The organism is Aeromonas sp. 6P, from assembly GCF_051919525.1.
Classification (GTDB): domain Bacteria; phylum Pseudomonadota; class Gammaproteobacteria; order Enterobacterales; family Aeromonadaceae; genus Aeromonas; species Aeromonas veronii.
In genome coordinates this window covers 1,105,128-1,161,439 of the sequence record NZ_JBQBEO010000002.1, presented here as the reverse complement: position 1 = coordinate 1,161,439, position 56,312 = coordinate 1,105,128, and the positions used below count along the sequence as shown (strand labels likewise).

The window sequence follows — 56,312 nt, the reverse complement described above, 5'->3', positions numbered from 1 at the left end:
AGTGCTGGCTGCGCGACTGTGCCCATGACGGCCAGCCCCGCGCTCACCTCTGGCAGGCGCCCCAATGCCTGATTGTCACCCGCAAGGATACCCGCCTCCCCCATTACGAAGCCGCCTGCCAGCAACTTGCAGCTGAAGGCTGGCCGGTACATGTGCGCGACAGCGGCGGCACCGCCGTGCCCCACGGGGCGGGGATCCTCAACCTATCCCTGCTGCTGCCTCGTACCACCGCAGATCTCGCCCACTACTACCGGCTGCTGGGGGCGCCGCTGCTGACCCTGTTGGCGGAGTACGGCCTTGAGGGAAGCTATGACTTCGTGCCCGGCTCCTTTTGCGATGGTCAGTACAATCTGGTGATCGGAGGACGCAAGATCACCGGTACCGCCCAGCGCTGGCTGGCGCCGGGGCAGGATCACCAGGGCGCCGTGCTGGCGCAAGCCATGCTGCTGGTGGCGGGTGATGTGGATGAGGGAACCAGGATGGCGAGCCGCTTCTACGAGCTGGCGGGCGGCGAGCTGCGCTTTATGACGGGAACCTCCACCACGCTGGCAAGCTGCATCGATTGGCGCGGTAGCGATCAGGCACTGGTAGAGAAAGTGCGAGCACGTCTGGATAGCCTGCTGAGCGAGGGGCTACCCCCCCATCCTGACCTTATTCCGAAGGGAGAGGGAAAGTCCCCGTCCATAGACACGGCGCACAAAAAAGCCACGACCGGAGTCGTGGCTTTTTCTTTTCAATGGACACGTGAAACGGGCCGAGGCGTTCAGGCCGTCTGCGGCTCCGGTTCGGCTTCACCATCTTGTTCGCGACTAAAGTAGGCGCGGGTCTCGGCGAGCACCACATGGCGCAGGCCAATCAGGCCGATGAGGTTGGGCACCGCCATCAGACCGTTAACGATATCGGCCAGCAGCCAAATCATATCCAGATGGAGAAAAGCACCGCTCGCCACCAGCACCAGATAGATGAGGCGGTAGGGCTTGATCGCCTTCACCCCGAACAGGTATTCGGTGCAGCGCTCGCCGTAGTAGTTCCAGCCAAGGATGGTGGTAAAGGCGAAGAACAGGAGGCCAATGCTCACCAGATACTGGCCGACATGGGCATCAAGCCCCTGGGCAAAGGCCAGACTGGTCATGGCCGCGCCGCTTGCATCGCCGCTCCACACGCCTGTGACCACCAGGGTCAGGCCGGTCATGGTGCAGATGATGATGGTGTCGATGAAGGTACCTGTCATGGAGACCAGCCCCTGCTCCACGCACGAATCGGTCTTGGCCGCCGCCGCCGCGATGGGTGCAGAGCCCAACCCTGACTCGTTGGAGAAGACCCCACGCGCCACCCCGGACTGAATGGCCAGCATGATGCTGGCACCGACGAAGCCGCCGGTCGCCGCATGGCCGGTGAAGGCACTCTCGATCACCAGCATGACGGCATCGGGCAAGGCGCTGGCGTTATTCACCAGCACGCCCAGACAGGCGACGATGTAGAAGATGGCCATGAAGGGCACCACCTTGCTCGACACGCTGGAGATGGACTTGATCCCTCCCAGGGTCACCAGCGCCACGATCAGGGTCAGCACCACGGCGGTCGCTTCACGGGGCACCGAGAAGGAGAGGCTCATGGCGTCGGAGATGGCATTGACCTGCGGGAAGGTACCGATACCGAAGAAAGCCACGCCGATGCCGAACAGGGCAAACAACTTGGCGAGCGGCTTGGAGCCAAGCCCCTTCTCCAGATAGTACATGGGACCACCCGCCATCTGGCCGTTGGCATCCTGCTCGCGATATTTCACCGCCAGCAGACACTCGGCGTACTTGGTGGCCATGCCGAACAGCGCCGCCATCCACATCCAGAACAGGGCACCCGGGCCCCCCAGCTTGATGGCGGTGGCCACCCCGACGATGTTGCCGGTACCTATGGTGGCAGAGAGGGCGGTACAGAGGGCGCCGAAGCTGGAGACATCCCCCTGCTTGCCCTGCCCCTGATCGCGACCAAAGACCAGCCGCAGAGCGAGCGGCAAGCGCACGACCTGAAGCAGACCCAGACGCAGGGTGAGATAGATACCGGTCCCGACCAGCAGGATCAGCAGGGGCGGCCCCCAGATAAAGCTATCGATGGCGGTTAACGCCGATTGAATTGATGACATGCATCCTCCTTAAGAAACAGAAATTAAGGAGGAGAAGGATGATCTTCCCATAGGTGTCGCGATCCCCAGAGGCGATCGGATGCGGGCCAAGCCCAGGTACAACCATCCCATCCCCTCTGTCCTTTTGCCTGAGAGTTTCCGGCGCCAGCCTGCCCTTGCGGGTAGTCATGGTGCCTTGCTCCTTCGGCGCCCGATTTAACGGGTCTCTCCAGAGTATCGTCCAGTAGCAGTCCACACCGGTTGCCCGGTACCTGAAAGATTCACTTCTTCGGTGGATGGTTGCCCATCGCTCTCCTGCTACCTTCATCCGAACTAGTTTGGATTAGGAAGTCGGCATGTTAATCCAAAAAATGTGAGCTGTCTCGCACTTGGCCACTCCCATTTATATTTTTTTAGTGACCGCCAGAACCGCGGCAAGAATGTTAAATGTTAGTTAACTATCAACAAGTTAGGCTCTCACGGATCAAATGTGGCCCAAACGGGAAAAATGGCGGATAGAGAACAGTGATCCCTCTCGTTTCGCCAAGAAAATCTTGCCGACATATCCAATCAAAATGCTTGCACACAGAATCAATAAGCCGATAATTCGCTGCATAACCAAGCACTTTGTTATCAATTTATGCACTGTGTTCGGTTGGTCCCACCGGACCGCTCGCCTGACCCGGCCGTCGCCGGTTCAATCGCATATGGCTTGGGCATATCACGCCCCCTAAGGACTTTCAAAAGAGAATGAACGACGCCCTGGTTGCAAAAGATGTGGTCGCACAAGATTACCGTCAGCTGGTTGAACAATTCGGCTCCCCCCTGCTGCTGCTCGACAAGGCAGCCGTCCGCAAACAGTATCGGGCCCTGGCCGCCGCCCTGCCCGATGTACGATTGCACTATGCACTCAAACCCCTGCCCCATGAGGCGGTGGTCTCTGTCTTGAAGGAAGAGGGGGCCTGTTTCGATCTGGCCACCAATGGCGAAGTGGATCTGGTGCGCAGTCAGGGGGTTCGCCCGGGCCGTTGCATTCATACCCATCCCATCAAGCGCGACAGCGATATCCGTTATGCGCTCGAGTTCGGCTGCACCGTGTTTGTCTACGACAACCCGCTGGAGCTGGAGAAGTTCATTCCCTACAAGGACGAAGTGAAACTGCTGCTGCGGGTCAGCTTCCCTAACCCCGAGACCAAGGTCGATCTCTCCAAGAAGTTCGGCTGCACTCCGGAGCAGGCGCTGCCGCTGCTGCAACTGGCCCACGCCAAGGGGATCAAGGTGATGGGGCTGTCGTTCCACGTCGGCTCGCAAGTGCCTCATGCCCGTCGCCATGTGCAGGCCATCGACGCCTGCCGCGAGATCATGGAGCAGGCCTGGGCGCTCGGGCTCAAGCCCTGGGTGCTGGATATCGGTGGCGGTTTCCCGGTGGATTATGAAGGGGGCGAGTTCGATATCGACGGCTTCTGCGCGCCGATCCGCGAAGCGCTGGCCAAGCTGCCCGCTACCGTGCAGAAGATTGCCGAACCGGGCCGCTTTATCAGCGCGCCGGCCATGACTTCGGTTTCCAGCGTGATGGGCAAGGCCCACCGCGGCGACAAGATCTGGTACTACCTGGATGACGGTCTCTACGGCAGCTACAACGGCCAGCTCTATGACCACGTCACCTATCCGGTGAGCACGCCTTATGCCAGTGGCGAGCAGCACAACTCGGTGCTCTCCGGCCCCACCTGCGACAGCGTGGATGTGATCCGCGATGGCATCATGCTGCCGGATCTGGCTATCGGCGAGTTGGTGGTTGGCAAGGTGATGGGCGCCTACACCTGGGCCTCGGCCTCCACCTTCAACTTCTTCCCCAAGGCCAGCATCCTCATTCTGGACAGCAGTCAGAAGGGGCAGAAGCTGGTGGCAGTAGCCTGAGCACACCGCTCGCTCGCCAACAGGTTCACTGGGCAAAAACAAGAGGGGGAAGCTTGAGCTTCCCCCTCTCTCATTTCACCAACCCCTATCAGATAAACTGACTGGTCAGCAGCCAGCCGGTGTAGGCGACGAAGCAAGTCAGCAGCACGCCCCCCTCCAACCGGTTGATACGGCCCTGCCCCTTGCGGCCCAGACACATCACCAGCAGCAGCAGGGTTAGCCCCATCATGATGCTCCAGTCACGGGTGAGCACCTCCGGCGCCACATCGAGCGGGTGGATGCCCGCCGCAATCCCCACCACCGCCAGGGTGTTGAACAGGTTGGAGCCGAGCACGTTGCCAAGAGCCAGATCATGCTCGTTCTTGCGAATGGCGATGAGGGACGAGGCCAGCTCCGGCAGGGAGGTTCCCACCGCGACTATGGTAAGGCCAATCACCAGATCGCTGATGCCGAGCGCCTGGGCGATGGTCACCGCCCCCCAGACCAACAGGCGGGAAGCGCCGATCAGCAGCACCAGCCCGACCACCAGCCAGAAGATGGCGCTCTTGAGGGACATCCCCTCGCTCTCGATATCCTCGGCGGTCTCGGTATCCAGCGCATCTCCCTTGCCATTCATGCCAGCCCAGATGGACCAGCCCATCAGGGCAACGAAGACGGCCCCCAGAATGACCGCATCCATCCGGCCCAGATGACCATCGATCAGTAGTGCGCCGGAGAGCAGGGTAATACCGAGCAGAATAGGGATCTCCTTGCGTACTACCTGAGAGGCCACCGCGATAGGGCTGATCAGTGCCGTCAGACCCAGGATCAGCGCGATATTGGTGATGTTGGAGCCATAGGCATTGCCGAGCGCCAACCCGGGATTGCCCTGGGACGCCGCGAGTGCCGAGACCACCATCTCAGGGGCTGAGGTACCAAAACCGATGATCACCATGCCGATCAGCAGCGGCGGCATCCCCGCATAACGGGCGGTGGCAGCAGCGCCATCGACAAACTTGTCTGCACTCCAGACCAGCAGCGCCAGTCCGGCAATCAGGGCAACAAAAGCCAGGGTCATAGGATCTTCATCTCTTGTTATCTGCAACGAAGCGCCAGCCCAAACGGGCAGGCACCATGGGAAAGTGGCGCCAGTGTAGCTGTGCCACCTCCCATTTCAAGGGGAAATCAAACCGTGATTAACATTTCACAGTGCAGCCAGCAGGCTCGCGGCATCGGAGACCTCAAACTTGCCCGGCGCCTCCACAAACAGCTGCTCGACTACACCATCGTTGGCGATCAACGCAAAGCGCTGGGCACGGATGCCGCCAAAGGCGCCGGTATCCTTGGCCAGATCCAGCGCCCGGGTCCAGCTGCCATCGCCATCCGCCAGCATGGTGATCGCCTCGGCATTCTGGGCCGTCTGCCAGGCCCGCATCACGAAGGCGTCGTTGACCGACAGACAGCAGATGGCATCCACCCCTTTGGCCATGAACTGATCGGCCAGCACCACATAGCCGGGCAGATGGGCATTGGAGCAGGTGGGAGTAAAGGCGCCGGGCACCGCAAACAGCACTACTTTTTTACCGGCGAACAGCGTCTGGCCATCCCGCAGCTGCTTGCCCTCGGCGGTGATAAAGGTAAATTCGCCCGCAGGCAGGGGTTGTCCTACAGCAATCATGATTTCTCGTCCTGAGTCGTGATGGGAAGTCGCCAGTTTATCCCAGAGTGACGATGCTGCCTAACAGCGGCTCTGAGCCTGACCATGGATAGCGGCAGGCATTTTCCCCTTGGGCAGACTACTCTTGAGCTGGTTTCACGGCGCCAGGAGGCCCCATGCAACACTATTACGATGGTCTGGAAATTCGTCCCCCCGCCATGCGCGAACAGCAACAACTGGACCAGCTCAATCATCAGCTTACCCATGTCAGTCAATATTGCGCCGGTTACTCCAGCGCCTATCGCCAGTGCCGCCTCGAGGATCTGGCAGAGCTGGCCACCCTGCCACTGCTCGACAGCAAAGAGCTCTTTGCCGCCCAGCAAGCTCATCCCCCCTTTGCCGGTCTCACCGGCCGTCCGGCCAGTCAGGCGCTGCGGGTATTCTCCTGTCCGGGCCAACTGGCCATCCCCGAATATGCCGGGGCAGACTGGTGGGGCGCCGCCCGAGCGCTGTTTGCCGCCGGTTTCAAGGCGGGGGAAGTGATGCTCAACGGCCACGACTATCATGCTGGCCCCACCGCCTTTATTTTCGATAACGGCGCCCGCCAGCTGGGGGCTCCCGTGGTACCCTGCGGCCCCCACGATACCCAGCGCCAGCTGGAGGCACTGCTGCGCTATCAACCCACCGGCTATGTCGGCCCGCTGGTGACCCTGCTCGACCTGCTGGAAGCGGCCGAGGCGGCGGAGATCCCGAGCGACTCGCTGCGCCACGCCCTACTGTGCGAAGCAACCCATCCCGAAACGGCACCGCTGCGCGCCATTCATGGCATTGCGGCCCTCAACTGTCTGGTGTGGCAGGATGTGGGGGTGGTGGCCTACGAGAGTCAGCCCGGTCAGGGCTTTATCGTCAACGAGAGCTGCATCGTCGAAATCATCGATCCCGCCAGCGGCAATCCCGTCAGTGGCGACGAGACCGGCCAGCTGGTGGTGACCCGGCTCGATCTGGAGTATCCATTGTTGCGTCTGGCCACCGACTGGCAGGGGCACTGGATCGCCAAGCAGAGCGCTTGCGGGCGCACCAACCGGCGCCTCAAGCTGGTGTAGCAGATCAACTAAATGCACAAAGGCAGACGGGCAGCCATCAGGCTGCCCGTCTTGTCTCTGAACTGGAAAAGAAAATATCTAAAGGGAGACGTTAGCGTCTCGCCTGCCAAATGGCGATGGCGAGCAGGGAGTCGGGGGTAAATTCACTGGCGCGCTCGGCAATCTCGGCCAGGCTCATCCAGTGCACCGCGCTCACCTCTTCGGCCTGCAACTGCAGCGGCCCCTGATAACGGCAACTGAAGAGGCCACCCCAGACCCGGTAGCCCTCCCCTTCCGCATAAAAGCTGCCAAAGCCCTGCAGAGGAACATCCATAATCCCCAGCTCCTCGGCCAACTCGCGGCGGGCGGAGCGCTCCATCTCCTCACCGGTGGTGACCACGCCACCAGCGCAGGCATCCAGCATGCCGGGGCAGAAATCCTTGCTGAGGGTGCGTCGCTGCACCAGGATCCGATCCGCGTCATCGAGCACCAGAATATAGCTGGCGCGATGGCAGAGATTCTCGCGCCGCACCTTGGCTCGCTCGGCCACGCCAATCACCCGGTTGTTCCCGTCCACCACATCAACCCATTCCACGCACAGGCCCTTTCGTTTGTTCCATTCAAGCCCGCAGTATATCGGTGCGGTGGTTTGTCATGGCACAATTTTTTCGATGACGCCGTCAATTTGCCGAACTCACTGGCAAAATAAGGATTCATGCAAATCTTTATAAACCGTCATATCAGTGTCATCGACCGACACCATAGTGTGCCCTGTCCAGGCAATCAGGGAACCGTGTGATGAAGGTATTCAAGCAGTTATCCCCACGGCAGATCGCTCGCTACATCAAGAGCTTTCATCGAGGCTATTTTGCCATCGAGTCGCTGGGGACATTTGAATTCAACGCGGGCAGGATCAGCCTCCATGGCCTGACCTGCCGCCAGCGGCTAAGACTGGCTCGCCAGATCAATCTGGCGGTCAGACAACTTGGTCACCGCGACCCCTTGCCGGACATGTGAGTCAAAGGGTCTTGCCCTACTGTCTGTTGTGCATCCATGCTTTGCCCGCCGGCTACTGGCCGCGCGGGCCGTTTTCGATATCGGTAATGATGCCGTTGCGCACCGTCACAAAGCGCATGAACTCGTTCTTGCCGAAGTTGTAGGTCCAGCGTTCACCATATTTGACCTGCACCATGTTGCCAAACTGGTTCTCCTCGTTGCGGTTGAGCTCTTCACGCAACATCGGCTCACCGCACTTGAGCAGCATCTCGGCGGTGGTGTCTCCCTCGGTGATCAGGGCGTTCTTGCAGCGCATGGCATCAGCACTGGCCGGAATGCTCAGCAGCAACAGAGCAAGCCCCGCTACTTTCTTCATCTTCTTGCTCATCGGGTTCTCCTTATCCTCTCTAATGAGTCGCAGTATGCCTGTTCCCGTTTCTGAAAAAACCAGTAAAAAGCGCAAAAGTGCCGCCCTTTTCTGCTCTCCAGCCCGCTGGTCGCGACAAATGCTGTCTATCACATAACCCAAAAGCAAACGGCGACCCGAGGGTCGCCGTTTGCATCAAGCCAGCAGGATCACAGGATGTCCAGCAGCTCGACTTCAAATACCAGTGCAGAGTAAGGCGGGATGGAGCCCGCGCCACGGGCACCGTAGGCCAGATCGTGGGGGATGTAGAGCTTCCACTTGGAACCAACCGGCATCAGCTGCAGCGCTTCAACCCAGCCAGCGATCACGCCGGTCACCGGGAATTCAGCCGGCTGGCCGCGAGCAACGGAGCTGTCGAATACACCACCGTGGGTGAAGGTACCGTGGTAGTGCACACGCACGGACTGACCGGCTACCGGAACGGCACCGTTGCCTTCTACCAGCACTTCGTACTGCAGACCGGAGTCGGTCACCTTCACTTCAGCGCGCTTGGCGTTGTCAGCCAGGAAGGCTTCGCCGTCAGCAGCGGCGGCCTTGGCGGCGGCTTCCTGCTCTTCTTGCATACGCGCAGTGATCACCTGGAAGGCATCATTGATATCGTCACGGCTGACCGCGAACTCCAGACCATTCAGGGCATCTGCCAGACCTTGTTGCAGGGCCGGGATATCCAGACCGGCGAAGGCTTGCTGCGCCAGCTGATCACCCATGTTGCGGCCGATGCCATAGCTGGCCTTCTGTTCGATAGAGTCGTATTGGGACATTGAGATGTTACTCCAGATCCATGTAGTAAAGAGGCGGGATAATATCAGACTTTTGGCCGGGGTGCTGCCGGGGGCGCCCCTGATTTCCCCGTCAGTGGGAGGAACTTCACACAAGATGCGGATGAACGCCGCCCAACGGCGGCGATCTACTTAACCGCGATCCAGCAAGGCTCTGACCGCAGTGACCTTGGCGCCATCGGTGATATTGACCCGACCATCATCCGAAGTGCCCATATTTACGCCATGGGGCACCATGCCGCCGCGCCAGCCCATGCCGGACATATGCACTTCGCTCACCCCGGTGAACTCGATGATGGTACGCACGTTGTCGGCATTGACCCCTGCCCCCGGCATCAGGCTGGCACGCCCCGCCAGCGCCTGCTGCATCTCTTTCAGGGTCTCCAGCCCAGCCAGCGCGGTCGGCGCATGGCCCGAGCTCAGAATGCGCTCACAACCGGCAGCGACTATGGTCTCCAGATCGAGGCGCCAGTCGGAGGAGAGGTCGATGGCGCGATGGAAGGTGACCCCCAACGATCCTGCTGCATCCACCAGCTGTTTGAGCTTGGCGGCAGGCACCCGCCCCTCCTCATCCAGCAAACCGACCACCACCCCTTGCAGCCCCGCAGCACGTGCGGCCGCAATATCTTGCAGCATCATCTCGAACTCGCCGTCATTGAAGCAAAAATCCCCGGCACGCGGGCGGATCATGGCATAAACCGGCACGGTGGCATGGCGGGCTGCATGCTGCATAAAACCGTAGGAGGGGGTCAGGCCGCCCAGACCCAGCGCAGAGCAGAGCTCGATGCGATCCGCCCCGGATTGCTGGGCAGTAAACAGGGATTCCAGGTTGTCGATACAGATTTCAAGACGGGTCATGAGGACTCCTTTTTCGTGGAGATCAGACCCCACATCTGATCTCATAGATTGAGCAAGGCTGCGCCGCGCACACCACCGGCACCGCCGAAGCGGGCCTGGCGGATCTCGGGCAGGGCGACCCCGGGCAGCAAGTGGCCGGGCAGACGCAGCGGCAGCTGTTCATAGAGGGCGGGCAGGCCGCTCAGGCCGCCCCCCAATACCACCACCTCGGGATCAATCACCGAAATGGCGGTGGCAAGCCCGGCGGCCATGATCTCCAACCAGCAGTCGACCGTCTCGACCGCATGGGGTTCATGGGCCTCGAAGCGCCCCACAATCTGGTGACCCGTGGCGCGCTGGCCATGGAAATGGTGATAGAGACGCTCCAGACCGGTGCCGGAGGCATAGGTTTCAAAACAGACCAGACGGCCGCAGCCGCAACGGGGACGGGGCAACTCGGGGTACTTCATCAGCATGGTCGCGGGCAATGGGTAGTGACCAATCTCGCCAGCCAGCCAGTTGCGCCCCTGAATAAGCTTGCCCGCCAGATAAACAGCGCCGCCGATGCCGGTACCGATGGTGACGCCGAGCGCACTGCCGGCGCCGTCGGCGGCACCCTGATGCACTTCGGACCAGAGGAAGCAGTTGGCGTCGTTATCCACCTTGACCGGCCGCTCCAGCAGTTCGGCCAGATCTGCGCCCAGATGGCGACCATTGATGGAGGGCAGATTGGCCGCCACTATGCTGTGATCCTGGCTATTGATGACACCGGGAAAACCGATACCGACCGAGCCCCGTGCGCCGAAGCGGGCATCCGCCTGCTCGACCCGGGAGCGGATCAGCTGCTGCAACCCCTCGTAATCGTTGCCCGGGGTGCTCATGCGCTCCTCGTGGCAGAGGTTCAATGCACCGTCATAGACCGCAAAGGCGATCTTGGTGCCACCGATATCAAAGCCGTAATACATGCCAGCACTCCCTTGTCAGCCCGTGTTTATCCAACTCTGTTTCAAGGGGGACATTGTATTAATTCGCAAAAAAAATAAAGTGACCGAAGGCGAAAAACGGGAGAGTGATCAGAGCAAACGGCTCATTTGTCGCTGCAGGCAGGGCTGCCCGAGGCTTATCAGGGTGCGCTCCTCGCCATCAAAGACGAAGCCACGGCGCAGGTAGAACCCCTCGCCGATGTGGTTGCCATCGAGCAGCCACAATTTGACGCTATGGCAGCCGGCGCGGCGCATCTGCATCGCCACCGCCTGCCACAGCCGTTTGCCATAGCCTTGTCGCCAATGGTCGGGATGGAGGTAAAAGGCGCGGATCAGGGCGCTGCTCTGCCCCGCTTCCTGCTGTGGTTGCCAGTAGAGCAGGCCAATCACCACCTCATCGAGACAAAGCAGCATGGGCCTTGGGCCCGGCTCGGCCAGACGGCTCTGCCAGATCTGCAGATGGGCGGTGACGTCCAGCTGCTCCAGCAGGTCGGCACCGAGCACCTTGCCATAGGCAGCGAGCCAGCTGGCTCGCTGCATCACCGTCATGGCAGCAGCATCGTCGCTGCGCGCCATGCGCAGGCTTATGCCTTGCATTGGGGCACCAGACCGTTGGCGCGGGCCTGCTCATAGAGCGGCAGCACTTGCGCCTGTTGCGCCTGCAACTCGGCGATCCGGTTCTCGTTGCTCGGGTGGGTAGAGAGCAGTTGCGGCGGAGTGTTGCCACCGGCGGCGGCACTCATGTTTTGCCACAGGGGGATCGCCTCGGCCGGATTGAACCCGGCGCGCGCCATCAGCTCAAGTCCGAGCCGATCCGCTTCGCTCTCCTGAGTACGGCCATAGGGCAACATCACCCCCACCTCGACCCCGAGGCCAAGGGCAGCCATGGTGGCGCCGCGATACTCGCTGGTGCCCATGGCGATGTCCGCAGCCGCAAGACCAATCCCCGCCAGCTGGCTGCGCGAGAGTCGCTCGTTGGAGTGCTGGGCCAGCACGTGAGTCAGCTCGTGGCCGATGACGGTCGCCAGCTGATCCTGATTCTTGGCCACCTTGAGCAGGCCGCTGTAGACCCCGATCTTGCCGCCGGGCAGGGCGAAGGCGTTGACCTGTTTGGAGTCAAACACCACCACTTCCCAGTTGGTGATGCCATAGCTGGCCGGCACCTGGGCGGTCACCGCCTTGGCGACACAGGAGACATAGGCGTTGAGTTTGGCATCCTTGCTCACCTTCTCCTGCTTTTTCATCTGCTCGAAGGAGTCAGCGCCCAGCTGGTTCATCTGCTGGGGAGAGTAGAGCAGCATCTGGCTGCGGCCGGTCGGCGACTGGGCGCAGGCGACCAACAGGGAACTACAGAGGGCTACCAGGCCAAACTTGGTGAGGGACGCAATCATGAAGGGATCCTTTGCCATAACGTTGCCCTATTCTCGGAAATGCCGCCCTGCTGCGCAAGGGAGCCAGCCCCCGGCTGGCGGAAAAATATCCATCCTGCGCTATTAACAAAACTGACAGCCGACAAAAACAAAACGAGCCCGCTTGGGGCTCGTTTTATCAGGGCATGCTGACTGCAGGCAGTTACATGATACCCAGCTTTTTCAGGTCAGCCTGTACCACCTTGGCCGGCACCGGCACGTAGCCATCTTTGGCAACGATGTTCTGGCCTGCTTTGGAGAGCATCATCTTGACGAACTCTTGCTCCATCGGGGAGAGCGGCTTGTTCGGATGCTTGTTCACGTAAACGTACAAGAAGCGTGACAGCGGATACTTGCCGGTGATGGCGTTATCGGAGGTCGCTTCGATGAAGGTCTTGCCATCTTTGGAGAGCGGTACTGCACGCACGCCGGAGGTGACATAACCGATACCGGAGTAGCCGATGCCGTTCAGGGAGGCAGAGACAGACTGCACCACGGAGGCAGAACCCGGCTGCTCGTTCACGCCGCTCTTGAAGTCGCCGTTACACAGGGCGTGCTCCTTGAAGTAACCGTAGGTACCGGATACGGAGTTGCGACCGAACAGTTGCAGATCCTTGCTGGACCAGTTGCCGTCCAGACCCAGATCAGACCACTTGGTGGCAGCCTTGGCTTCGCCGCACTTGAGGGTGCTGGAGAAGATGGCGTCGATCTGCGGCATGGTCAGCCCTTTGATGGGGTTGTCCTTGTTGACGAACACCGCCAGGGCATCGACTGCAACGCGGATGGCAGTCGGCTTGTAGCCGTAACGCTTCTCGAATGCTTCCTCTTCACCGGCCTTCATGGCACGGCTCATCGGGCCGAACTGGGCAACACCTTCGGTCAGGGCAGTCGGGGCGGTAGAAGAACCGGCGGCCTGGATCTGCACGTTGACGTTGGGGTACAAACGCTTAAATTCTTCGGCCCACAGGGTCATCATGTTGGCCAGGGTGTCAGAGCCGACAGAGGACAGGTTGCCCGAAATGCCGCTGGTCGGTGTGTAATCCGGCAGGTCTTTATCCACACCGGCAGCCAGGGCGCTGACAGAAAACAGGGTTGCTGCGGTGAATCCGATTACACCAGCCAGTTTGTTGAGTTTCATCCAATCTCTCCAAAGTTACAGAAGGTCCGTTCTTAAGACGGCGCCAGTATCTGACCTGGCAGTGACAAATTTATGGATTTAATGTGACACTTTAATGACATGGCGACAGATTTGAACAAATGAAAAGAGGGCCCGTTCAAAGGCCCTCTTTTTGCAGCTAACTCATTGCCATAAAAGACTATTTAATCACCACCATACGGCTCGGGATAGAAAGCTGAAGCGGCTGCCAAGGCCGACCCGGCTCTCGATATCGAGCTGGCAGTCGTGATGACTGAGGGCATGCTTGACGATGGCAAGGCCGAGGCCTGAGCCGCCGGTATGGCGCGAGCGTGCCTTGTCGACCCGATAGAACCGCTCGGTCAGCCGCGCCAGATGCTCGGGAGCAATCCCCTCCCCTTCATCGCTCACGGCAAACAGCGCCATCGCCCCCTGCTTGCGCCACTCCACAGTAATTTTTCGCCCCGCCGGGGTGTAGTGGATGGCGTTGTAGACCAGGTTGGAGACAGCACTGCGCAGCTGCTCCTGATCCCCGCGCACCAGCAGATTGGGCTGCACCACAAATTCAATCTGGTGAGCCCGTTCGCCCGAGAGCGCCCGCGCCTCCTGCTCCAGCAGCCCCAGCATGGCAGGCATGTCCACCAGATGGGAGAGATCCACGGTCGGGGCCGCCTCGATACGGGAGAGGGTGAGCAGCTGATTAACCAGATTATCCATGCGGATAGTCTGCTCCATCATCACCCGATGCGCCTTGGCCCACATGGCGGGCGGGGGCGGCTCCTCGGTCATCTCCAGATAGCCTTTGAGCACGGTCAGCGGGGTGCGCAGTTCGTGAGAGACGTTGGAGACGAAGTGCTTGCGGGTCTTCTCGAGACTGCGCAAGCGGGTGACATCCCGTACCACCAGCATCGCCTGATCCGAGGCGTAGGGCATGATGCGAAACTCGAGAAACTTCTCCTCGTTGACCGGGGAGTGCATCTCGAGGGGCTCGTCATATGCCCCCTTGCCCAGATAGGCGTTAAAGGCCGGATTGCGAATGAGGTTGCCGATATGCTGGCCGGCATCCTCCGGCCAGCGAAAACCGAGCAGTTGCTCCGCCAGCCGGTTGCACCAGAGGATGCTGCCATCGGTGCGAAACACCACGGCGGCATCGGGCAGCGCCTCGGCCCCCTCCCGGAAGCGGCGGATCAGCCCCGCCAGCTCGCGGCGCCGGGCGCGGTGACGCTGCTGCAGCTTGTAGATACCGTTGAAGATGTACTCCCAGCTGCCATTGCCGCTGGGGGGCACCAGGCTGCGGTCGTGCCACAGCCAGTCAGAGAGCCGCTTCTGGAAGCGATAGTGCCAGCCCAGATGCAACACGGCCGCCACCAACAGGCAGAGGGCAAGATGATCAATCAACCAGCCAACCAATGCGAAGGGGGCGTAAAAAAACGCCATTCGCCACAACTGTCGCCGCCAGGCGTAAGGTTGCAACATAACTGCCTCTAGAGACGGGTTGAGAAGCGGTATCCGGCTCCACGCACCGTCTGGATCAATCTGTCGTGCCCTGTCTCTTCAATCGCCTTGCGCAGGCGACGAATATGCACATCCACGGTTCTGTCCTCGACGTACACATTGGTACCCCAGACATTGTTGAGCAGCTGTTCACGGCTGTAGACCCGCTCGGGGTGAGTCATGAAGAAGTGAAGCAACTTGAATTCGGTCGGCCCCATGTCGAGCGCCTTCTCTTCGGCACTGACCCGGTGGGAGACAGGATCGAGTTTCAGCCCCTGCACCTCGATCACCTCGTCCACCGAGGTGGGCGACACGCGGCGCATCACTGCGTGGAGGCGAGCGGTCAGCTCCTTGGGCGAGAACGGCTTGGTGATATAGTCGTCAGCACCGGCCTCCAGACCACGCACCTTGTCCTCCTCTTCACCGCGGGCGGTGAGCATCACCACCGGGATCTGGCGCGTCACCTCATCCTGCTTGAGCTGCTTGATAAACTGGATGCCACTGCCACCCGGCATCATCCAGTCGAGCACGATGAGTTCGGGGTAGGGTTCGCGCACCTTCGCCAGTCCATCGGCGTAATCTTCCGCTTCAATCGTCTCATATCCCTTCTGCTCCAACACGAAGCAGAGCATTTCGCGGATCGGTGCTTCGTCCTCGACCACCAGAATTCGCTTAGCCATTCCCTTCTCTCTCCTCTGTGAAGATGGGTGCGCCAATTATTAGAATTTTCTGTGACACTTTTATGACTTTATGACAGGCGGGATGATAAACGTTTTCAGATTCAGTTGGCAGCAGTACGTTGCAACAAGTCCCACCGGTTGCCGCTGATATCCTCAAACACCACCACGGTGCCATAAGGCTCGTCGCGGGGCTGTTCACAAAAATGAACACCGTACGCCTGCATGCGCTGGTAATCCCCCCAGAAATCAGTGGTCTCGAGGAACAGAAATACCCGGCCACCGCCCTGCTGGCCGATGGCGGCCTGCTGTTGCGCATTGGCCGCTTGTGCCAGCAGCAGTGCAGAACCGGAGGCGCCTTTGGGGGCAACCCGCACCCAGCGCTTGCCCGGTTTGCCCGGCTCGTCGAGCCGGGTGTCTTCCAGGAGCACAAAGCCAAGTCCCTCGGTAAAAAAGCGAATGGCCTGATCGTAATCGGCGACCAGCAGGGTCAATGCACCGATGTGTTGTGACATGGCAGAAAATCCTCAACGGATGAGTCAACGGGCGCAATGCCCCGGCCAGGGCGCATCATAGCGGCTGGACGGGCAGGGCTCCAGCCGGCATGTGCGTCTTGAAAACGACTGATGAGGGGGAGCGAGCACTCAAGGGGCTTCGCGCAGCGTCCGGTAGAGGGTGGTACGGCTGATCCCCAGCTGGCGCGCGGCCTGGCTCACATTGCCGCCGCATGCCGCCAGCGTTTGCTGCACCTGCCGCCGGGTTTGTTCACGCAAGCTGGTCGCCTCCCCCATCGGCAAGGCGCCGGGCTCTGTGGCCACACTGGGCAGATGCAGGTGGTCGGGCTCAATCAGCCCAGCCCCTCAGCCAGCACACAGGCCACTTCCAGTGCCTGCTTGAGCTGACGCACGTTGCCGGGCAGCGGATGGGCCAGCAGTTGTTGCTCCGCATCGCGGGTCAGACGCAGGGTCGGGTCCATCTCCGCCAACAGTCGCTGGATCAGCCCCAGACGCTCAGCGGCAGGCCAACGGCGCAGCGGCATCAGCTGCTGGCGCCAACCGCAGATCCGGTAATAGAGGTCTTCGCGAAATGCGCCACTCTGCACCATGGCCGCCAGATCCCGGTGGCTGGCACTGACCAGCCAGAAATCCACCGCCTCCGGCTTGTGACTGCCAACCGGTGTCACACTGCGTTCCTGCAACACCCTCAGCAGTCGGGTCTGAGCCTGCAGCGGCAATTCGCCAATTTCATCGAGCATCAGCATGCCGCCATGGGCTGCGCGCAGATAACCCTGACTGCCCTGACTGCGGGCACCGCTGAAGGCCCCGCCCACATAGCCAAACAGCTCGGCTTCCACCAGATCTGCTGGTAACGCGCCGCAGTTGACGCACACCAGTGGCTGCTCCCGCCGACTCGACGCTCGGTGCAGGGCCCGCACCAGATGCTCCTTGCCGCTGCCGGTCTCCCCCTCGATAAGCAGCGAAATGCCGCGCTCCAGCATCTTGAGCGGCACCTGCTGCGGAGGTAGCACCGGGCTTGAGTGACCCGGCAACGCGGTACAGGAAGGTGTCGCGTCCGCTTCTGGCACCAGCCGCAAGCCACGCCCCTCGCGCAGCAGTTGCCTGCCATCGAAAGGGTGCAGGCCGAGCCAGAGTCGGCCTGCCCGGTTGGCGCCGAGCAGTTCCCCCTCGTCTCCCAGCAACAGGCGAGCGGACCAGAGGCTCTGGGGATCGAGATCCACCAGCCAGCCCGGCTGACGCGCCAACAGCGCGTTTTCGAGGGTCATGGCCAGCAGCCGCACCGTGCCCAGCATGTCGCCATCGTGATGAGCCGCATCAGTGGAGATATCGAGCACCCCGAGCAATTGCCCATCCGGCCCCAGCAACGGACAGGCGCTGCAACTAAGGAAGCTGTGCTGGGCGAAGAAGTGCTGATTGCCGAGCACCTGCACTTCGCTCTGTTCGGCCAGCGCGGTACCGATGGCATTGGTGCCCTTGCTCGCCTCCCCCCAGCGGGCACCACTGCGCAAAAAGATACGCTCGGCATGGCGGGCGAACCCCTCATCACCACTGGCGGCCAGAATGGCCCCCTCACCGTCACACAACAACAGGCGACAGGGGCGACCGGCCAGCAACTGGGCAAACAGCGGCAGCACGAAGCGCTGGAAGCAGGCGATCAGCGCCCTGTGCTGCTCCTGACGGGCCGACAGCTCCCCCTGGGGCAGCAAGTCCAGATCGGCACTCTGCTGGCGGCTCAGCCCCTGATGCAGGCAGCGCTGCCAGGAACGCTGGATCGGACCGGGACCGGGTTGAAGTGACTCACTCATCACGCCTCCTGTTCACAAACAGCACGACTGTCTCGGCCACTGTCCAGAAACGGTACAGTTTTATCGCAATAGCCGTGGTCATTGGTTAACCAAGATACGCTGCCACACCCCATTTGATAACGTTTTTGTAACCTTTCACCTGCTGGTCAGACCCTTTGGCACGCCCCTTGCGATATCAGCTGGCAACCGGTCTGTCAGCCAGTCCGGTCAGGATCACACACATAAAGGATGATGAGATGATTTATACCGCTCCCGGTCAGGCAGGTGCCCTGGTCAGCTTCAAATCCCGTTACGACAACTTCATCGGCGGTGAGTGGGTGGCTCCTCGCGCCGGCCACTACTTTGAAAACATCTCGCCGGTGGATGGCAAAGTATTCTGCGAGGTCGCCCGCTCCGACGCCGCCGATATCGAACTGGCGCTGGATGCCGCCCACAAGGCGTTCACCAGCTGGAGCAAGACCAGCGTCACCGAGCGCAGCAATCTGCTACTGCGTATCGCCGATCGCATCGAGCAGAACATCGAGCGACTCGCCATCGCCGAAACCTGGGAGAACGGCAAGGCGGTGCGCGAAACCCTGGCCGCCGACCTGCCGCTGGTGGTGGATCACTTTCGCTACTTCGCTGGCTGCATTCGCGCTCAGGAGGGCTCGGCCGCCGAGCTGGATCAGAACACCGTCAGCTACCACTTCAAGGAGCCCATCGGCGTGGTCGGTCAGATCATCCCGTGGAACTTCCCGCTGCTGATGGCCGCCTGGAAGCTGGCCCCGGTGCTGGCGGCGGGTTGCTGCAGCGTGCTCAAGCCCGCCGAGCAGACCCCGGTCACCATCATGCTGATGATGGATCTCATCAAGGACATCCTGCCCCCCGGCGTAGTCAACGTGGTCAACGGCTTCGGCGCCGAGGCAGGTCAGGCTCTGGCCACCAGCAACCGGATCCAGAAACTGGCCTTTACCGGTTCGACCGAAGTGGGCGCCCATATCCTGCGCTGCGCAGCCGATAAGCTGATCCCCTCCACCGTGGAGCTGGGGGGAAAGTCCCCCAATATCTATTTCGCCGACGTGATGCAGCACGAGAGCAGCTACATCGACAAGGCGGTAGAAGGGATGCTGATGACCTTCTTCAACCAGGGGGAAGTGTGTACCTGTCCCTCCCGCGCGCTGGTGCAGGCCAGCATCTATGACGACTTCATGGACCGGGTGCTGGCCCGTGCTCGCACCATCGTTCAGGGCAACCCCCTCGATACCGCCACTCAGGTGGGGGCGCAGGCGTCCCGCGAGCAGTTCGACAAGATCCTGGGCTACATGGAGATCGGCCGCGGCGAAGGGGCCAAGATGCTGATCGGCGGCGGCCCGGCCAAGGTGAGCGGACTGGAGGGGGGATTCTACATCCAGCCCACCATCTTCTCCGGTCAGAACAAGATGCGGGTATTCCAGGAGGAGATCTTCGGGCCGGCTCTCGGGGTCACCACCTTCAAGGACGAGGCGGATGCTCTGGCCATTGCCAACGACACCCAGTACGGGTTGGGGGCAGGCCTGTGGACCCGCGACAGCAATCTGGCCTGGCGCATGGGGCGTGGCATTCAGGCTGGCCGGGTCTGGGTCAACTGCTACCACGCCTACCCGGCACACGCCGCCTTTGGCGGTTACAAAAAGTCGGGGATCGGCCGCGAGACCCACAAGATGATGCTGGACCACTACCAGAACACCAAGAACCTGCTGGTGAGCCACGACATCAACCCGCTCGGCTTCTTCTAGCGCAAGCGGATGTCATCAGAAAGGGCGCCTGCGGGCGCCCTCCTTGTTTTGCTTCATCAGATGACATGTCCGGCGATTTGTTATCGGGCTGACTGTAGGCGATAACGCTGGGGGGAGCAGCCCAGCTCCCGGTTGAACATGGCGATAAAGGCCGAGGTGGAGCCGTAACCGAGCCGCCAGCTGATCTCCTGAATGGGCATGTCCCCCTTGAGCCAGGCCAGCGCCTTGAGCAGCCGCAACCGCGCCCGCCACTGACCGAAGCTCATCCCCAGCTCCCGCAGGCAGCGCCGCGCCAGGGTGCGCTCTGTGGTGTGCAGTTGTCCGGCCCACTGGGCCAGAGTACGGGGATCGGCAGGATCGCTGTGTAACGCCGCCAGCATGGGAGCCAGCAGCTTGTCCTGACTCATCGGCAGGTAGCTCTCCTGACAGCGGGTGCGCGCCAGTCGCTCCACCAGCAACTCGGCCTGTCGCTGATCCCACTCATCCACCATATGGCCTACCCGCCGTTCGCAAAAATCGCTCAGCAGGGCGCGAATAAGTGGGGTTAGCAGCAGCAATCTGGGCTCTGGCGGCAGCTTGGCCGCCAGCTCGTGGCTGACGTAGATGGAGGTGTAGTCGAGGGTCTGCTCGTTGTAAGAGGTGTGGTCGAGATCCGCCGGTACCCAGATAAGGTAGTCGGCAGGGGCCACCAGTCGCTGATCCCCCAACTCTATCTCCATGATCCCCAGGCTGATCATATTGAGCTGGCCCCAGGGGTGGGAGTGCAGCACGGTCGCGCTGTCGGCCAGCATCTGCTGGTAACTGAAAAAGAGCGGATTGGGAGCGGGCAGAACGACATCTACCGGCTGAAAGTGGTGAGTGGCCATCAGCGCCCCCTGTCAGCGAGAGAGAGGTGCAGGCGTGATGCAACGCCCTGTTGGCTCGGTCTCCGGCACAGGTCAAAAGCAGCCATCAGTTGCGAGCAAACGCAGCCCGTGTGGGCCGGAATAAGGTGCATCAGAAAGAGTTGTCTTTTCTGCTGGGTCATCTGTCTGTTTTACGCTACTTGATAATATAAAGACAAGGGTAGACTTGGCCCCCTGTTAATAAGGAGCCTCTGATGCGAATCTTTTCCCCTCTTCTCTTTCCGCTGATGGCGGTGCTGATCTGGGCTACCAATACCGTGGTGTCCAAGGCGGCCGCCAGTGTGCTCGACCCCGCGGCTATCTCCTTCTATCGCTGGGTGATCGCCGCTCTGGCACTGACCCCCTTCTGTCTGCCCACCCTATGGCGGCGACGCAGTGAGGTTCGCCCCTGGCTCGGCAAGCTGCTGGTGCTGGCGGCGCTCGGTATGGTGCTCTACCAGTGTCTGGCCTATTACGCCGCCCACAGCACCTCGGCTACCAATATGGGGGTGATCGGCTCCCTCATTCCGCTGCTTACCCTGCTGCAAGGGGCGCTCTTCTTCGGCCAGCGTCCCGGCAAACAGGCGCTGCTCGGCATGAGTATCTCCCTGTTCGGGGTGCTTTGGCTGCTTGGCAAGGGCGAGCCGCTGGCTCTGCTGCACAACGGCATCAACCCGGGGGATGGCATGATGTTGCTCGGCTCCGCCAGCTATGCCCTCTACGGCCTGCTGATCCGCCGCTGGCACCTGCCGTTTGGCCCCTGGCTCAACCTCTACATGCAGATCCTGCTGGCCGTACTGCTGCTGGTACCGCTCGCTCTCAGCGCCGACTCGATGGCGGTACCGGCCGAAGGGTGGGGACTGGTGCTCTTCGCCGGGCTCGCCTCCTCCCTGCTGGCGGCCTACTGCTGGATGCGCGGCCTCGCCTGCATGGGGGCAGAGCGCACCTCGGTCTTTATGAACCTGATGCCGCTCTGTACGGCACTGATCGCCGTCGTCGGTCTGGGGGAGCCGATCCACGGCTATCACCTGCTGGGTGGCGGCCTTATTCTGGGGGGCGTGATGATCTCCCAGCTGAAAAAGCGTGTCCCACTGCCGGAACGCAATGCGGCCTGACGGGCAACATGGCAACATGCCGCTGGCTCCCTTGTTCATTTCTAAAAAACAACAAGGGAGCCGCTGGCTCCCTTGTTCATTTCTATCGTGTTCTGGCGACGGTGAACCGACTTCACCCCGCCCGGCGCCAGCGGTAGCGCCGCTCCGGCCGCCCCCGCTGACCATAGTTGAGATCCACATCCACCCGATCTTCCGACTCCAGATACTCCAGATAGCGGCGCGCCGTGGTGCGGCTGAGGGAGAGCCGCAGCGCCACCGTGTCGGTGGAAAAGACGTTCTCCGGCTCGCCCGCCAGCAGATCCAGCACCTGACGCAGGGTGATGCTGTCGATCCCCTTGGGAGTGACGCGCATCTCCTTGATCTGGGAGCGCCCTCCCTTGCCCAGCAGCTTGTCGAGATCTTCCTGCTCCAGCCGACCCCGCTCGCACAGACGGCTATGCAGTTGCAGGATCTTCATCCAGACTCTGCTGAATGCGAAACAGCCGCAATGGTTTGATGACGTAGTCATGAACCCCCAGATTGAGGGCCTGCTGTATGGTCTCCACATCCCGCGAGGCAGTCACCATGATGACATAGGCTTCGCGGTTGTGGCTGCGCAGGCGGCTCACCCACTCAAGGCCGGAGCCATCGGGCAGGGAGACATCCACCAGCAGCAGTTGGGGCACCACACCGGCCATCATGGCATCGGCTTGGGCCAGGGTGCCGGCCCGCCCCAGCAGGGAGAAACCGGGGGTCGCCGCCACCAGTTCTGACAAGATGGCACCGATCCGATCGTCATCTTCAATAACAAGCGTGATTATTGGGTCCATGGCTCACATTAATTGGTTTTTATTCAAGTAGATACCAAACAGGGTGGTCTGCTCGGCGGTTCGCCGCCATTCTATCACACCCTCGTGCCGACCCACGGTCTCCTTGACCAGGAACAAACCCACCCCGTGATCGCCGCTCTGGCGACTCACCCCGTAATCGAACAGGTGATCGGCCAGCTCCTCGTCGACCCCCTCACCGCTATCCTCCACCTCGATCACCAGTCGCCGCCCCACATCGCACAGGGACAGCAGCACCCGCGGCGGCCGCTGCTGGCGGTTGCGCCAGGCCGCCTGCAGGCCGTTGTCCAGCAGGTTGCCAATGAGGGTAATGAGATCGGCCGAGACCGAGGCCGGATACTCCGCCAGCGCCGAATCGGGATCGAGTTCCAGGGTCACCCCCAGCTCGCGAGCCCGGCTGAACTTGCCGAGAATAAGCCCCGCCACCGGCTTGTTGTCGATCAGCCGCAGCAGCTCCTGCAGCATGGTCTGGCACGCTTCGTTCTCCTGCTGGATCAGCTCCACCGCCTGATCCACATGGCCCAGCTGCAACAGGCCGGAGAGGCTGCTCAGCTTGTTGGCAAACTCGTGGCTCTGCATCCGCAGCATCTCGGCATACTGGCGCAGGTGGGTCACCTGCACCCCCAGACTGGCAGCCACCTCTGGGCGGCTGAAGATCAGCAACCGCCCCGGCGCCTTGCCCTGCACCGCCTGCCAGCGACCGACAAAGGACTCCCCCTGAATGGTGAAGCTCACTTCCCCACCCTCCTGCTCCAGACAGGGGGCAAGGGGTGGCACCAGCTCCGCCAGCGACTGCCCCTGCAGGGCATGGCGCCCGGTGACCTGCAGCCGCAGCTGATAGCTGGCGGTGCTGTTGATCATGTTGATATTGCCGCGACCATCGAGGGCAATCACCCCTTCGGTGATGTGCTCAAGTACCAGATCCTGCAGGGTAAAGCGGCGCACGATCGCCTCCGGCTCCAGATCGAGCAGGGTCTTGCGCAGCAGGTATTGCACCCAGAGCGCCAGCAGCAGACCACACCCCAGCACCGCTACTATGGCGCTGATGAGCAGGGCCACCCGCTCCATATAGATGCCCTCCACCTGCTGCATCAGGTAACCCACCACCACGGCCCCCATGACGCGCCCATCCCCGCCAACCACCGGGGAGAAGCAGCGGATCGCCGGCCCCATGGTGCCCCGATCCTTGGAGCAATAGCTTCGCCGCTCCTGCAGTGCGGGCCAGATATCCTCACCGCGGAACTTCTGCCCCACCAGCTCGGGGTTGGGGTGGCTGAGGCGGCGACCATGCTCGTCGGTCACCACCATATAGGTGGCGTCGGTGCGGTTGCAGACGGCCTCCACGTAGTCGCGCAGGGTGGGATCACTCCCATGACGCAGAGCTTCGACCACCCGGGTATCCGCCGCCATGACCCGTGCCAGATCGCTCCCCTTATCCTGCAGATTGCTCTCCAGCAGATGGCGGATAAAGAGGGCCAGCAGGCTTCCCAGAATGAGGATCAGCAGCAGGGAGAGCCCAAGAGAGAGGGTGACCAACTGGTGGCGAAGTTTCATGCACATACCTTAAAACGTCAGGACGCTGCCCAATAGTGCGGATGCCACCAGGTCTGGTCAATCAAAGGTGCCGGATCGCCGACAAAATCGGCCAATCCTTCCTCGCGGGCGCAGAGCGCCACCGCTCTGGCGACGGCGCGGGCCACCTCTCCCACCTGTTCGATGGGGGGTAGCAGCCGACCCGCCACCAGCGGATAGGCGCCGACTGCCCGCACCGCAGCCAGCAACATGCCATCGCTGATGCGGCGCGCCTTGACCGCGCAGGCCCCCAGGCCTATGCCCGGGAAGACATAGACGTTGTTGCACTGGGAGACTACCCGCCGCTCCCCGGCCACCGTCACCGGCGCAAAGGGGCTGCCGGTGGCCAGCAGAGCGCGGCCATCTGTGGCGGCCCACACCTGCTCGGGGGTGGCCTCGGCGCTGCGGGTCGGGTTGGAGAGTGGCAGGATCACCGGCTGCTCGCACACCTCCCCCATCGCCTGCAACACCTCGTCAGTAAAGAGGCCGCCCTGACCGCTCACGCCAATCAAGACCGCCGGGCGCATCTGGCGGATGGTCTCCAGCAGCGAACTGCTCCCCTCCTCCACGGCACGGGCAAATGGCTGTTGGGCACGAGTCAAATTGGGACGATCGCTGCAGACCACCCCATCCTGATCAAACAGCCAGACGCCGTCGTGACTCCCCGCCAGCTGGGCCAGCATGGCGGCGATGCCGCAACCGGCAGAGCCCGCTCCGACGATCAGCACCGGGGCATCACTGAGGGTGGTCCCCGCCTGTTGCAACCCGGCCAGCACGCAAGCGGAGGCGACCGCCGCCGTGCCCTGAATATCGTCGTTGAACATGCAGAGCTCGTCCCGATAACGGGTCAGCAGGTTGGCGGCATGCTTGCCGGCAAAGTCTTCAAACTGCAGCACCACCTGGGGCCAGCGCTTGCGAATGGCGGCCACCACCTTGTCCATGAAGTGGTAATAGCTCTCGCCGTCAATGCGCGGGGATTGCCAGCCGAGGTAGGAGCCATCCTCCAGCAGCTCGGGGTTGTTGGTGCCTACATCGACACAGAGCGGCAGGGTGCGCGCCGGATTGATGCCGCCAGCAGCGGAGTAGAGCGCTAGCTTGCCGATGCAGATCCCCATGCCGCCGATACCGAGATCGCCGAGCCCCAGCACCCGCTCACCGTCGGAGATGACTATCACGTCGACCTCCTGCTCCACCGACTCGAGGATGTCGTCGAGATCGTCCCTGTCATGCCAGGAGAGATAGAGGCCGTGGCTGCGCAGATAGAGGTCGCTGTGGCGCTGGCACGCCTCCCCCACCACCGGGGTGTAGATGATCGGCAGCAGCTCCGGCAGATGGTGGCGCACCAGATCGTAGAAGAGCACCGGGTTGTCCTCCTGCAGCTGGCGCAGCAGCAGATGCTGGTCAAACGGACTCTGCATGGCGCTGACCAATCGGTAGATCCGGCGCCGCTGCTGGGAGAGGGACTCCTCCTTATGCGGCATGCGGCCGCGTACACCCTGACGCTTGCGTTCTGCATAGGGCAGGCTGGTACCCATCATGATGTCGTTCATCTTGTTTGTTCCTCAATCCGGTATCAGGCAAGCAGGGAGATAAGAGCGGTCGCCAAAATCAGCATCACAGCGCCACCGAGACGGGAGGAGATCTGGGCAAAAGGCATCAGCTTCATGCGCTGGGCCGCCGAGAGCACGGCCACATCGCCGGTCCCGCCCATGTTGGCCATGCAGAGCCCGCCGGTGATGGCCGCCTCAATGGGATAGAAGCCGATCATCCGGCCCACCAGCGCCGCGCCGAGGGCGCCACCGATTACGGTGACCATGACCAGCACGAAGTAGCTGATGGAGAAGGCGCTGATCAGTTCCGGAATACTGGTGTAGGCGACACCGATCCCCACCAGCAGGGAGGGGGTGAGGTTGCTCACCACAAACTGATACCAGTCGGCCGCCGCCTGCTCATAACGGCGCGGCAGCAGGCCGCTCACCTTGATAAAGGCGACCGCCAAAATCATCAGGGCGAAGGGGTGCATGGGGATAAAGTTGCCAAGCAGAGAACCCAGCACAAACATGCTGGAGCTGATAAAAAGCCCCATACCCAGACTCTGCAGGGTCGGCGCTTCGGCCTGCTCATCGGCAATGCTCTGGCTACTCTCTTTAACCATCAGCTTGCCGTTGCCAGTCAGGGAGGGGTAACGGCGACCGAGCCGCGCCAGCAGGGAGCCCACCAGAATGGCCAGGGTATTGGCGATGACCACCGCCGGTACCATGCGCGACAAGAGATCCGCACTGGACATCTGCATCGGGCCGGAGAGGATCTCCACCAGGGGCACGGCACCGGCGCCCATGCCACCGCCCATGATGGGCAGGCCGATCAGCAGCACCGCATTCTTGAAGCCATACCCCATCAGGGAGCCGACCAGCCCCACGCTCAGCAGCGCCAGTGCGACGCCACCAAGAATGACCGGCAGGTAGCGCATGGCGGCATTTTTCAGCAAAGCGCCGCTCATGCCGAACACGGAGCCAGTCACCAGACTGGCGATAAAGAAGTTGAGAAAGCCTCCCTCCTTCATGAAGTTGGTGATGACCTGCCCCGCCTGCACCGGCAGCAGCTGATATTCAAACAGGGCGGCGCCGCCAAAGATGGCGAGGATGGTGCCGCCACCCAGATATTCACGGATCGGCATGATCCGCTCACCCAGCTCGGTCAGCAGGGTGCCCAGCACGAACATCAGCGCCAGCGCACCGACCATGCCCAGCGGCAACGAGCCATTCCAGCCGGAAAAGAGAACACAGGTCGCCAACCACAGAAATATAAAGAGCGGCATACCGGCAATTTGTTGGCCGCCCATAAAGGCGGCCTTTTCTTGTGTGGTTTGTAGGGGTGAGAGGTTTTTCATTGTTATGTACTCTGCGTGTGATTGTGGCCACTACTTTATTGATCCCCCTCTCCCCTGTCGGTTAGCCAGACTGCAAAGCCATATAAAAACATTAAAAACTTAAACATCATGGTGCCTCCAACGTGCGCTGCACAATAGAACACCAGACATACGATACCCGACCAAGTCAGGAAATAGGGCGATAAAACGAGCGAGCCCAATGGCGGATATTTTGGTGATCAGCAGTAATAACGATGCGATGATCTCTCCCCCTTAGGGGAAATAACAGAGCCAGATGACAAGCTCTGCGACCATTTATCGCCACAGATCCTGTGAGTGATAATCAGCGGGCAGTGTCATCGCCATGACGCGAGTGCTACGGCATGCCACATCAGGGTTTGAGTCGGCGTGCAGGAAGCACCCACGATGAAAAATGGTGAGAAGAAAGATGCAAAAAGGGGAGATTGAAATAGTGATGAGTCAAGCCAGCGAATACCAGAGCACTGGCTTGAACTCACAAGGATCACACACGGTCAGGTCTATTCTGCCAACAGCAATGGAATATTGGCGGGGTCAAAATCATGACTGATATCGGTACTTCTGATAGCGCCTTCCCGATTCACGCCATGGTGTGACTCTGCACCATATTCCCCATCACTCAACAGCACTTCAATTGCCAGATACACACATCCACTGTCATATCCATCCACAACCCGTTTCCCCCTTGTTTTATAACCCCATCAATATTAGCGGATAAAAAAAGAGCTGCTCGCTGAAGCTGAAAATTTCATGAAAATAACCACCGGATATCCTCCATTCACGGCGCAATATCCGAAGCGGCAAAAGAGTCTCGAGTGGATTAGCCCCGAAAATAATATCAGGGGCTCGAATGCTGCCAACTCGCACCAGCGAAAGATCCGACCAGAAACATGATCCGCATCACACTATTTACTTAGCCTGCTAAACAAGTATGATACTTAGCAGGCTAAGTACATTGAGGATGAGAAGATGACGGATCTGGAAAGGTTGCGCGAGCTGTCGCTCGCCGAGCAGATAGCGCGGATGCACCGGCTATGGCGTACTGCCGCCGACCTGGAGCTGGCTCCCCTTGGCCTCACCCATCCCCGCTGGACCGCGCTGTGGAAACTCTCCCGCATGGGGAACCATGTCAGCCAGAAGACCCTGGCCGAAGCCCTCGAAATAGAACTGCCATCCCTGATGCGCACCCTGGGCCAGTTGGAAGAGCAGGGACTGATTGAGCGCCACTGCTGCAGTCAGGACAAGCGGGCCCGCATCGTCTGCGTGACCCCGGCAGGCCAGACCCTGCTCGATCAGATCGCCGACCGCATCATGAATATCCGCCGGGAGCTGCTGGGGGGCATCGACGAGCAGACCCTGCAACTGTTTGAAGCCACGGTGCAGCGGATCTCGGCCAACGCCCTCAGCAAGATTGAACAACACCACGACCGACAAGACGGAGGCGATACAAGCCCTCCCGAGACCGACACAGAGAGAGAATAAGATGACCCCGGATCAACAATTTACCCGCTGGATCAAATGGTCCATGGCGGGCTTTGCCACCCTGTTTGCCTATTTTCTGATAGCCGACCTGCTGATACCCCTCACACCGCAGGCGATGGCGACCCGGGTGGTCACCAAGCTGGCCCCCCAGGTGAGCGGCAAGGTGATCGAGGTCGCCGTTCACAACAACCAGCAGGTCAAGAAGGGGGAGCTGCTGTTCAGGCTGGATCCGGCCCCTTTTGAACTGGCGGTGGAGCAGGCCCGCCTTGCGCTGGCGCAGGCAGAGCAGCAGAACAGTGAACTGGATGCCGCCCTGACCGCCGCCGTTGCCGAGATCAACGCCAAGGAGACCCTGGCCAGCCAGAAGTGGCGCGAGGCTGAGCGGATCGATGCGCTCTACCAACGTCACATGGTTTCGCTGCAACAAAAAGATGAAGCTGACAGCGCCCTGCGCAGCGCCCAGGCCAACCTGCGCGCCAGCCAGGCCAAACTGGCCCAGACCAAGGCCAGTCGTGGCGTGACCGGTGAGGATAATCTGTTGCTGCGCCAGGCCCGCAACAAGCTGGCGCAAGCGCAGCTGGCCCTCTCTTACAGCCAGGTCCACGCGGATCAGGATGGCACCATCACCAACTTGCAGCTCAAGCCGGGCAGTATCGCCAGCGCTGGCAGCCCGCTGCTGGCGCTGGTGTCGGAACAGGTGGACGTCATTGCCGATTTTCGGGAGAAGAGCCTGCGCCATGTTGGCGAGCAAACCCGCGCACTGGTCGCCTTCGATGGCGAGCCGGGTCAGCTATATCCTGCTCGGGTAAGCAGTCTGGATGCCGGAGTGAGTGCCGGTCAATTTGATGCCAACGGACGACTGGCCGCACCGGTGGAGTCGGATCGCTGGGTACGGGATGCCCAGCGGATGCGGCTGCACCTCGAGCTGGACCAGCTCCCCGATCATCTGCCAGCCGGGGCGCGAGCCACGGTGCAACTGCTGCCGGACAATGCCCTGACCGCCATGCTGGCACGAGGCCAGATCCACCTGCTTAGCCTACTCCATTATGTCTACTAACCACGCCACTCACCCGTCGGCCAATACTGCCCCAGCCCACCCCGTCGGTGGTGCTGCCACTCACCTCTGGTATCGGCCCCTCACCGGCAACGAGCTGCGCCAGTGCCTGCGCATCGCCTTTGGCTGCACCACGGGCTTTCTGCTCTGCAAGCTGTTTGGCTGGAATTACGGGGTCTTCTATACGGTCACGCCGGTGCTGCTGCTGGGGATGGTGCCTGTAATGAATGGCCATGCCGCGCGCCAGCTGATCGCGGCGGCGGTGGTCTGTGGGGTGGAGGTCGGGCTGCTGGGGGGGCTGTTTGGCAGCCATCCGGCGCTGATGACCCCCATCGCCTTCATGCTGTTTCTCTACCGTTTCGCCGCCATGTCGCGGGGCAGCCTGTTTCTGTTCGGAGCCAACGGGGTGCTGAGCCTCAGCATCATGCTGCACTTTGCCAGCTATCCGCAGACCGACCTCAACGACCTGATCCTCAACAATATCTGGGCGAGCGTGCTGTCGGTGCTGATCGCTTACCTGATGACCATGCTGATCCCGGATGTGGAGGCCAGACCCAAGCCAGCCTCGGCCCCCAAGGCGCCGCACCGGATGCGCCATGAAGCTCTGCTGGGGGCCACTGTGGCCACCCTGTCGTTTCTGGTATTTCAGGTGTTTGACCTGCGCGACTCCATGTCTGCCCAGGCCACAACCCTGCTGGTGCTGTTCCCCATGCACTGGAACGGCGCCCTCAGTTATGCCCGCAAACGGGCGATGGGCACCTTGCTGGGTGTCACCTTCGGCCTGCTAGGCCAGCTGCTGCTCTATGACTGGTCAGGGCAACTGCTGCTTGTCGCCCCACTGCTGTGGCTCGGCGCCATGCTGTTCAGCCATGCCCACGTCAAGGAGGCAGGCGGCTCCGGGGTCGGCTTTGGCGCCCTCACCACCCTCGGCATCCTGTTTGGCCAGTACCTCACCCCGGGCAACGATCTGGTGTTCAGCGCCCTATACCGGGTGAGCAGCATACTGTTTGCCATCGTGGTCACCCTGCTGGCCTGCTACCTCGTCCACCGGTTGCTCAACCGCTTCGAGGCGACCCGCTTCGGTTATTGATTTCCTGTGGTAAGCACTGTTGTCAGCCCATGGATGAGCTCTCTTTCGCCCCGTCGCCTGCCGGGGCGTTTTTTCTCTCGCTCGTTGACTTCCCTCACCAATCCTGCTGCCACCACAAGTCAGCGCAGAAGTACGGCTATGCTTGTAAGGCTGCTGTCGATGAGGTGTACCTATGGTGGTTCCGTTGTTAAAAAAATGGCTGGTTTGTCTGATGCTGTTGGCTACCAGCCCGCTCGGGGCCACCCCGCTTGTCATTGGTGCCGAAGATGACTGGGCCCCCTACTGCGAGCGAGACAAGGACAATGAGGATGACCAGCCCCACGGACTGGCGCCTGAGCTGGTCAAGGCGGTGTTCGCCGCCGAAGGGATCGAGATTGTCTTTCGCACCCTCCCCTTCGCCCGCTGCATGCACGATGCGAAAAGCGGCAAACTTGCGGGGTGCTTCAACGCCACCATCACCGAAGAGAACCGCTACCAGTACCATTGGCACGATACCCCCATGTTTGAGGAGGATCTTGCCATCTTCGCCCTTGCCAGCGAGCCGCAACGGGATCTCAAGCTCACCTCGCTGGAGGGCAAGCGGGTGGGCATCACCCTCGGCTACACCTACCCCACCGATTTTATGGAGAACCCCAGGATCACCCGCTTTCAGGCCAAATCCGATGCCCAGATCCTCGAGATGCTGGTACGTGGCCGGGTCGACTACATCCTGATGAACGGCATGCCGGGCTACCTCAAGATCCAGCAGAAGCAGCTGACCGGCAAGGTGGTCAAGGTTGGCAAACTCTCCACCGATGGCTTCTGGCTCGCCTTCTCCCGCCACCACCCGCAAGGGGAAGCGCTGGCCAAACAGTTCGAACAGGGGCTGCAAAAGATCAAGAACAACGGCATCTATGAGACGCTGATCCGCCAGTTTGAAACCAGACTTGGCCTCTACTGATTGACGATGCCTTCCTGATTGCGCCCCCTCATACTCGCGCGATATGCCGGACAGCCAGCGACGCACCGAATGGCCCCGCTAATTGCACAATAACGGCAACCTGTTAGGCTCACGCCCGTATGACACCAATGGAGCTGTAATCATGAATAAGGTACATATGATGGCCGCTGGTGCGCTGGCCCTCGGTCTGCTCGCCGGCTGCAATCAGGGCAATACTCTCTCAGTCACTGGTGGCGAACCGGTCAGTTACCAGTGCGAGCAGGGCAAGAAGGTGCAGGTGCGCTACTTCTCCCTCTCCGACGAAAGCCTCAACTTTATCAAGCTGTCACTGCCGGACGGCAAGGATTACACCCTGCCCCAGGCCGTCTCGGCCTCCGGCGCCCGCTATACGGACGAACATGAGGCCGTCTGGTGGAACAAGGGGGATGAGGGCTTTGTCGAGCTGCGGGATCAGGATGGCGAGTGGCAGACCGCCTACAACGACTGCAAACAGCAATAAACGTGACCCCGGCCTGGCCGGGGTCTCTCTTTCTCTGGCATAAGAGTGATGGGGGATCAGTTGATCTCGATCTCGAAGCGGTTGGTCACCTCGACCGGAATGGCATCCGGGTTGCCCTCTGCCGGGCTGTAGCGGATCCGCGAGAGGGTCGCCAGCGCGCTCTGTTCCAGTTCGCCGGGGGGCTCGGCCGCCACTACTTCCGGCTTGACCGGCGTGCCGCTGGCGTCGATTTGATAGCGCACTTCCACATACCCCTTGACCGGTTTGACCGGCAGGGCGGACTCGTCATTGCCCAGCCATGACCACTGCTTCTCCTGAACCCAGTAGCTGGACAACTGCTCGAGAGGGATAGCGATCGGAGCGCGCTCGTGCGCCACCTCCTGACGGGATGAGCACCCCAGCAACAGTGTCACTGCCAGACCTGACCATACTGCGACTTTCCACTTCATGTAACGCTCCTTGTTCTCTGCCGGTGCTTGTTGCCGGACTGCAGGGCGCTCAACGCGGCCCACTTGGTCAGTCACACATCCTAACGAAAAAGTATTCGTATGAACATGAACAAAAGGGCCAACCCCGAGAGGTTGGCCCTTTTATCGTCAATAAACTCACTAACCATCCGCTGGCATCAGCCGCGCTTGTCGCTCACCACCAGCCAGAGCGCATGGACCATGCCCGGCAGACCGCCCATCAGGGTCAGCACTATGTTGATTAAAAAGTGCAGGCTAAAGCCCACCTGGATAAACGCGCACACCGGGGGCAGGAAAATGGCCAGCAGGATCTTGAGCAGATTGTTCATCTCGGCTCTCCTCTTCATGAATGTCGTCAGGATTGGAATGGGCTAACCATAAACATCCCGGGCTTCAACTGCAAACCAGACAGGGAATTCGCTCACCGGCATCACGCCTGGCGTTGAGGTCGTGGATCTGCTGATTGCTGCTGCCACGCCAGAGCAAACCGGGATCCGCCAACTCCTTTTCAAACTTGCCATCCACCAGCACATCCAGCAAGGCCACCAGCTCACGCTGGGCCTCTGACAGCTCGCCGAGCAGATAGCCGGTCCAGCACCAGATATCCTTGCCCGGACACTCGGCGCGCACCCGTTTCACCAGCGCCAGCACGTGGGGCACGTTGGCCGGGTGGAGCGGATCGCCGCCGGAGAGCGACAGACCTCGCCGTTTGATGCGGCTGTCGTTGAGATCCGCAATGATGCGATCGCCCATCACCTCATCGAACGGCTTGCCGCCATCGAGCCGCCAGGTGCTCTGGTTGTAGCAACCCGGGCACTGGTGCTCGCAACCGGAGACAAACAGGGTGGCGCGGGTACCGGGGCCGTTAATCACATCGACCGGGAAGTATTGGTGGTAATTCATGACTGAAGGTTCTGGGTGTATTTGAGATATTCCAGCAGACCACTCATAAAACGGACTCTTTCACTAGCAAGTGTCTGGAAATACTGATCTTCACTCCGGTTCAACATGAATAAGATCTTATCCCGCAGCAATTCTTCATCTAGTGCGTAGCCATGCTCTGTCACATAGGCATGAATAAAACGATAGAAAAATTGGGTGTCATTAATATGCACTTCATGCCAAGTATCTCGCGCTACCCATTGCCTCAGCATTTTCTCCGACATCGGTTTTAGAAACATAAGTTCAACCTTCATAAAGTAAGACTCCCTGTATCACAGGGAGTCTTTAGCAATTTACATATGTTTGACGCGGCGCTTCACCTCTTCCTGCTTGCCCGCATTGAAGGGGCGCGCATCGGGGCTACCGAGGTAGCCGCAGACACGGCGGGTCACCGACACCTTGGCCGGGTCATGGTTACCGCAGCGCGGGCAGGTAAAGCCCTTGGAGGTGCACTCGAACTCGCCGGTAAAGCCGCAGTCGTAGCACTCGTCGATGGGGGTGTTGGTACCGTAGTAGGGCACCTTGTCATAGCTGTAGTCCCAGACGTTCTCCAGCGCTTCCAGATTGTGCTGGATGTTGGGGTACTCGCCGTAGCAGATGAAGCCGCCGCTGGCGATGGGCGGATAGGGCGCCTCGAAGTCCAGCTTGTCGTACGGATTGACCTGCTTCTCCACATCGAGGTGGAAGCTGTTGGTGTAGTAACCCTTGTCGGTCACGCCGGATACCACGCCAAACTCCTTGGCGTCGATGCGGCAGAAGCGGGTGCAGAGGTTCTCGCTCGGGGTGGAGTAGAGGCTGAAACCGTAGCCGGTCTCCTCTTTCCACTCGTCGATGGCTGCCCTGAGACGGGCGATAATTGCGATTGCCTTCTGTTGCAGCTCGGCGCTGTCAAACAGGTGCACCTTGTCACCAAACAGGGCGTTGATGGTCTCGTGAACCCCGATATAACCGAGGGAAATGGAGGCGCGGCCGTTCTTGAAGATCTCGCTGACGTTGTCGTCCGCCTTGAGGCGCACGCCGCAAGCTCCTTCCATATAGAGGATCGGTGCGACCCGCGCCTTGACGCCATCCAGACGGGTGATGCGGTACATCAGCGCCTTCTTGGCGACCCGCAGGGAGGCATCGAGACGATCCCAGAAGTCCGCTTCGTCACGGGATTTCAGGGCAATGCGCGGCAGGTTGAGGCTCACGACACCCAGGTTGTTGCGACCTTCGTGGATCAGCTCGCCATTCTCCTCGTAGGCACCGAGGAAGGAGCGGCAACCCATGGGGGTTTTGAAGGAGCCGGTCACTTTCACGACCTGGTCGTAGTTGAGGATGTCCGGATACATCCGCTTGGAGGCACACTCCAGCGCCAGCTGCTTGATGTCATAGTTGGGATCGCCCTGCTTGTGGTTGAGGCCATCCTTGATGGCGAACACCAGTTTCGGGAACACGGCGGTCTTCTTGTTCTTGCCAAGGCCAGCGATGCGGTTGCTGAGGATGGCGCGCTGGATCATTCGCGACTCCCAGCTGTCCCCCAGACCAAAGCCGAAGGTGACAAACGGCGTCTGACCGTTGGCGGTGTGCAGAGTGTTGACTTCGTACTCCAGCGACTGGAAGGCGTCGTAGCACTCTTTCTCGGTGCGGGCCATGGCGTAGGCTTCCACATCGGCAATGCCCCACTCTTCGGCCACTTCACGGTGCTTCTGCCAGCTGATGGTCACATAGGGGGCCAGCACTTCGTCGATGCGGTTGATGGTGGTGCCGCCATAGATGTGGCTCGCCACCTGGGCGATGATCTGGGCGGTCACGGCCGTGGCGGTGCTGATGGATTTCGGGGTATCGATCTCCGCATTGCCCATCTTGAAGCCGTGGGTCAGCATCCCTTTCAGATCGATCAACATGCAGTTGAACATCGGGAAGAAAGGTGAGTAGTCGAGATCGTGGAAATGCAGATCACCGCTCTCATGAGCCTGAACCACATCACGGGGCAGCATGTGGCTGGTGGCATAGTGCTTGGCGACAATACCGGCCAGCAGGTCGCGCTGGGTCGGGATCACCTTGGAGTCTTTGTTGGCATTCTCGTTGAGCAGGGCGGCGTTGGTCTGCTCGACCAGACCGCGGATCTCCTGCGCCAGACGGCCGCGCGCCTCGCGAGCCTGATCCCTGTCGTGGCGATATTCGATATAGGCACGGGCGATGGCCTTGTCGTCGGAAGCCATCAGGTGGTTTTCGACCCGGTTCTGGATCTCGTGGATATCAACTTCACCACGCCCTTCCAGCTCCTGACTCACCGCATTGGCAATGCGGGAGGCGAGTGCCGGATTGGCCTGATTGACCGCTTCCGCCGCACGGCTGACCGCATCGCGAATCAGCTGGGCATTGAATGGTGCGCGACATCCGTCACGTTTGATCACAACCGGTTTCATGGATTTTCCCCGTTAAAAGGCCAGGCATTTGCCTCTGGCTCACCCTTGTTGGGCCCCCCTCCCGGCATCTCGTCCTGGACGCAAATAAATTCAGCCGAGGCTTGACAAGCCTGGGCTGAAGATAGGAAGGGAACAGCTTATACACAGCTTAATAACACAACATATAGGGATTAAAAACGAATGCGTCCCTATATGTGGTGTCTATTAGGCACCAAAGCGAAGCCTCATTTCTTGATCCAGAACAGGTTTTTCAGCGAGCGGGACAGTTCACGACCAACCAAAAAGAGCCCCATTCAAATCCAATCCCAAGCAGGGTGCGGGCTGGCGTCCGATCCGCCCACCCGAAAAAAATCGCCCCCCGCCGCACAGGTTTCGAGATGACAGCGTCAACCAAAACCGCCCATACTGAACAAGAACTCTCTCCCCCTCGACAAGGGACAACCCATGCGCACCTCCCTGCTGTTGCTACTGCTATCCACCCTCTCTCTGCCGCTCTGGGCCGCCAACATTCTGGTGATCAGCAGCTACCATCCCGAATACCTGTGGGACCAAAGCTACAACAAAGGGCTGCTCGATGGCTTGCAGGGGGAGCACAAGATCACTCACTTCTATATGGACACCAAACGCCATCCACGGGAGAAGTTCGACGAAATAGCCCAGCAAGCCATCGCCTTTTATCTGAAGAGCAAACCGGATCTGGTAGTACTGGGGGATGACAACACCATCAACTATCTGGCCAACGAGATAGCCTCGCTGGGCACTCCAGTGGTATTTCTTGGCATGAACGAGAATCCGCGCCTCAAGGGCTTTGTCGGCCACCCCAAGATCACCGGCGTGCTGGAGCGCCCCCTGCTCAAGCGCAACATCAGCGAAATAAGCCAGATGATGGGAGGGCTCGACAAGGCACTGGTGCTGTTTGATTCCAGCAATGTGGCCCTCACCGCCATCGAGGATGAATTCAAGACCCAGACCGAGCTGCGAGTCGGCCAGACCAGGATCAACAGCCAGCTGATGGGGGATTACAGCCTCTGGCAAGAGGCGGTGCTCAACGCCAAGAAGAACGGCTATCAGGCGATCTTCCTCGGCCTCTACCACACGCTGGTCGATGACAATGGCAAGCATGTGAGCGAAAAGACGGTGCTGGAGTGGACCAGCGCCAACACGCCGGTGCCACTCTTCTGTTTCTGGGAATTTACCGTCGGCAAGGGGATGGCCATCGGCGGGCTGGTGCTGGACGGCCACGATCAGGGGATACAGGCAGCCAGCCTCATCAATACCATTCTAGCGGGCACCCTGCCCCGTACCATCTCCCCGCGAGCGGCCTTACGCGGCGAATATGTCTTCAGCAAGAGCGAGCTGGCCCGCTGGCAGCTCACCGTGCCCGACAAATGGCGCCACAAGATCCTCTGGCGTGAGTGAGAACCTAAACATCCAGAAAAAAGAACCCGGCACTAAGGCCGGGTTCATAGACATGGATAATTTTTATCCAGCCATGACTCTTTCAAAACGAGCGGTCTTACGTTTAACGTCTTTCTTCATCTGCTCCAACTCTGCTTCACTCTCTTTCAAAGAAAGATAATGAGAACACAACTCGGAACCTAAAAAATCAGACCTGAAAACATCATTAATTTGGCCGTTCAATATACCTTCAATTATTCCTGATTTATGCTTACACTTCTTTCCATAAGAACCAGCAGCACAATCACAATATAAATTGAATACGCCATTACTTTCTTTAACAGTAACGGTGTACACATTACCTTCACTTCCATCAACAGAATACTTAAATTCCATTTTCAGACTCCAGAAGAGAACGCAATTCATCTTCATTGATGATTTTTATACCTAGCTCGGTCGCTTTTTTCAATTTGCTACCAGCCTTATCACCCATAATCAACATATCTGTATTTTTTGACACTGAAGTTTTAGATTCACCACCAAGCTCCTTTAGTTTTGAATTCAATTTATCCCTCGACATGAACGTAAAACTGCCAGTGATTACAAATGACTTACCCGCGATAAAGCTATCTGATTTTTCCGCTGGCTCAGAATCCAATAAATCGTCAACATCCAATAGTGCATGTTTATCAACATAGATCTTGACCGCATCAAGCAAGGGCTTCTTCTCTTTAATACCTTTGACAACTGCATCAATTTTTTGCTTGCTGATACTTGTGCCGGCTGTGGTTGTGATACCAACCAAATCACCATGCTGTAAACCATTGCACAACTGATCCAAAGTTATTTCTTTAGATATAGCTTCAGAGAAAGTCTTAGCAACGCCATCAATATTTAAACCTTCAATGATTTTTGCCATTGAAAATTTTCTTTTATACATTCTGGATATTGATATTCCAGATCTTTCCACACCCATTACATCGGCTAGTTCCATAACCGAATTGCTTACTGAAGCAGCACTAAAATAGTCTGATATTTCCGCATCAATATCTAAACCGATACCATTTATCTGACTAATAATTCCTCTCGGTGCTGACATTATATTATCCAAGCATCCAAGCTCAACAATCAGTCTTTCTGCAACAACTTGACCAACAGATGGAATTCCCAATCCAAATAGAAAGTCGATAGAGGATGTTGTACCAATTTTAGCCTGAATAGCATCAAATGCATTTTTTGCTGAAATTTCAGCAAAACCATCTAATTTTAAAAAATCATCAACACTCAATCTAAATAGATCTGCTGGATGTTTAACTAATCCACCATCTACTAACTGTTCAATGACTTTATCACCAACACCTTCTATATCAACCGCATTACGGCTAACAAAATGTTTGAGAGATTCTTTGACTTGAGCTAGACAATTTAACCCTCCCGTACATTTACGAGTCGCAAGTATTTTTTCGAGTGTTTTGGTTTTTTGTTGGACGATTTTTTTCTCTTGAACAATATCCGAACCACAGACCGGACACTCGGCCGGGAATAAGATCGCGCGGGCGTCGCTTGGGCGCTGCGCCTCCACCACGGCGACGATCTGCGGGATCACATCCCCTGCCCGGCGCACGATCACGGTATCGCCAATCATCACGCCGAGGCGCTCAATCTCGTCAGCATTGTGCAAGGTGGCGTTGGAGACGGTGACGCCGCCGACAAACACAGGTTTAAGCTTGGCGACCGGGGTCACGGCGCCGGTGCGGCCGACCTGAAACTCGACGTTCTCAAGCTCTGTCATCTCTTCCTGCGCCGGGAACTTGTGGGCGGTCGCCCAGCGCGGGGCGCGGGCCACAAAGCCCAGCTCCTCCTGCAGAGCGATGGCATCCACTTTGTAGACCACGCCGTCGATCTCGTAAGGGAGCTCGCCACGGCGGGCCAGAATGTCGTCATGGAACGCCTGACAACCGGCGGCCCCCTCTTTGATCTTCACCTCTGGACTGAGCGGCAGCCCCCACGTTTTGAGCTGGGTGAGACGGCCAAAGTGGGAGTCGCCCAGTTGCTCGCCGCCAACACCGACACCGTAAGCGTAAAAGCTCAGGGGACGGCTGGCGGTGATGCGTGAATCGAGCTGACGCAGGCTGCCGGCGGCGGCATTGCGCGGGTTGACGAATACCTTCTCGCCCGCTGCCAGCGCCTTGGCGTTCATCGCCTCAAAACCTGCCTTGGGCATAAAGACTTCGCCACGCACCTCCAGCCGATCGGGCCAGCCAGAGCCCCGCAATGCGAGCGGAATGGCCTTGATGGTGCGGACGTTCTCGGTGATCTCCTCACCGGTAGCGCCATCGCCCCGGGTGGCCGCCTGCACCAGCTGACCATCCACATAAAGCAGGCTCACCGCCAGACCATCGAGCTTGGGCTCGCAGCAGAAGGTGAAACGCACGTCACGCTTGAGGCGATCGCTCATCCGTTGTTCGAACGCCTGCAACTCTTCGCTGCTAAAGACGTTATCCAGACTCAGCATGGGGATCTCGTGGCGCACCTGTTTGAAGGCGGTCAGCGGCTGACCGCCGACCCGCACACTCGGTGAAGTCGGGGTTTTCAGCTCGGGGTGGTCAGCCTCCAGTGCGATCAATTCGCGCATCAGACGGTCGTATTCGGCATCCGGCACTGTGGGGTTATCCAACACATAGTACTGGTGACCATATTCGGTAAGCAGTTCACACAATTGACGGTGGCGGGAGAGGGTGTCGCTCATGAAAAAGTCTCGAAGTGTGATTGAACATACGGCCGGGGTAGAAACAAAAATGCGGTACCAGGGTACCGCACTTTTTCTTCACTCGACCCGCATGGCGTATTAGTCGCGGCTGGCCTCGTAGGCAGCCAGCTCGTGACGGTAACGGGCAATGGTCTCGTCGCTCAGCGGGCTGCGATCCATATCTGTCAGCATGGCATCGAGATCGCTGGCCAGCTGATCGGCAGCCTGCAGCATGTCCTCGAAGGCAAACGCGGCATTGCTGCGCAGCGGCAGTTGCATGAACAGGGAGACACCCGGCGTGGTGAACTGCTCCATCCGATAGGGATTGAAGGTACCCGGCTTGACCATGTTGATCATGGAGAAGAGCACTTCGCCCTTTCCGTTGGGATCTTCGTGACGGTGGAAAATATCCATCTCGCCAAACTTGAAGCCCAGCGCCATCAGGGATGAGAGCAGGGTCGCACCTTGCAAGTCGTGACCCGGACGGCCCATCAGGTTGATGACATAGACATCCTGCCAGATCTTCTCGACCGGCTGGGGGGCCATGCGCGGCTCTTCAACCACAGGTGCAGGTGCCACATAGGCCGGCTCTTCATAAACAGGCTCGGGAGCCACATGACGGGGCTGCGGCTGATAATCCGGCTCGGGAGCACGCACCGGTTCGGCACGCACTGTGTCGGCGGTACGGACTGTCTCTGCACGGGCACCAAAAGTCGGGGCTGTCGCATAGGCGGGCTCGACCAGCGGCTCGTCGTCCAGCGACTGCATCATGGGCTCGCGCTGGGGACGGGAACGGTAGACCGGGGTACGACGATTAACCTGGGCAGGTTTGCGCACCGGCGCGGCGGGCGCCTCGTCGATCTCCTCGGGCAGCGGTTCGTCGAACGCTTCCTCCTCTTCATAGACAGGAGGTGGCGGAACCGGGCGGGCAGCAGGCTTGCGCACTACGGGCGGCGGCAGATCGTCCTCGTCATCTTCATCATCAAAGGCGGGGACGGCAGGGCGACGACCGAGTTCCGGCTGGCGGCTCTCTTCACTGCGCAGCTTGGGCTCGGCACGACGGCCACCACTGACCACGCGTACCTGGCCGATGCCATCGCTGTCGAAGGCGTCGTTATCACGATCCCGCGACTTGGAGTCCATCCGTCCAATCGGTTTCTCTTTGATCGGTGCCTGACGATTCTTTTTGTTGCTCCACAACCCGTGAATGAGCAATGCCGCAATAGCAATACCGCCCAGGGCAACCAAGATGTAACGCAATTCCTGCATTAGCTGCTTCTCTTTCTAGTTTTGCTCAGCCAAAGCGACGGCTTCACCGATATCGACCGACACAATGCGAGAAACCCCGGGCTCTTGCATCGTGACGCCAACCAGCTGCTCAGCCATCTCCATGGAGACCTTATTATGACTGATGTAAACGAACTGTACTGTGCTCGACATCTCTTTGACAAGAGAACAGAAGCGACCCACGTTCACTTCATCGAGCGGTGCATCCACCTCATCCAGCAGACAAAAAGGTGCTGGGTTGAGTCTGAAGATGGCAAAAACCAGCGCAAGCGCGGTTAACGCCTTCTCCCCCCCGGAAAGCAGGGCAATGGTAGCATTCTTCTTACCCGGAGGTCTCGCCATGATGCTCACTCCGGCCTCCAAAAGATCATCGGAGGTAAGCTCAAGCCAGGCACTGCCCCCACCGAACACTTTTGGAAACAGGGATTTTAAATCTTCGTTGACCTTATCGAAAGTGTCCCGGAACCGTATTTGTGTCTCTTTATCAATTCTTTTAATGGCTTGGCTCAAGGTTTCCAGCGCTTGCTCGAGATCCTGGCACTGATTTTCAAGATAGGTTGCCCGGGTTTTCGCCTCTTCGTACTCCTCCAGCGCCGCCAGGTTGATGGCGCCGAGCGCCTCCACTTGCCCCTCCAGAGTCTGGATCTCCTGCCGCAGCTTGCTGCGATCTGCGGCGATCAACACCGCCTGATCGAGATCTACCAGTCGAACCCCCAGCTCTTCGAACTGCTCGTGCAGCCCTTGCCGGCGGGTGAGGTTGCGCTCGCGCTCAAGGCGCAGGGTCGCCAACTTCTCCTGCAGCACTACCAGCTGCTTGTGATCGGCACTACGCGCCTGATCCAGCTCGCTCAATTGACGTTCCAGCTCCGCCAGCCGTTGATGGCAAGCGAGTTGCTGTGCCTCCAGATTGCGCTGCTCGGCCAGCAGGGGCGCCAGATCCGGCACGGCCTCGCTATCCGGCCCTTTCAGCCCTGCCAGCTCCAGCCCGAGCCTCGCCAACTCCTCTTCGCCCAGGGTAATGAGTTGGCGCAGATTGCCCAACTCCAGTTGCAAACGCTGGCAGGTCGCTTGTTGCTGCTCGCGGCGCACACGTGCCTCGTCGACAGCCCGCTCGCTGCGGGTCAACAGCTCCTGAGCGAGCTGCAACCCTTGCGTCAGCGGCTCCCCCTGCTCCTGCAACTCAGCAAGGCGCGCCTCATCGAGTTCCAGTTGTTCACGGGCGCTGGCCAGTCGCTCTGCCTCTTCGGCCTGCTCCTGATCAAGCCGGATCAGCTCTTCGCCGAGCTGACCGAGCCGCTGCAACCGCTCCTGCCGCTGACCCTGTTGCAGGCTCCAGGCTTCGCGCAGTTGTTGCCATTTCTGCTCTTGCTCGCGCAAGGTTCGCTGCGACAACTCCTGCGCGCTGGCAAGCTGGGCACGCCGGGCATCGGCAGCCACAAGTTGCTCGCTCAGCTGTGCCAGCCCCGCGGCAACCCTCTCCTGCTCGGTATGCAACCGCTCACGCTCACCGAGCAGCGCCATGGTGCCAAGCGCCGCGCCCTGCCCCAGATCTGCCCAGTTTGGCCCCAGCCAGTCGCCAGCAGGAGTCAGTACCGACTCACCGGCCGCAAGGCTTGGCTGGCGGGCCAATGCAGCCTCCCGGCTCTCCACCAGCCAGATGGCGTTGAGGAAGGCAGGAATGTGCTCGCCGCCCAGTTGCGCCGCTAGGGTACCGGCAACCGCCGGTTGCGCCGGGCCAATCCAGAGCCCCTCTTGCGCCAAATTGCACTCGTCCGCCGGCATTGCGGTGAGCCAGCGACCCAGCACTTTATCGAGCGCCTGTGCCCATTCGGGGGCAACCTGCAACCGGTCGGCCAGGGTCGCCCCCTCCATCTGTTCGCCGAGGATCTGATCCAGGGTCGCCAGCCGCGCCTCCAGCTCCCGTTGCAGGCTCAACTGCTGGCCATGCTGCTGCTTGAGTTGTTCATGGGCGTCGACCGCCTGCGCCAGCTGCTCGGTCAGCTCGCCATTGGCCGCCCGCGTCAGCTCCAGCTCACCACTCAGGGCATCGAGGGCCGGTTGCAGATCGTCGGCCTCTGTACCGAGAGGGCCAGCGCGTTCATCTTCCAGCTTGAGGCGGGCCAGCCGGGTCTTGGCTTGCAGCTCCTGCAGGCCACCCAACCGGGTGCGGGTCTGGTTGAGCTGCCCCTGCACCCCGGCCAACTGTTGCTGCCACTGCTGCTGGCGCAGGCGGGCCTGCTCCAGCTGCTCGCTGGCGTGCTGGCGGGCCTCCTGCTGCTCAGTGAGCAACTGCTCACACTGCTCCAGCCGGGCACTCTCCTGCTCGGCGCGCAATACCCCTTCGGTCAGTTGATCCTGCTGGCTGGCAAGCTGCGCCTTGCGGGTGGCGATCCGCTCACCGAGCGCCTCTGCACGGGCCTGCCAGTCGCGCCCCAGTTCACTCTGGTGCAGTTGCTGTTGCTCGAGACGGGCGATGGCCTGCCCGCCGAGAAAAATCTGTTGCTGACGGCTCGCCTGCTCGGCTTGCGCCTCTTGTCTGGCGACCGACAAGGTGACGTGGCGCCCCTCATCGGCGGTGCGCTTGGCATCGAGCGCCGCCAGCGCCTGCTCGGCCTGCGCAAGTTCGGTTTTAGCCTCGCCAAGGCGCGTCTCCAGCGCCCACAACTCGGAGCCAATCAGCTCGGCGCGAGCGGCGCGCGAACGACTCTTGAGCTGTTTGTAGCGCTCGGCCGTTTCGGCCTGGGCTTTGAGGTGCTCAAGGCGCGAGCCCAGCTCGCCGCGAATATCGCCGAGGCGCTCCAGGTTCTCCTGGGTGTGACGAATGCGCTGCTCGGTCTCGCGGCGCCGCTCCTTGTAGCGAGAAACCCCGGCAGCCTCCTCCATAAAGAGTTTGAGATCGGCCGGACGTGACTCCACCAGTCGGCTGACGGTGCCCTGCTCGATGATGGCGTAGCTGCGGGGGCCAAGACCGGTGCCGAGGAAGAGGTCGGTCACATCCTTGCGGCGGCACTTTTGACCGTTGATCTGATAGTGGTTGGAGCCATCGCGCAGCACTTCGCGGCGCACCGAGATCTCGGTAAAGCGACCGAACTCGCCGGGCACCCGGTTGTGGGGATTGTCGAACACCAGCTCCACCGAGGCGCGCCCGTGTGCACTGCGATTGATAGAGCCGTTGAAGATGACATCGGTCATGTTCTCGCCGCGCAGATGGCGGGCGGAGCTCTCCCCCAACACCCAGCGCACCGCGTCGATGACGTTGGATTTGCCACAGCCATTGGGGCCCACCACGGCGGTCATGTCTGCCGACAGTTCGATGCGGGTCGGCTCGACGAACGACTTGAAGCCGGCGAGTTTGATCAGTTTCAGACGCATGGCGACCTGTATCAGTGGCTAAATAAAGAGGAGGCGGGCAGGTGACTTTACCAAATCCAGACCCGGCTTTGTTTGTAATATGCAGGCATCATCCCCATTCAATGCCCGATTTTCAGTCGCCACGGCACGAAATAAGGAATAGTCGGCGACTTTACCAAATCAAAGGCTTGTTTGTAATATGCTGGCAGTTCTCCCATGCATAGATGGAGCTCACATGAGCCAATCACCCCATATGGTCAAAGATTCAATCAGCGGTGCAGACTACTTTCTGCGCGGTTTTTCCCTCATTCGCCAACCGGGCATCCGCACCTTTGTGCTGATCCCCCTGCTGGTCAACTTCGTGCTGTTTGCCGGGGCCTTCTATGCCCTCTTGCTGCAACTGGACGGCCTGTTCGCCTGGCTCCATCAGCAGATCCCCGCCTGGCTCGACTGGCTGGACTATCTGCTGTGGCCCATCGCCCTCATCACCATACTGGTGGTCTTCTCCTTTATCTTCAGCTCGGTCGCCAACTGGGTAGCCGCTCCCTTCAACGGCCTGCTGGCGGAGAAAGTCGAGCAGATCCTCACCGGCCAGCCCGCCAATGACAGCGGCATGCTGGATATCGTCAAGGATGTGCCACGCACCTTCGGCCGCGAATGGACCAAGCTGAAGTATTACCTGCCCAAGGCCATTGGCTGCCTGATCTTGTTTCTGATCCCTGTGGTGGGCCAGACCCTGGCGCCTGTGCTCTGGTTCCTGTTCAGCGCCTGGATGATGGCGATCCAGTATGTGGATTATCCGTTCGACAACCACAAGATCGACTTCATCACCATGCGCGATGCCTTGAAGCAGCGCCGCGGCAAGTGCCTCAGCTTCGGCGCTTTGGTGACCCTCTTCTCCGCCATTCCGGTGGTGAACCTCTTCGTGATGCCGGTCGCCATCTGTGGTGCCACCGCCATGTGGGTCGATCACTACCGGCAAGAGCAGTTGGGGCGCTAACCCTTGAACATTGATTAGAAAAAGGCACCCGAAACGGTGCCTTTTTCGTATTTAGCATGAATTAAATTAATGCATGCATTCGATAGCTTGTCCCATATGACACGAGTTGGTAGGATTCTGGCCTTTCTCGTTCCCTGGGATATCTCATGTTACATGCACTCTTCTTGGTGGGCCTGGTGGCCGAAGGGATGACCGGCGCGCTGGCCGCGGGTCGGCGACGGATGGATCTGTTTGGTGTGGTGATCATCGCCTCGGCGACGGCCATCGGTGGTGGCACCATCCGCGATGTGCTGCTGGGCCACTATCCGCTGCTCTGGATTGAGCATCCGGAATACGTGCTGCTGGTTGCCGCAGCCGCGATGGCGGGTGTGGTCTCCGCCCCCCTGATGCGCTATCTCGGCAAGCTGTTCATGGCCCTTGATGCCCTGGGACTGGTGGTCTTCTCCATCTTCGGTGCGGCCCGGGCGCTGGATATGGGCCACGGCGCCGGTATTGCCTGCATCATGGCGGTGGTGACCGGAGTCTTTGGCGGTGTGCTGCGGGATCTGCTCTGTCAGCGAATTCCGCTGGTGTTTCGTCGCGAGCTCTATGCAGCCATTTCGCTGATCACCGCAGCCCTCTACTGTCTGGCGCTGGATCAGGGCTTGCCCACCAACTGGGCAGCGTTCGGTTCCATCGGGATCGGCTTTGTGCTGCGGCTGCTGGCGGTACGCTTCAAGTGGGGTCTGCCCACTTTCAACTACCAGTACGCGACCCATTGAGTACGCCAGCTTCTGGCGAAGCAGGTTGGATTGCGAGCAACAAAAAAGCGCCCGAGTGGCGCTTTTTTCATGGACGTTCTGCGACTCAGTTAATCCCTTCCGAGCTGAAGAAGGTCGCCTTGTCGGCGATAAAGCGGATCTTGATGTTCTTCCCTTCCCCGCCCCAGAGGCAGCTGGTAGTGCCCAAGGCATCATCACAACGCTCCGCCTTGCCCAGAATGGTGCTGGCCTCGGCGTAGCTCATCCCCATCTTCAACTGGTCGTAATTTTCACGGTTGAGCTTGCTGCAACCGGTCAACAACAGGGCGATCAGACCGCCAATCACTATCTTTTTCATCGCTATCTCCTCTCTGGTGGGAAGAGCTTGGCAGCTTGCCAACCCCTTTACCAGCTGCGCACCGGGCCGGTATCGAGGTGAACGAAGTTATCACGAGGATAGTAACCAACCCCACCCACCTTGAGCTGGAGCGCCGCCTTGCGCAGATGGGCCAGCTGTACGCCGGGGATCCGCACATCCACCGCCTGCCCCAGGGTGTGGTAGCTGTGCTTGGCCACGCCGCGGCTCTTGTGGCGCTTCTGACGATTGGTCGCCGGGGCGCGATAGCCGGAGATCAGCTGAATTTCACTGCGCCGACCCAGCTTGTGCTGCAACAGGAACAGCTGATCAAACAGCTTCTTGTCGATGTTGAACACTTCGTTGCGCCGGTAATCGCGGAAGATGTGGTTGAGCTCGGCCAACCCGTCGCTCAGATAGTGGCCGTTCTCCCAATAGCTGGCGCGCACCCGCTCGCCGGTATTGAGATTGAAGAAACTGAGTTCACGCCCGGTGGTACTGCGGCTGGCCAGTGCAGGGAAGGAGATCAGCGAGCTGCCCAGCAGGCAACCGGCTCCCAGCAACAGGCGACGTCGACTTATCTCTTGTTCCAGCATAAGGGGTTCGTCCATCGCAGATTCAAGCGAAAATAGTTGAATAAGATCACTGATTGAATGTGATACTGGCGCTTGAAACTACCCTCCAGCGGGGGGCCCTGTCAAACCTCAATCGCCCATAGAAAAGCCCGGCACAGGCCGGGCTTTTCACTCTGTGGCAGGGATCACAGCAGGCGGCTCTGGAAGCTGACCCGATCAAATCCGTAGATGTCGTTACGCAATTGCTGGCGACCATTTTCGTCGATCCAGCTGCTCCAGTAGACGGTAAAGACCGGGATCGGCGTGGTGAGCGGCAACCATTTGGTCTGGCTCTCCTTGAGGATATTGGCCACCTTGTCCGGCTGATAGCGGGAATCTGCCAGCAACAGTTCGGCCAGATCGTCCGCATGTTCCACCCGGATGCAGCCCGAGCTGAAGGCGCGCGCCCCCTGCTCGAACAGCGCCTTGCGCGGGGTGGAGTGCAGATAGATGGCGTCATTGTTGGGCAGGTAGAACTTGTAGCGCCCCAGGGCATTGTGATCCCCCGGCTTTTGCCGCAGGCGATAGGGGAAACCGGCGGCCAACGCCTGATGCCACCCCTCTTCGGTGAACTGGACCGGATTGCCCTCGCTGTCAATCACCTCGAACTGCTCGCGACTCAGATAGGCGGGATCGCGACCCAGCTTGGGCAAAATGTCCTTGCTCAGGATAGAGCGCGGCACATGCCAGGAGGGATTAAGCACGATGGAGCGAATTTCACTGGCCAGAATGGGGGTGGCCCGCTGCTCCTTGCCGACGATGACCCGGCTGGTGAATACCTCGTTGCCGGAATCCACCACGCTCAGGCGGTAGTCAGGAATATTGACCAGCACGTAGCGGCCACCGGCGAGCTGATCCACCAGATCGCGACGCCACAGGTTGCGCAGCAGCAGGCTGGCGCGCACTTGCGGGCCGGTATTGAGCCAGGAGCGGGTCTGACGACCGATAATGCCGTCTGCGGTGAGACCGTGACGACGTTGGAACTGCTTGATGGCCTGCTCGGTATCACCATCGTAAATCTGATCACCATGGCTCGGGGCGCTGTCGCCCAGCTCGTTGAGCATGGCGCGGATTTGGCCTAGCTCGGCGGAGCTCTCTCCGGCACGCAGGGTCGGCATATCGAGGGTTGGCCACTTGCTGGCCATCGGCATTGCCAGCAGTTTGTGCACTTTGGCCCGCACCGCCTCGTATTCCGCCACCTGGGGGCGCAGAGATTTCACCTGGGTGAGCAGGTCATCATCGCTGGGTTGGGTCACTACAGGGCGGTTCAAATCGAGCTTGAGGGTCTTCATCTGCTCGCGCGAGACCAGATCCATCCCCCGCCAGGCGTGCTGGAAACGGCTCAGCTTGGTAAAAATGTCGTCATAGATGGCACCACGCTTGTCTGCAGGGGTGGCCTGCAGACGCTTCCACAGCGTGAAAAAATCGGGATGCAGCTGGGCAAGCACAGCCTCTTGCAACTGCTGCTCCAGCTCGACACGGGCCTGTTCGGCCTGACTGCCCTGATACCAATCGTGTCCGGTTTCACTGGCCGCCACCACGACTTGTGCTTCGGTCGCATGTACCGCGCCAGCGGGCAAACATCCCAGCCACACCAGATTGGCAAGGGCCAGCCAATACTTCATCCCCATGGGTACCTCAAAACGGTTTGTTCACTCTGTCAGGCCTGACAAGCAGACCCGATGCTCAGGCCGCTCATGATGCGTGAACGGCCAATACTTTGCTAGCGCCCGGGGGCATAACGCTGCCAGATAATGTCATACGCATCTGTCTCCTTGAACCGCGCCAATGCCTGATTGAATTGTTGCAAGAACTGCGGCGAAAAGCTGCGTTTGCCCAACATAAAGAAGCTCGGCGATTCAGATACCACCATGGGGTGACTGGTGAACAGACCGCTCATCCCCTCCTTGTTAAGAGCGCTGGGGGTAGCCAGCATGTCACCAAGGAAACCGTCGATCCGCCCGCGGGCCAGCTTCTCAAAATTTTGCTGGTCGCTCACCGCACTCACCTGTTTGGCATAGCGAGCGAGCAGCGACATCACTTCATCACCATAGAAGTACTCTTTGGTGACACCGAGGGAGTAACCACTGGCCAGCCAGCTCGCCAGATCCTGCTCGGGATAGTGGCTGCCCCTGCGGATCCACAGCAAGGTCCGCCCCGGGTTGTAGGAGTCGGAAAACCAGGCATAACGAGCGCGCTCATCATTGATATTCGCCTCCATCGCCATGTCTATCTCGCCATGCTCCATCTCGTGCAGTATCCGCTTCCAGGGCAGCTCCACATAGTTGACCTTGCAGTGCATGGAAGTGAGCACAGCCGTCAGCACCTCGGCGGCATAACCGCGCACCTCTTGGGGTGAATCGGCTTCGTAATAATGGTAGGGGGGCCAGTTATCGTAACCGACCTGAATGGGCTCGGGACACAGGGCCTTGGCCAATGCCATTGGCACCCATAATCCAAGCAGCAGACAGCAAGAGAGCCACTTCATATGTCATCCTTGACGAATAGGTGAGTCATCATAAATCGCCCCCTGCAAAATGGCGATAGAGGCCAGATGACTATCGCATCCGCTAGAAAATGACGCAGCAAAGCGCTTCTATTTACCAATTGCCCTGCCGGAGCGCCACTGGCAACCTGTGCCGCGCCAGGCCTGTTTAACCGGGAAACAGCAACGTTTGGAACAGGGGTAAAAAGGGGTTAATATGTGACCAAATATTTTTTTGTGATCCACTATGCTTTTTTTGCAATTGGATTAGCATATGCGCGACATCGGCCTACCCATTCTGTCAGGCATAGAGAGTGATATGACGTACAAAAAGTTCGGTTTTTTGACTGCCATTCTGGCGTTAAGCGGTTTTTATCTTTACACCCTCTATCTGGCTGCTCACCCCAACGTGAGCCTGGCCTACAAACTCTATTATCTGGAAGGCAAGACCCGCTTCTGGGAACACAACTCCAGCATGACCTATCAGCCGGGTAACGAGCTCAATCTGACCAAGCCGAGCCGCTTTCTCTCCAGCGAAGGCTGGGCCAAGAAGCCGAGCGATGAAGGTACCCTGCTCAGCGGTCAGGGCGGTCTCTACTTTGTGCTGCCCAAGCAGGCGGCCAATCCGGATCAGCTTACCGTACAGGCCCGCATCAACAGCCCGGAAGCCGGTGCCCTGTTGAAAGTGGCGCTGGGTCACGACTTCACCACCACGGTGAAACTGGCCAAAGCGGGCATCAACGAAATCCGCCTCAGTCTGCCCGGTGACTCGCTCACGGCAGATCCCAAGCGCCCCAATTTTCTGGCGCTCTCGGCACCTACTCCCATCAATGTGCAGTCGGTACGTTTGACCGTAGCCCAGTGATCCTTGCCCCGAATACCATTTTATAAAAACAACTATCCCAAATAAGGACGTTCTTATGTCGCATCCAGATTTTCGACTCTCTCTGGTCGTTCCCGTTTACAACGAGGAAGAGAGCATCGATGCCTTCATCAACGCGATAGACAACGAACTGGCCCCGCTGAAAGACCAGCTTGAAATTGTATTCGTCAACGATGGCAGCCGTGACCGCACCCGTGAAGTGGTCGAGCAGGCCATCGCCCGCGATCCGCGCGTAACCCTGGTCAACCTGGCACGCAACTTCGGTAAAGAAGCGGCCCTGACCGCCGGTCTGCATCAAGCCAAAGGGGATGCCATCGTACCGATGGACGTGGATCTGCAAGACCCGCCCGCCCTGATCCTGGAGTTCGTAAAACTGTGGCAGACCGGTGACTATGACACCGTCTACGGCATCCGCGTCGATCGCAGCGCCGATACCCCGATGAAGCGCGTGACTGCCGGTGGCTTCTACCGCTTCTTCAACGCCCTCTCCACCAGCACCAAGCTGCCGGAGAACGCCGGTGACTTCCGCCTGATCGACCGTCGCGTGGTCGAGGCGATCAAGCTGCTGCCCGAGCGCAACCGCTTTATGAAGGGGCTGTTTGCCTGGGCCGGTTTCCGTGCCGTTGGCGTCCCCTACGAGCGCCCGGCCCGTCACGCCGGTGAAACCAAATTCAACTACTGGAAACTGTGGAACTTCGCCCTCGACGGTCTGCTCAGCTTCTCCAGCTGGCCGCTGCGGGTCTGGAGCTATGTGGGTGTCGGCGTCTCCTTCGTCGCCTTCCTCTACATCCTCAAGATCGTGACCCAAGTGGTCTTCTTCGGCATCGACGTGCCCGGTTACGCCTCCCTGATGTCTGTAGTGCTGTTCCTCGGCGGTATCCAGCTGCTGTCGCTCGGCATCATCGGCGAGTACATCGGCCGCATGTTCGTGGAAGTGAAACAGCGCCCGGTCTACCTCATTGAAGGGGTCTATGGCCAGTATGCCAAGCAGGATGCGGCCAAACCGCAGAGCGCTGACAGCAACCCGCAAGAGCAGCAGGAGCAAGCGCCTCAATGATCTCCCGCGAGGAATTCTGGCGGCTGGTACGTTTCGGTTTTGTCGGCGGGGGGGCTACCCTCGTCGACCTTGGCACCTCCATCGCACTGTTTCATACCTGGCCCACCATCTCGGAGCACCTGGTTACCACGCTGGCTTTTGCCATCGCGTTCTGGTTCTCCTTCTTTGGTCACCGCTACATCACCTTCCAGAAGCAGGGAGCCGCCAGCAAGTTTCTGCTGGTCGCCCTCTTCTCGCTGGCGGTGCGTAACCTGATCCTGAGCGGCCTGCTGTTTGCGGGGCTCTCCGGTCTGCTGCCGGTGGTCATCGCCACCCTGACCGTTACCGTCCTCACTTACGTTCTCTCTCGCGTCTGGGTTTTTGCCTGATGAATGATATGACCAATACTGCCCCGCTAACCGGGGCTGCACTCCCCTATCGCCCGTCACTGCGCATCAGCGGCCGTGACTGGCTGATGATCATCGCTGCCTTCATGCTGAGCCGGGTGGCGCTGTATGGCATGGGCTACTTCGGTGTCCAGCTCTATGGTTCCCCCGACATCGGCCCGCTGCAGGCATATTGTCAGTTCGACTGCGTCTGGTTCCAGCGCATCATCGAGAACGGCTACGATCTCTACCCGCGTTGGCTGAGCAAGGGCAATGCGGCCAACTGGGCCTTTATGCCGCTCTATCCGATGGTCTCCGGTGCCATCTCCAACCTGTTCAATGTCGAGAGCCTGATCGGCCTCATCATTGTTACCAATATCTCCTTCTTCGCCAGCCTGCCGCTGATGCTGCTGGTGTTGCGGCAGCTCAAGCTGGGTGACGATACCGCCCGCTTCGGCGTCTGGCTGCTCGCCTTCTCCCCCTTCTCCGCCTACTTCGTCTCCGGTTATACCGAGTCGACCTTTATGGCGCTGATGCTGGGGATGTTCCTGTTCGCCTATCGGGAGCAGTGGCTGATGGTGGCCGTGCTGGGGGTCTGTATCTCCGCCACCCGCAACCTGGGGGTGATGATGGTCTTCCCGGTGCTGATCCTGGCGCTGCAGGCCTACGGCTGGCGGGAATTTTTCCGCTTTACCGAGCGAGCCTTCAAGGTGGTCTTCACCCTCTGGATGATCCCGTTTGGCCTGTTTGCCTACATGGTCTACCTCTATCACCTGACCGGCGATGCCTTCGCCTTCAAGCACATTCAGGTGGCCTGGGGTCGCTACATGGACAGCCCGCTGGACTGGTGGCTGAGCGGTTTCGAGCTGGGCGGCCGCAAGGCTTACCTCTCCATCATGGTGATCTTCGGCTGGTGCCTGAACGGTTACCTGTTCAGTCAGAAGCGCTGGGCGGAAGCGACCCTGATGTTCATCTGCTGCACCATCCCGCTGATGACCGGCCTCAACGCCATGCCACGCTACATGTTCGGGCTCTACCCGACCCTGCTGGCCATCATTCTGCTGACCCATCGCTGGCCAGCCATCCGCCCTGCTGTGCTCTGCATCAGCGGCATGGTTGCCTCCTTCATCGCGGTGGCCTTCGTCAACTTCAAGTTCTTCACCGTCTGATGTGACGACGATGCCTGACACACCAAATGCCGGTCACCTGACCGGCATTTTTTATGGCCGCTATTTTTATCGACAGAGCGTCCCATCTCCTCTCCGTCACACTTTCCTCGGCTTGAAAACGTAACCATTTGAACTGAAGTCACAAATCGGCATTTTGCCGATCCAAGGCGCGCTTTGCTGCTCCTAGAATGGTCCCTTGTCCGAACTGCCCTGCTCAAGGAATGGCTTATGCGTCGTGCTCATCACTTATCCCCTCTCTGGCTCGCCCTGCTGGCCGCCCCTCTGTTCACCCCACAGGCGATGGCCGCCCCCGAGGTTCACCTCTATGTGGATGGTCAACCGGTCGCGACCCCGATCGCGCTGGATAAGGGCATGGTGGAGCTGACCCACACGCTCGCTAAGGGGAGCCACCAGATCCGCATCAGCGACGCAGACAACAGTTGCGGTACCAGCTTTGGCCCGAGCGAGAGCAAGCCGCTCCCCTTCGGCACCGCCCAGCCCATGGACAAATGCAGCAAGGATCAGAGCTTTACCCTTCGGGTGATGCTGGCCGGGGAGTATCAGTTCACCTTCAACCCGGATACCCCCAGCCTCAAGGTGCTGCGGGCGACCAAGAAGAGCGAGTTCAAGCGCCAGCCACCAGAAGAGCCCTGCATCAGCTGGGATGGCGGCCCGGTCACTGTGTCGCTCAAAGGGGTCTGGCCCGAGGGTACCCGACTGAGGGATGCCTACTCGAAACAGGAGGCGGTGGTCAAACAGGGCAAGCTGACCCTGACCCCGAGCAAAGAGAGCGGTGGCCTGCTGCTGCTCGAACCGGTCAAGGCGGCCAAGCCAGCACCGTTCAGCTGGGATCAGGCGAGCGTCTATTTCCTGCTGACCGATCGCTTCCACAACGGCGACCCCGCCAACGACCACAGCTTCGGCCGCCAGAAGGATGGTCAGGATGAGGTAGCCACCTGGCACGGCGGTGACTTCAAGGGGCTGACCGAGAAGCTCGACTACATCAAGAGCCTCGGCATGAACGCCATCTGGATCACCCCCATGGTGGAGCAGGTGCACGGCTTTATCGGCGGTGGCGAGCAGGGCAACTTCCCCTTCTACGCCTACCACGGCTACTGGGCGCTCGACTTCACCAAGATTGACCCCAACTACGGCAATGAAGAGAGCCTGAAAACCCTGGTGGACGAGGCCCACAAGCGCGGCATGCGGATCATCCTCGACGTGGTGATGAACCACGCCGGTTACGCTACCCTCGCCGACTTGCAAGATCTGGGGCTCACCGAGCTAACTCAGAACAGCAGCAAACTGCCGACCGTCTGGAACCAGTGGCGCCCGAGCGGCGGTCTCAACTGGCATGGCTACAACCAGTTCATCGACTATCAATCACCCGCGTGGAACAAGTGGTGGAGTGGTGACTGGGTGCGCGCCGGTCTGCCCGACTACCCACAGCCAGGCACCGACGATGTGACCGGCTCGGTGGCGGGGCTGCCGGACTTTCTCACCGAATCGACCAAACCGGTAGGGCTGCCGCCGTTGCTGGCGGCAAAAAAAGATACCAAGGCCAAGGCGCTGCCCAACGCCACCGTGAGCGACTACCTGATCGCCTGGCACACCGACTGGGTGCGCCGCTTTGGCATCGACGGCTTCCGCGCCGACACCGTCAAGCATCTGGAGCCCGAAGTGTGGGCCAAGCTCAAGCAGGCGGGCACCGCTGCGCTCAAGGAGTGGAAGACAGCCAACCCGGGCAAGGCCCTCGACGATCTGCCCTTCTACATGGTGGGTGAGGTGTGGGATCACGGGGTAGCCAAGGATTTCTGGTATCAGAACGGTTTCGACTCCCTGATCAACTTCGACTATCAGCGCGAGTTCGCACTGTCACAGGCCCAGTGCATGGCCAGCGCCGAGCCCACCTATGCCAGCTACGCCAGTCGCATCAATCAGGATCCCGAGTTCAACGTGTTGAGCTACATCAGCTCCCACGACACCAAGCTGTTCTTTGGCGACTATCAGGATGTGCCGCTACAGCGCCGGGTCGCCAACAGCTTTATGCTGCTGCCGGGCGGCATCCAGCTCTACTACGGCGACGAGTCCGGCCGGGGGCTGGCCAAGGATGGAGGGGTGTTCGATCAGGCGTTGCGCTCGGACATGAACTGGCAGGAGCTGGCCAGCGGAGACAAGGCTGAGCTGGTCAAGCACTGGCAGCAACTGGGCCAGTTCCGCGACGCCCATCCGGCCATTGCGGCAGGCAGTCACCAGAAACTCTCGGATGCCCCCTACGCCTTCGTGCGGGAGAAGGGGGATGACAAGGTGGTGGTGGTCTTTGCCGGTCGGCAGAAGTAACTCTTGAGCCACATTCACCAGCAACAGAGAGGGGAGCCACTGGCTCCCCTCTCTCGTTTATCTATCTGCCAAGGCTCACTGTGACTGGCGCGCCGCCACCGGCCACTGCAACCGCGCCTTGAGCAGAGTCTCCTGCCACAGGGGCCAAGAGAGCAGCGCCTGCTGATAGGCTCCGGCCTGACCGGGCAACTGGATGCCATAGCTGGCCAACCGATAGGCCATCACCGCATAGAAGGCATCGACAATGCCCGCCTCGCCAAAGTAGAAGGGGCCCCGCGCCTGCGACCAGCTCCCCTGCAAGCGAGCCAGCTCGCCGACCGCCTCCACCGGGGGATCGATACGGGTTGGCGCCGCAAGAAAGAAGGGGAGCAGAGAACGGATCTGCCGAAATCCCGCGTGTAACTCGGCGCAGAGACTGCGAGCCAGCGCCCGCTCGGCCAGCGAAACAGGATAGAGCTGGCGGTCGGGACAGAGCTCGTGAACATATTCGGCGATGGCCAGCGAGTCGTGAACCCGCACGCCGTTGTGTTCGAGCCAGGGCACCAGACCGGCCGGTGCCAGCCGCTTGAGCCGGGCCAGCGACTTGGCATCCTCCAGATCGAACACCTGCTCCTGCCACGTCAGCCCGCTCATGGCGAGCACCAGTGCAGCCCGCATCGCCCAGGTGGAGCCGGTGCCCACCGCCAATACCAAGGAACCCATTTGTTGCCTCCTGCATGAGTTGCCTGCGACCGGCCGATCTGCCCTGATGGCAAAACAT

General features: G+C 59.9%; 50 protein-coding genes, 4 pseudogenes and 1 riboswitch (1 of these 55 only partly in view). Of the genes and pseudogenes, 19 read left to right on the top strand and 35 right to left on the bottom strand.

The features are described 5' to 3' along the window. Window positions 1-629: pseudogene (locus ACTG2J_RS05640) on the top strand (lipoyl protein ligase domain-containing protein); its annotated part reaches 67 nt to the left of the window's first position; the annotation flags it as partial. Between the two features lie 134 nt (window positions 630-763). On the opposite strand, the gene ACTG2J_RS05635 reads toward ACTG2J_RS05640, so the two are convergent. Then, window positions 764-2,140, bottom strand: coding sequence for an alanine/glycine:cation symporter family protein (locus ACTG2J_RS05635; protein ID WP_274160698.1), 1,377 nt, complete (start codon window positions 2,138-2,140; stop codon window positions 764-766). A gap of 106 nt (window positions 2,141-2,246) precedes the next feature. Continuing rightward, window positions 2,247-2,362: riboswitch (glycine riboswitch) on the bottom strand. Window positions 2,363-2,869: 507 nt separating this feature from the next. Between ACTG2J_RS05635 and ACTG2J_RS05630 the strand changes: the two genes are divergently transcribed. Further along, complete coding sequence (locus tag ACTG2J_RS05630; protein WP_058056704.1) at window positions 2,870-4,036, top strand: type III PLP-dependent enzyme; 1,167 nt, start codon at window positions 2,870-2,872, stop codon at window positions 4,034-4,036. Window positions 4,037-4,124: 88 nt separating this feature from the next. On the opposite strand, the gene ACTG2J_RS05625 is transcribed toward ACTG2J_RS05630, so the two are convergent. Both ACTG2J_RS05625 and ACTG2J_RS05620 read right to left on the bottom strand, forming a co-directional pair. Then, the gene (locus ACTG2J_RS05625) at window positions 4,125-5,093 is read right to left on the bottom strand and encodes a calcium/sodium antiporter (protein WP_005343920.1); all 969 of its coding nucleotides are present in this window, start codon (window positions 5,091-5,093) and stop codon (window positions 4,125-4,127) included. A 126-nt stretch (window positions 5,094-5,219) separates the two neighbouring features. Next, window positions 5,220-5,693, bottom strand: coding sequence for a peroxiredoxin (locus tag ACTG2J_RS05620; protein WP_113738927.1), 474 nt, complete (start codon window positions 5,691-5,693; stop codon window positions 5,220-5,222). 155 nt (window positions 5,694-5,848) lie between these two features. On the opposite strand from ACTG2J_RS05620, the gene ACTG2J_RS05615 reads away from it, so the two are divergent. Next, window positions 5,849-6,775 (top strand): phenylacetate--CoA ligase family protein, encoded by a 927-nt coding sequence (locus ACTG2J_RS05615; protein ID WP_113738928.1) that lies wholly within the window; start codon window positions 5,849-5,851, stop codon window positions 6,773-6,775. 91 nt (window positions 6,776-6,866) lie between these two features. On the opposite strand, the gene yfcD is transcribed toward ACTG2J_RS05615, so the two are convergent. Next, window positions 6,867-7,349 carry an NUDIX hydrolase YfcD gene (gene yfcD / locus ACTG2J_RS05610; RefSeq protein ID WP_113738929.1) on the bottom strand — a complete coding sequence of 161 codons (483 nt, stop codon included), beginning with the start codon at window positions 7,347-7,349 and terminating at the stop codon, window positions 6,867-6,869. A gap of 203 nt (window positions 7,350-7,552) precedes the next feature. On the opposite strand from yfcD, the gene ACTG2J_RS05605 reads away from it, so the two are divergent. Next, the gene (locus ACTG2J_RS05605) at window positions 7,553-7,771 is read left to right on the top strand and encodes a DUF1107 family protein (protein ID WP_005338403.1); all 219 of its coding nucleotides are present in this window, start codon (window positions 7,553-7,555) and stop codon (window positions 7,769-7,771) included. Window positions 7,772-7,823: 52 nt separating this feature from the next. Here the strand turns inward: ACTG2J_RS05605 and ACTG2J_RS05600 are convergent, their stop codons facing one another. From ACTG2J_RS05600 to ACTG2J_RS05550, 11 genes and pseudogenes are all read right to left on the bottom strand, one after another. Next, a complete protein-coding gene (locus ACTG2J_RS05600; protein ID WP_005338404.1) occupies window positions 7,824-8,138 on the bottom strand; it encodes a DUF2845 domain-containing protein in 315 nt (104 codons plus the stop codon). 188 nt (window positions 8,139-8,326) lie between these two features. Further along, window positions 8,327-8,938: an FKBP-type peptidyl-prolyl cis-trans isomerase gene (locus tag ACTG2J_RS05595; RefSeq protein ID WP_005338405.1), complete on the bottom strand. Its 612-nt coding sequence runs from the start codon at window positions 8,936-8,938 to the stop codon at window positions 8,327-8,329. A 150-nt stretch (window positions 8,939-9,088) separates the two neighbouring features. Further along, window positions 9,089-9,814, bottom strand: a complete 726-nt coding sequence (locus ACTG2J_RS05590; protein ID WP_113738930.1) for a copper homeostasis protein CutC — start codon at window positions 9,812-9,814, stop codon at window positions 9,089-9,091. 41 nt (window positions 9,815-9,855) lie between these two features. Next, window positions 9,856-10,758: an ROK family protein gene (locus ACTG2J_RS05585; protein WP_005343908.1), complete on the bottom strand. Its 903-nt coding sequence runs from the start codon at window positions 10,756-10,758 to the stop codon at window positions 9,856-9,858. A 108-nt stretch (window positions 10,759-10,866) separates the two neighbouring features. Then, on the bottom strand, window positions 10,867-11,373 hold the full coding sequence (locus tag ACTG2J_RS05580; protein ID WP_058059158.1) for a GNAT family N-acetyltransferase: 507 nt from the start codon (window positions 11,371-11,373) through the stop codon (window positions 10,867-10,869). Next, entirely contained in the window at window positions 11,361-12,167 is an 807-nt protein-coding gene (locus ACTG2J_RS05575; protein ID WP_005358873.1) for a M48 family metallopeptidase, read from the bottom strand. Before ACTG2J_RS05575 ends, ACTG2J_RS05580 begins: the two co-directional genes overlap by 13 nt. A gap of 181 nt (window positions 12,168-12,348) precedes the next feature. Further along, window positions 12,349-13,323: a PstS family phosphate ABC transporter substrate-binding protein gene (locus ACTG2J_RS05570; protein ID WP_005338411.1), complete on the bottom strand. Its 975-nt coding sequence runs from the start codon at window positions 13,321-13,323 to the stop codon at window positions 12,349-12,351. 178 nt (window positions 13,324-13,501) lie between these two features. Next, window positions 13,502-14,796: pseudogene (gene phoR / locus ACTG2J_RS05565) on the bottom strand (phosphate regulon sensor histidine kinase PhoR). A gap of 8 nt (window positions 14,797-14,804) precedes the next feature. After that, window positions 14,805-15,494, bottom strand: coding sequence for a phosphate regulon transcriptional regulator PhoB (gene phoB / locus ACTG2J_RS05560; protein ID WP_005338414.1), 690 nt, complete (start codon window positions 15,492-15,494; stop codon window positions 14,805-14,807). Window positions 15,495-15,595: 101 nt separating this feature from the next. Further along, window positions 15,596-16,006: a VOC family protein gene (locus ACTG2J_RS05555; RefSeq protein ID WP_113738931.1), complete on the bottom strand. Its 411-nt coding sequence runs from the start codon at window positions 16,004-16,006 to the stop codon at window positions 15,596-15,598. A 129-nt stretch (window positions 16,007-16,135) separates the two neighbouring features. After that, window positions 16,136-17,814, bottom strand: a pseudogene (locus ACTG2J_RS05550) (sigma-54-dependent Fis family transcriptional regulator). Window positions 17,815-18,050: 236 nt separating this feature from the next. On the opposite strand from ACTG2J_RS05550, the gene exaC reads away from it, so the two are divergent. Continuing rightward, window positions 18,051-19,568, top strand: a complete 1,518-nt coding sequence (gene exaC / locus ACTG2J_RS05545; protein ID WP_274160691.1) for an acetaldehyde dehydrogenase ExaC — start codon at window positions 18,051-18,053, stop codon at window positions 19,566-19,568. Between the two features lie 80 nt (window positions 19,569-19,648). Here exaC and ACTG2J_RS05540 read toward each other — a convergent pair whose 3' ends face one another. Further along, the gene (locus ACTG2J_RS05540; protein ID WP_113738933.1) at window positions 19,649-20,434 is read right to left on the bottom strand and encodes a helix-turn-helix transcriptional regulator; all 786 of its coding nucleotides are present in this window, start codon (window positions 20,432-20,434) and stop codon (window positions 19,649-19,651) included. Window positions 20,435-20,667: 233 nt separating this feature from the next. Here ACTG2J_RS05540 and ACTG2J_RS05535 point away from each other — a divergent pair, with 233 nt between their 5' ends. Next, window positions 20,668-21,567, top strand: a complete 900-nt coding sequence (locus ACTG2J_RS05535; protein WP_113738934.1) for a DMT family transporter — start codon at window positions 20,668-20,670, stop codon at window positions 21,565-21,567. A gap of 112 nt (window positions 21,568-21,679) precedes the next feature. Here ACTG2J_RS05535 and ACTG2J_RS05530 read toward each other — a convergent pair. From ACTG2J_RS05530 to ACTG2J_RS05510, 5 genes and pseudogenes are all read right to left on the bottom strand, one after another. Continuing rightward, window positions 21,680-22,376, bottom strand: a pseudogene (locus tag ACTG2J_RS05530) (response regulator). A gap of 3 nt (window positions 22,377-22,379) precedes the next feature. Continuing rightward, complete coding sequence (locus ACTG2J_RS05525; RefSeq protein ID WP_113738935.1) at window positions 22,380-23,948, bottom strand: ATP-binding protein; 1,569 nt, start codon at window positions 23,946-23,948, stop codon at window positions 22,380-22,382. Between the two features lie 17 nt (window positions 23,949-23,965). Next, window positions 23,966-25,516 (bottom strand): NAD-dependent malic enzyme, encoded by a 1,551-nt coding sequence (locus tag ACTG2J_RS05520; RefSeq protein ID WP_439988914.1) that lies wholly within the window; start codon window positions 25,514-25,516, stop codon window positions 23,966-23,968. A 23-nt stretch (window positions 25,517-25,539) separates the two neighbouring features. Continuing rightward, window positions 25,540-26,856, bottom strand: coding sequence for a 2-hydroxycarboxylate transporter family protein (locus tag ACTG2J_RS05515; RefSeq protein ID WP_113738937.1), 1,317 nt, complete (start codon window positions 26,854-26,856; stop codon window positions 25,540-25,542). Between the two features lie 518 nt (window positions 26,857-27,374). Continuing rightward, window positions 27,375-27,545: a hypothetical protein gene (locus ACTG2J_RS05510; protein WP_085942059.1), complete on the bottom strand. Its 171-nt coding sequence runs from the start codon at window positions 27,543-27,545 to the stop codon at window positions 27,375-27,377. Between the two features lie 298 nt (window positions 27,546-27,843). On the opposite strand from ACTG2J_RS05510, the gene ACTG2J_RS05505 reads away from it, so the two are divergent. The 5 genes from ACTG2J_RS05505 (at window position 27,844) to ACTG2J_RS05485 (ending at window position 31,939) form a co-directional block, all read left to right on the top strand. Continuing rightward, a complete protein-coding gene (locus tag ACTG2J_RS05505; protein WP_113738938.1) occupies window positions 27,844-28,356 on the top strand; it encodes a MarR family transcriptional regulator in 513 nt (170 codons plus the stop codon). A 1-nt stretch (window position 28,357) separates the two neighbouring features. Next, window positions 28,358-29,413: an HlyD family secretion protein gene (locus ACTG2J_RS05500; protein WP_113738939.1), complete on the top strand. Its 1,056-nt coding sequence runs from the start codon at window positions 28,358-28,360 to the stop codon at window positions 29,411-29,413. Continuing rightward, a complete protein-coding gene (locus tag ACTG2J_RS05495) occupies window positions 29,403-30,500 on the top strand; it encodes a DUF2955 domain-containing protein (protein ID WP_204356915.1) in 1,098 nt (365 codons plus the stop codon). The genes ACTG2J_RS05500 and ACTG2J_RS05495 overlap by 11 nt, the downstream gene beginning before the upstream one ends. 211 nt (window positions 30,501-30,711) lie before the next feature. Further along, on the top strand, window positions 30,712-31,440 hold the full coding sequence (locus ACTG2J_RS05490; RefSeq protein ID WP_234896940.1) for a substrate-binding periplasmic protein: 729 nt from the start codon (window positions 30,712-30,714) through the stop codon (window positions 31,438-31,440). A gap of 142 nt (window positions 31,441-31,582) precedes the next feature. Then, complete coding sequence (locus ACTG2J_RS05485; RefSeq protein WP_005349873.1) at window positions 31,583-31,939, top strand: MliC family protein; 357 nt, start codon at window positions 31,583-31,585, stop codon at window positions 31,937-31,939. Between the two features lie 56 nt (window positions 31,940-31,995). Here ACTG2J_RS05485 and ACTG2J_RS05480 read toward each other — a convergent pair whose 3' ends face one another. The 5 genes from ACTG2J_RS05480 to nrdD all read right to left on the bottom strand — a co-directional run bounded on the left by ACTG2J_RS05480 (window position 31,996) and on the right by nrdD (window position 35,759). After that, window positions 31,996-32,388: a TonB family protein gene (locus ACTG2J_RS05480; protein WP_439997268.1), complete on the bottom strand. Its 393-nt coding sequence runs from the start codon at window positions 32,386-32,388 to the stop codon at window positions 31,996-31,998. A 176-nt stretch (window positions 32,389-32,564) separates the two neighbouring features. Beyond that, a complete protein-coding gene (locus ACTG2J_RS05475; protein WP_005338440.1) occupies window positions 32,565-32,735 on the bottom strand; it encodes a YqaE/Pmp3 family membrane protein in 171 nt (56 codons plus the stop codon). Between the two features lie 64 nt (window positions 32,736-32,799). Next, window positions 32,800-33,309, bottom strand: coding sequence for an anaerobic ribonucleoside-triphosphate reductase-activating protein (gene nrdG / locus ACTG2J_RS05470; protein ID WP_439997267.1), 510 nt, complete (start codon window positions 33,307-33,309; stop codon window positions 32,800-32,802). Next, window positions 33,306-33,602 carry a hypothetical protein gene (locus tag ACTG2J_RS05465; RefSeq protein ID WP_230599605.1) on the bottom strand — a complete coding sequence of 99 codons (297 nt, stop codon included), beginning with the start codon at window positions 33,600-33,602 and terminating at the stop codon, window positions 33,306-33,308. Before ACTG2J_RS05465 ends, nrdG begins: the two co-directional genes overlap by 4 nt. Before the next feature lie 39 nt (window positions 33,603-33,641). Then, window positions 33,642-35,759 (bottom strand): anaerobic ribonucleoside-triphosphate reductase, encoded by a 2,118-nt coding sequence (nrdD, locus tag ACTG2J_RS05460; protein WP_257687142.1) that lies wholly within the window; start codon window positions 35,757-35,759, stop codon window positions 33,642-33,644. 444 nt (window positions 35,760-36,203) lie between these two features. Here nrdD and ACTG2J_RS05455 point away from each other — a divergent pair, with 444 nt between their 5' ends. Continuing rightward, window positions 36,204-37,178 carry an ABC transporter substrate-binding protein gene (locus ACTG2J_RS05455; protein WP_439997266.1) on the top strand — a complete coding sequence of 325 codons (975 nt, stop codon included), beginning with the start codon at window positions 36,204-36,206 and terminating at the stop codon, window positions 37,176-37,178. A gap of 63 nt (window positions 37,179-37,241) precedes the next feature. On the opposite strand, the gene ACTG2J_RS05450 is transcribed toward ACTG2J_RS05455, so the two are convergent. From ACTG2J_RS05450 to ACTG2J_RS05435, 4 genes are all read right to left on the bottom strand, one after another. Beyond that, window positions 37,242-37,553, bottom strand: a complete 312-nt coding sequence (locus tag ACTG2J_RS05450; protein ID WP_139441809.1) for an SWIM zinc finger family protein — start codon at window positions 37,551-37,553, stop codon at window positions 37,242-37,244. After that, window positions 37,543-39,906 (bottom strand): NAD-dependent DNA ligase LigA, encoded by a 2,364-nt coding sequence (ligA, locus tag ACTG2J_RS05445; protein WP_439997265.1) that lies wholly within the window; start codon window positions 39,904-39,906, stop codon window positions 37,543-37,545. Before ligA ends, ACTG2J_RS05450 begins: the two co-directional genes overlap by 11 nt. A 99-nt stretch (window positions 39,907-40,005) precedes the next feature. After that, window positions 40,006-41,175 (bottom strand): cell division protein ZipA, encoded by a 1,170-nt coding sequence (zipA, locus tag ACTG2J_RS05440; RefSeq protein ID WP_139429323.1) that lies wholly within the window; start codon window positions 41,173-41,175, stop codon window positions 40,006-40,008. 15 nt (window positions 41,176-41,190) lie between these two features. Further along, window positions 41,191-44,565, bottom strand: a complete 3,375-nt coding sequence (locus tag ACTG2J_RS05435) for an AAA family ATPase (protein ID WP_439997264.1) — start codon at window positions 44,563-44,565, stop codon at window positions 41,191-41,193. Between the two features lie 214 nt (window positions 44,566-44,779). Here ACTG2J_RS05435 and cysZ point away from each other — a divergent pair, with 214 nt between their 5' ends. Both cysZ and ACTG2J_RS05425 read left to right on the top strand, forming a co-directional pair. Then, window positions 44,780-45,544 carry a sulfate transporter CysZ gene (gene cysZ, locus ACTG2J_RS05430; protein WP_005338455.1) on the top strand — a complete coding sequence of 255 codons (765 nt, stop codon included), beginning with the start codon at window positions 44,780-44,782 and terminating at the stop codon, window positions 45,542-45,544. A 146-nt stretch (window positions 45,545-45,690) separates the two neighbouring features. Beyond that, complete coding sequence (locus tag ACTG2J_RS05425; RefSeq protein ID WP_005338456.1) at window positions 45,691-46,305, top strand: trimeric intracellular cation channel family protein; 615 nt, start codon at window positions 45,691-45,693, stop codon at window positions 46,303-46,305. A gap of 85 nt (window positions 46,306-46,390) precedes the next feature. Here the strand turns inward: ACTG2J_RS05425 and ACTG2J_RS05420 are convergent, their stop codons facing one another. From ACTG2J_RS05420 to ACTG2J_RS05405, 4 genes are all read right to left on the bottom strand, one after another. Beyond that, complete coding sequence (locus ACTG2J_RS05420; RefSeq protein WP_005338457.1) at window positions 46,391-46,642, bottom strand: lipoprotein; 252 nt, start codon at window positions 46,640-46,642, stop codon at window positions 46,391-46,393. Window positions 46,643-46,689: 47 nt separating this feature from the next. Continuing rightward, a complete protein-coding gene (locus tag ACTG2J_RS05415) occupies window positions 46,690-47,235 on the bottom strand; it encodes a DUF882 domain-containing protein (RefSeq protein ID WP_005338458.1) in 546 nt (181 codons plus the stop codon). A gap of 164 nt (window positions 47,236-47,399) precedes the next feature. Next, window positions 47,400-48,884, bottom strand: coding sequence for a L,D-transpeptidase family protein (locus ACTG2J_RS05410; RefSeq protein ID WP_439997263.1), 1,485 nt, complete (start codon window positions 48,882-48,884; stop codon window positions 47,400-47,402). A gap of 92 nt (window positions 48,885-48,976) precedes the next feature. After that, on the bottom strand, window positions 48,977-49,741 hold the full coding sequence (locus ACTG2J_RS05405) for a substrate-binding periplasmic protein (RefSeq protein WP_439997262.1): 765 nt from the start codon (window positions 49,739-49,741) through the stop codon (window positions 48,977-48,979). A gap of 316 nt (window positions 49,742-50,057) precedes the next feature. Here ACTG2J_RS05405 and ACTG2J_RS05400 point away from each other — a divergent pair, with 316 nt between their 5' ends. The 5 genes from ACTG2J_RS05400 (at window position 50,058) to ACTG2J_RS05380 (ending at window position 55,552) form a co-directional block, all read left to right on the top strand. Continuing rightward, window positions 50,058-50,603, top strand: coding sequence for a hypothetical protein (locus ACTG2J_RS05400; protein WP_041202288.1), 546 nt, complete (start codon window positions 50,058-50,060; stop codon window positions 50,601-50,603). 55 nt (window positions 50,604-50,658) lie between these two features. Beyond that, window positions 50,659-51,678, top strand: coding sequence for a glycosyltransferase family 2 protein (locus ACTG2J_RS05395; RefSeq protein WP_115521339.1), 1,020 nt, complete (start codon window positions 50,659-50,661; stop codon window positions 51,676-51,678). After that, entirely contained in the window at window positions 51,675-52,046 is a 372-nt protein-coding gene (locus ACTG2J_RS05390; RefSeq protein WP_005338463.1) for a GtrA family protein, read from the top strand. Before ACTG2J_RS05395 ends, ACTG2J_RS05390 begins: the two co-directional genes overlap by 4 nt. Beyond that, on the top strand, window positions 52,046-53,212 hold the full coding sequence (locus ACTG2J_RS05385; protein WP_005338464.1) for a hypothetical protein: 1,167 nt from the start codon (window positions 52,046-52,048) through the stop codon (window positions 53,210-53,212). The genes ACTG2J_RS05390 and ACTG2J_RS05385 overlap by 1 nt, the downstream gene beginning before the upstream one ends. 228 nt (window positions 53,213-53,440) lie before the next feature. Then, entirely contained in the window at window positions 53,441-55,552 is a 2,112-nt protein-coding gene (locus ACTG2J_RS05380) for an alpha-amylase (protein WP_439997261.1), read from the top strand. A 75-nt stretch (window positions 55,553-55,627) separates the two neighbouring features. Here ACTG2J_RS05380 and ACTG2J_RS05375 read toward each other — a convergent pair whose 3' ends face one another. After that, window positions 55,628-56,254 carry a glutathione S-transferase N-terminal domain-containing protein gene (locus tag ACTG2J_RS05375; protein ID WP_257687147.1) on the bottom strand — a complete coding sequence of 209 codons (627 nt, stop codon included), beginning with the start codon at window positions 56,252-56,254 and terminating at the stop codon, window positions 55,628-55,630. Window positions 56,255-56,312 lie beyond the last annotated feature (58 nt).

Excerpts from the sequence above, each read along its gene's own strand:
- ACTG2J_RS05630 (WP_058056704.1), top strand. The coding sequence starts at position 2,870 with ATGAACGACGCCCTGGTTGCAAAAGATGTGGTCGCACAAGATTACCGT.
- ACTG2J_RS05435 (WP_439997264.1), bottom strand. The coding sequence starts at position 44,565 with ATGCGTCTGAAACTGATCAAACTCGCCGGCTTCAAGTCGTTCGTCGAG.
- ACTG2J_RS05480 (WP_439997268.1), bottom strand. The coding sequence starts at position 32,388 with ATGAAGTGGAAAGTCGCAGTATGGTCAGGTCTGGCAGTGACACTGTTG.
- ACTG2J_RS05425 (WP_005338456.1), top strand. The coding sequence starts at position 45,691 with ATGTTACATGCACTCTTCTTGGTGGGCCTGGTGGCCGAAGGGATGACC.
- ACTG2J_RS05525 (WP_113738935.1), bottom strand. The coding sequence starts at position 23,948 with ATGAAACTTCGCCACCAGTTGGTCACCCTCTCTCTTGGGCTCTCCCTG.
- exaC (WP_274160691.1), top strand. The coding sequence starts at position 18,051 with ATGATTTATACCGCTCCCGGTCAGGCAGGTGCCCTGGTCAGCTTCAAA.
- ACTG2J_RS05485 (WP_005349873.1), top strand. The coding sequence starts at position 31,583 with ATGAATAAGGTACATATGATGGCCGCTGGTGCGCTGGCCCTCGGTCTG.
- ACTG2J_RS05495 (WP_204356915.1), top strand. The coding sequence starts at position 29,403 with ATGTCTACTAACCACGCCACTCACCCGTCGGCCAATACTGCCCCAGCC.
- ACTG2J_RS05595 (WP_005338405.1), bottom strand. The coding sequence starts at position 8,938 with ATGTCCCAATACGACTCTATCGAACAGAAGGCCAGCTATGGCATCGGC.
- ACTG2J_RS05390 (WP_005338463.1), top strand. The coding sequence starts at position 51,675 with ATGATCTCCCGCGAGGAATTCTGGCGGCTGGTACGTTTCGGTTTTGTC.
- ACTG2J_RS05405 (WP_439997262.1), bottom strand. The coding sequence starts at position 49,741 with ATGAAGTGGCTCTCTTGCTGTCTGCTGCTTGGATTATGGGTGCCAATG.
- ACTG2J_RS05415 (WP_005338458.1), bottom strand. The coding sequence starts at position 47,235 with ATGCTGGAACAAGAGATAAGTCGACGTCGCCTGTTGCTGGGAGCCGGT.
- ACTG2J_RS05465 (WP_230599605.1), bottom strand. The coding sequence starts at position 33,602 with ATGAAGGTTGAACTTATGTTTCTAAAACCGATGTCGGAGAAAATGCTG.
- ACTG2J_RS05450 (WP_139441809.1), bottom strand. The coding sequence starts at position 37,553 with ATGGAATTTAAGTATTCTGTTGATGGAAGTGAAGGTAATGTGTACACC.
- ACTG2J_RS05375 (WP_257687147.1), bottom strand. The coding sequence starts at position 56,254 with ATGGGTTCCTTGGTATTGGCGGTGGGCACCGGCTCCACCTGGGCGATG.
- ACTG2J_RS05555 (WP_113738931.1), bottom strand. The coding sequence starts at position 16,006 with ATGTCACAACACATCGGTGCATTGACCCTGCTGGTCGCCGATTACGAT.
- ACTG2J_RS05585 (WP_005343908.1), bottom strand. The coding sequence starts at position 10,758 with ATGTATTACGGCTTTGATATCGGTGGCACCAAGATCGCCTTTGCGGTC.
- ACTG2J_RS05395 (WP_115521339.1), top strand. The coding sequence starts at position 50,659 with ATGTCGCATCCAGATTTTCGACTCTCTCTGGTCGTTCCCGTTTACAAC.
- ACTG2J_RS05570 (WP_005338411.1), bottom strand. The coding sequence starts at position 13,323 with ATGAAACTCAACAAACTGGCTGGTGTAATCGGATTCACCGCAGCAACC.
- ACTG2J_RS05615 (WP_113738928.1), top strand. The coding sequence starts at position 5,849 with ATGCAACACTATTACGATGGTCTGGAAATTCGTCCCCCCGCCATGCGC.
- ligA (WP_439997265.1), bottom strand. The coding sequence starts at position 39,906 with ATGAGCGACACCCTCTCCCGCCACCGTCAATTGTGTGAACTGCTTACC.
- ACTG2J_RS05590 (WP_113738930.1), bottom strand. The coding sequence starts at position 9,814 with ATGACCCGTCTTGAAATCTGTATCGACAACCTGGAATCCCTGTTTACT.
- ACTG2J_RS05535 (WP_113738934.1), top strand. The coding sequence starts at position 20,668 with ATGCGAATCTTTTCCCCTCTTCTCTTTCCGCTGATGGCGGTGCTGATC.
- ACTG2J_RS05505 (WP_113738938.1), top strand. The coding sequence starts at position 27,844 with ATGACGGATCTGGAAAGGTTGCGCGAGCTGTCGCTCGCCGAGCAGATA.
- ACTG2J_RS05575 (WP_005358873.1), bottom strand. The coding sequence starts at position 12,167 with ATGATTGCGTCCCTCACCAAGTTTGGCCTGGTAGCCCTCTGTAGTTCC.
- ACTG2J_RS05620 (WP_113738927.1), bottom strand. The coding sequence starts at position 5,693 with ATGATTGCTGTAGGACAACCCCTGCCTGCGGGCGAATTTACCTTTATC.
- ACTG2J_RS05420 (WP_005338457.1), bottom strand. The coding sequence starts at position 46,642 with ATGAAAAAGATAGTGATTGGCGGTCTGATCGCCCTGTTGTTGACCGGT.
- zipA (WP_139429323.1), bottom strand. The coding sequence starts at position 41,175 with ATGCAGGAATTGCGTTACATCTTGGTTGCCCTGGGCGGTATTGCTATT.
- ACTG2J_RS05515 (WP_113738937.1), bottom strand. The coding sequence starts at position 26,856 with ATGAAAAACCTCTCACCCCTACAAACCACACAAGAAAAGGCCGCCTTT.
- ACTG2J_RS05410 (WP_439997263.1), bottom strand. The coding sequence starts at position 48,884 with ATGGGGATGAAGTATTGGCTGGCCCTTGCCAATCTGGTGTGGCTGGGA.
- ACTG2J_RS05385 (WP_005338464.1), top strand. The coding sequence starts at position 52,046 with ATGAATGATATGACCAATACTGCCCCGCTAACCGGGGCTGCACTCCCC.
- ACTG2J_RS05455 (WP_439997266.1), top strand. The coding sequence starts at position 36,204 with ATGCGCACCTCCCTGCTGTTGCTACTGCTATCCACCCTCTCTCTGCCG.
- ACTG2J_RS05475 (WP_005338440.1), bottom strand. The coding sequence starts at position 32,735 with ATGAACAATCTGCTCAAGATCCTGCTGGCCATTTTCCTGCCCCCGGTG.
- ACTG2J_RS05500 (WP_113738939.1), top strand. The coding sequence starts at position 28,358 with ATGACCCCGGATCAACAATTTACCCGCTGGATCAAATGGTCCATGGCG.
- ACTG2J_RS05580 (WP_058059158.1), bottom strand. The coding sequence starts at position 11,373 with ATGCAAGGCATAAGCCTGCGCATGGCGCGCAGCGACGATGCTGCTGCC.
- ACTG2J_RS05635 (WP_274160698.1), bottom strand. The coding sequence starts at position 2,140 with ATGTCATCAATTCAATCGGCGTTAACCGCCATCGATAGCTTTATCTGG.
- nrdD (WP_257687142.1), bottom strand. The coding sequence starts at position 35,759 with ATGAAACCGGTTGTGATCAAACGTGACGGATGTCGCGCACCATTCAAT.
- ACTG2J_RS05520 (WP_439988914.1), bottom strand. The coding sequence starts at position 25,516 with ATGAACGACATCATGATGGGTACCAGCCTGCCCTATGCAGAACGCAAG.
- ACTG2J_RS05400 (WP_041202288.1), top strand. The coding sequence starts at position 50,058 with ATGACGTACAAAAAGTTCGGTTTTTTGACTGCCATTCTGGCGTTAAGC.
- ACTG2J_RS05380 (WP_439997261.1), top strand. The coding sequence starts at position 53,441 with ATGCGTCGTGCTCATCACTTATCCCCTCTCTGGCTCGCCCTGCTGGCC.
- nrdG (WP_439997267.1), bottom strand. The coding sequence starts at position 33,309 with ATGAATTACCACCAATACTTCCCGGTCGATGTGATTAACGGCCCCGGT.
- phoB (WP_005338414.1), bottom strand. The coding sequence starts at position 15,494 with ATGGCTAAGCGAATTCTGGTGGTCGAGGACGAAGCACCGATCCGCGAA.
- ACTG2J_RS05540 (WP_113738933.1), bottom strand. The coding sequence starts at position 20,434 with ATGGCCACTCACCACTTTCAGCCGGTAGATGTCGTTCTGCCCGCTCCC.
- cysZ (WP_005338455.1), top strand. The coding sequence starts at position 44,780 with ATGAGCCAATCACCCCATATGGTCAAAGATTCAATCAGCGGTGCAGAC.
- ACTG2J_RS05490 (WP_234896940.1), top strand. The coding sequence starts at position 30,712 with ATGCTGTTGGCTACCAGCCCGCTCGGGGCCACCCCGCTTGTCATTGGT.
- ACTG2J_RS05625 (WP_005343920.1), bottom strand. The coding sequence starts at position 5,093 with ATGACCCTGGCTTTTGTTGCCCTGATTGCCGGACTGGCGCTGCTGGTC.
- ACTG2J_RS05605 (WP_005338403.1), top strand. The coding sequence starts at position 7,553 with ATGAAGGTATTCAAGCAGTTATCCCCACGGCAGATCGCTCGCTACATC.
- ACTG2J_RS05600 (WP_005338404.1), bottom strand. The coding sequence starts at position 8,138 with ATGAGCAAGAAGATGAAGAAAGTAGCGGGGCTTGCTCTGTTGCTGCTG.